We start from the raw sequence: 54751 nt of genomic DNA, 5'->3' as shown, positions 1-54751 counted from the left end.
CGAGCTTAGATCCATCGCCCGGCGCCCGCATCGGCCGCGGGCCCGTGGCCGTGTCAGGGCCAGTCGCTATAGTTTTGGTCAAACCCCACTGAACGAACCGGAGAAAGCGAATGTCCATCTGGAAGAAAGAGATCTCGATCGAGGAACTCACCCGCAGTCACGTGAACACGGCGGTGGCGACGCTGGGCGTGGAGTTCCTCGAGATCGGCCCCGACTTCATCCGCGGCCGCGTGCCGGTGGACGAGCGCACGCGCCAGCCCTACGGCATCCTGCACGGCGGCGTGTCGGTGGTGCTGGCCGAGACGCTGGGCTCCTGCGGCGCGCACTACTCGGCGCCCGAAGGCCACCGCGCGGTGGGGCTGGACATCAATGCCAACCACATCAGGGCCACGACCTCGGGCTGGGTCACGGGCATTGCGCGCCCGGTGCATCGCGGCCGCAGCACGCAGGTCTGGCAGATCGACCTCACCAACGATGCGGGCGAGCTGACCTGCGTCTCGCGGCTGACGATGGCGGTTCTGATCCCGCAAGGCTGAGAAGGCGCGAGCGCGCCCGCCGGCCGGGCCAACAACAACAACCGAGGAGAAAAGACATGAGCGATTCGTACCTTCCCCGCTGGCGCGAGGTGGCCGCCGGCGACACTGCCGTGGTGGCGCCCGACGAGCGACTGCCCTGGCCGCAGACGTTCGCCCTGGGGGTGCAGCACGTGATCGCGATGTTCGGCGCGACCGTGCTCGCGCCGATCCTCATGGGCTTCAACCCCAACATCGCGATCCTGATGAGCGGCTTCGGCACGCTGATCTTCTTCCTGGTGACCGGCGGCCGCGTGCCGAGCTACCTGGGTTCCAGCTTCGCCTTCATCGGCGTGGTGATCGCGGCCACCGGCTACGCGGGCCAGGGGCCGAACGGCAATCTCGGCGTGGCGTTGGGCGGGATCATCGTCTGCGGGGCGGTCTACGTGCTGATCGGCGTGCTGGTCGCGCTGACCAACGAGCGGCACCACAAGTCGGCGCCGCTCAGAGGGGTCGAGGTGGAGGAGATCGAGCAGGACGTCGCGGTGCACTGGATCGAGCGGCTGATGCCGCCGGTGGTGACCGGCGCGGTGGTGGCGGTCATCGGGCTCAATCTGGCGAGCGTGCCGATCAAGAACATGGCGCCGACCGGCTTCGACACCTGGATGCAGGCGCTGACCTTCCTGTGCGTGGGCCTGATCGCGGTCTACGCGCGCGGCATGGTGCAACGCTTGCTGATCCTCATGGGACTGGTCGCGGCGAGCCTCATCTACGCCGTGCTCACCAATGGGCTGGGGCTGGGCAAGCCGATCGACCTTGGCCCGCTGGCGGCGGCCCCCTGGTTCGGCCTGCCAAATTTCACGGCGCCGGTGTTCGAGGTGAACGCCATGCTGCTGATCGCGCCGGTGGCGGTGATCCTGGTGGCCGAAAACCTGGGCCACATCAAGGCGGTGAGCGCAATGACGGGTCGCGATCTCAATCCGTACCTGGGCCGCGCCTTCATTGGCGACGGCATCGCGACCATGGTGAGCGGCGCGGCCGGCGGGACCGGCGTCACGACCTATGCGGAGAACATCGGCGTGATGGCGGCGACCAAGATCTACTCCACGGCGATCTTCGTGGTGGCGGCGTTCATCGCACTGCTGCTGGGCTTCAGTCCCAAGTTCGGCGCACTGATCCAGGCCATCCCATTGCCTGTGATGGGCGGCGTGAGCATCGTGGTGTTCGGCCTGATCGCGGTCGCGGGGGCCAAGATCTGGGTCGACAACCGGGTGGACTTCTCGCAGAACCGCAACCTGATCGTGGCCGCGATCACGCTCATCCTGGGCACCGGCGACTTCACGCTCAAGTTCGGCCAGTTCGCACTGGGCGGCATCGGGACCGCCACCTTCGGCGCGATCCTGCTCTACGCCGTGCTCAACCGCTCGCGCGCCGCCTGAGCCGGAGCCCGGCGCGGGGCGGCGCTTGCCCGGTAGACGCGCAAGACGCACGCCACGAGCTCCTGGAACAAGCCCATCGGATCTTCCACCATGCGCGCGACCGGGTAGCTGCCGAGCGAGAAACCTGCAAAGCGAATCTGGACGCGATCGAAGTAGAGATACAGGCCCTGGCCCGCGTCGAGCAGGCAGCGTTCGGCCGTGTCGAAGAAATCACCGCACTGGAGCTCGGCCGCCGGTGCCGCGCCAAGGCTGTAGGTGTAGAGGTCCGGCCGCACCGACCGAATGTCGAGGATAGGTTGCATGAGGGGACAATGAGCAGCCCGGGAGAGGGCCGAAGCGCGTGAGTCTCTGAAAAGAACGCCTGCGTGCTTGTAGGAGTCGACCGCGCCTTGGTGCCGGTGTTGCGTGGGTGAATCAATCTTGAAACCCAGTGCAAGAAGTGTTGTGCCCGGTCATCTTTCCAGCAAGCATCGACAGGTTGCCCGCCACTCCCCGTTAGACTCCAACGCTTTTCGCACCCACGTTTTCCATGGCAGATGCATCCGCCGCGCGCACCCGAGCGGTTTTCGAATTCAAGAGCGCGACGCTTCCGCTGATCGCCGTGATCCTCAAGACCGCGGACCTGGGCGTACTGGCCGAGGCGCTCGACGCTCAACTCGCCGATTCCCCCGATTTCTTCGACCAGGAGCCGGTCGTCATCGATCTCTCGCAGCTGGAGCAGAGCGATGCCGCGGCGAGTCTCGACTTTCCTGCGCTGCGCGCGCTGCTGGCGCGCCACCAGACACAGCCGGTCGCGGTGCGCGGCGGCAGCGACGGGCAGAACGCCGCGGCGCGCGCGGCCGGCCTGTCCGTGACCGCGATGCCGGTGCCGCCTTCGCCGAGCCCGCGGCCAGCTCCGCCACCAGCCGAAGCCCCCCAGCCCCAGATCGTGCGCGAGGTGCCGGTGCCTGCGAACGGCACGCTGGTGATCGACAAACCGCTGCGTTCGGGCCAGCAGGTGTACGCGCGCGGTGGCGACGTGGTGGTGACCGCAGTGGTCAGCTTCGGCGCCGAGGTGATCGCAGATGGCAACGTGCACGTCTACGCGCCGCTGCGCGGCAAGGCGATCGCGGGCGCGCGCGGAAACACCGAGGCACGCATCTTCACCACTTGCATGGAAGCGCAGCTGGTTGCGATAGCGGGCATCTACCGCACCGCAGAAGTCGCGCTGCCCGCGGAGGTTGCGGGCAAGGCGACGCAGATCTCGCTGGACGGAAAGAAGATCGTGATGAGCGCCATCGAATGAGGCGGCCATCCGCGCGCACGCGCACACCTGAACAAACGAAACAGAAGAGAAGGATTCGAATGGCCAAGATTGTGGTGGTGACCTCGGGCAAGGGCGGCGTCGGCAAGACGACCACGAGCGCGAGCTTTGCATCGGGGCTCGCGCTGGCGGGCAAGAAGACGGCCGTGATCGACTTCGACGTCGGCCTGCGCAACCTGGACCTGATCATGGGCTGCGAGCGGCGGGTGGTCTACGACCTGATCAACGTGATCCAGGGCGAGGCCAACCTGAGCCAGGCGCTGATCAAGGACAAGCAGTGCGACAACCTGTTCGTGCTGGCCGCATCCCAGACGCGCGACAAGGACGCACTCAAGCAGGAGGGGGTCGAGAAGATCCTGAACGAGCTGAGCGAACAGGGCTTCGACTACATCGTGTGCGACTCGCCCGCCGGCATCGAGACCGGCGCGCTGATGGCGATGCACTTCGCGGACGAGGCGCTGATCGTGACCAACCCCGAGGTCTCCTCGGTGCGCGATTCCGACCGTATCCTCGGCATGCTCGGCTCCAAGACGAAGCGGGCCAAGGAAGGCGGCGAGCCGATCAAGGAGCATCTGCTGATCACGCGCTACAACCCCAACCGGGTGGCCGGCGGGCAGATGCTGTCGCTGGAGGACATCCAGGACATCCTGCGCATCAAGCTGATCGGCGTGATCCCGGAATCCGAGAGCGTGCTGCAGGCTTCGAACCAGGGCATCCCCGCGATCCACGACAAGGAGACCGAGGTGGCCCAGGCCTACAGCGACGTGGTGGCGCGCTTCCTCGGCGAGGACAGGCCGATGCGCTTCGTCGAGGCCGAGAAGCCCAGCTTCTTCAAGCGCTTCTTCGGAGGGAGGTAAGCATGTCCTTTTTCTCGTTCCTGCTGGGCGAAAAGAAGAAGACGGCGAGCGTCGCGAAGGAGCGGCTGCAGATCATCCTCGCGCACGAGCGCAGCAGCCTCAGCGGCAAGCGGCGGCCCGACTACCTGCCGGAACTGCAGCGCGAACTGATCGCGGTGATCTCGAAGTACGTGTCGATCAAGGCCGAGGACATCAAGGTCCACCTGGAGAAGCAGGACGACCTCGAGGTGCTCGAAGTCAAGATCGAGCTGCCGGACGGGACTGCGCTGGCGGCGCGCTGAGCGCGCGCCCGATCAAGCCCTCGAAACGAAGGCAGCCACCTCCTGCAGCACGGAGGGCTCCCGCAAGATGCGGCGGTGGCCCAGCGCCTGTGTTGCGATGAGCTGCGCCCCGGCAATCGCGTCGCGGTAGGCCACGCCGTCGGCAAAGCGGTTGACGCGGTCGTCGCGGTCATGCACCACCAGCGTGGGTTGTGCGATGCGCGGGCCCACGGCGTCAGGCTCGAACAGGGGCATGAGGATGCCCTCCCGTGCCTCGATCCGGTGCTGCATGGCGGCGCGCGTTCGCTCGTTGAGGCCGAACACATGCGCGAAATAGCGGGTGAAGGCGTGCGGTGACGCGGGCGGTGCCAGCAGGACCAGCCGTTCCGCGCGCAGGCCGCGGCTGGCCGCGTAGGCCAACGCGTTCGCGCCGAGCGAGTGCGCAGCGATGGCCTTGAGCGCCGTGCCCTCCAGCGCCAGCCGGGCCGCCACGTAGTCGATGGCCCGCGCGAACTGCGGCAGGTTGCTGACCGTTCCGGGGCTGCGGCCATGGGCCGGCATCTCGAGCAGCAGCGGCGTCAAGCCGGCGGCGGTCAGGGCCTGCGCCAGGGGAAGCATCTGGCCCGCGTGACCGCCCCAGCCGTGGACCAGCAGCACGCGCGGCGCCTCTCGCGATGCCGCATCGGGCGTGTAGAGGCCGAGGCTCGCCTTCTCGAAGGCCCAGGTCTCGCGTTGCCAGCCGGCATCGGGGGCGTGGCGGCGGTTCAGCCAATTGAGCGGCAGCGGGGTGCCGAAGAGACGGTAGGCGGCACGCACGCCAAGCGTGGGCCAGGTGCGTTGCAGCGCGGCCAGAGCCAGGCGCAGCGGGCGCATCCAGGGGCTGGCGCCGTAGTAGTTGGAGGCCGCGGCTGATGAGGCCGCAGCGTTGGAGGTGGCGGGCGTGACGGTGGGCATCTTGGATTCCGGGTTCTTCAATACCAGACCCAATCGTCGTTGCTCCGCGGCAGGCTGCGAACGGCGTCGAGCACCGTGCGCACGCCCAGGCCGAGCAGGCAGGCACCCAGGAACAATAGAGCGATCAACATGCTTTCCCCTTTTATCGCACGGCTGTGCGAAATGTGAATGAGCGAAGGTCGGAAATGGCGGCAGCCATGGAACTCACGCCCGGTAGCTGGCGATCAAGCGCTGCCAGGTGAGCTGGGCGCGGTCTGCTGCGCGCGTGTCTCGGAGGAAGCGCGCGTCGTGCAGCAGGGACATGATCAATCCATTGATCTCGCTGACGAGTTGCGCGGGGTCGGTGTCGGCCCGCAGCTCGCCGGTCTCGATCGCCTGCTGCACGGTCCGGCGCAGGGCAGCGCGCCAGCGCGTGACCTCTTCCACCAGTAAGTTGCGCAGCTCGCCCTCCCGGTCATCGAACTCGAAGGCACCGGCGGTGTAGATGCAACCGGTCTCGGTCTCGACCTCACGGGTGCGCACGATCCAGCGCGAGACGATCTCGTCCAGCCGCGCGAGTCCCTTGGGCTTCTGCATTGCGGGCACGAACACGTCGGCCAGGAAGCGGCGCCCGAATTCCTCGATGACCGCCTTCTGCAGCGCCTCGCGCGAGCCCACGCGCGAGAACACGCCGCTTTTGGACAGGCCCAGCCGCGTGGCCACGGCCTGGAGTGTGATGGCCTCGAGTCCCTCGGCCGAGGCGAGATCCATCGCCGTGCCGACGATGGCAGTGCGGGTCAGCTCGCTCTTCTGGGTCTTGGCATCCATTCAGCAAATTTAGCACAGACGTGCGAAATTGCAAGACGAGAAGAATCGGGGGTTTGCGACTTCCATCCAGCCGGGGTGTGGGCGTATCGTGGCGGCTCCAACCACAACCCGGAGACGAGCATGGCAACCAGCAGCAAGACGAGCAGCACGGCCGGCGCCAGGAAGGCACAGCCGACGGCCGCGGAAGACATCCAGGATGCGTTCATCAAGCCGCTCAAGGGCATGGCCGAGCGCCTGCAGAACCTTCCTTTGGCCGGGGCGGCCGGCACCATCGCCGAGAGCGGGCGCAAGGACCTGCAGGCGCTGATGGAGGCGAACCAGAAGTCCTATCAAGGTCTGCAGGCGGTGGTGGCGCGTCAGACCGAGATGCTGAAGACGTCGATCGTCGAATGGCAGGGGGCGGTGAAGGGCATGTCGCCTGCCGAGCCGCGCGAGAACCTCGCCAAGCTCGATGCCTTGGGCAAGGCGGCCTTCAAGCAGGCGCTCGACGATATCCGGGAGCTGTCGGAACTGGCAGCCAAGTCGCAGGCCGAGGCCTTCGACATCGTGAGCCAGCGCATCCGCGACAACGTGGACGAAGTCAGCAAGCTGCTGAAGACGCCACGCAAGTAGATTGCGTCGTCGCTGTCGGCAGGCGCACGCCCGTCGGATTCTGCGAAAAAGGTCCGTGACGGCGTTCGCAGGAAGCGTACATTGGACTCTTTCGTCTGCGATCGGAGCGATTTTGGCCAAGGCATCGACTTCTCTTCCCACGCGCAACCTTTCCCCCGCGGCGGCCGAACAGGCCACGGCGAGGGAAAGGCTGCGGCAGGCCCTGCCGGCCACGGTCAACCTGTTGAAGCAGCGACAGGCCGACCAGATCGCCGATGCGGACATCGAGGCCTACGTGGCCCTCAACTGGCTCGAATGGCATGGAGGCGGGTTGCGCCTCACCATCACCGGGCACAACGTGTGTGCCCAGACGGTCGCAGCCGCCGCCTGATCCGGCTTACTGCGACGCGATGATCTGGGCGATCAGCCCGGTTGCGATCGCCGCCAGCACCAGATCGCCGTTCGCGCTCACCCAGTGGTACCCGCTGGGCGGCGCCTCCAGCCGACGGGCGCGCCAGTCGCCGACCTCGTCGTAGTGGCCGCGGTAGGTCGGCGGCAGGTAGCCGCCGCGATGCCATTTGCCACGGCCGTCCCAGCGGCGAAGGTCGTCATCCCGAGCTTCCCGATGCTCGCGGCGATCGTGGTCGCGATCGAACCTTTGCGAATAGCGCGCGCCGTCGTCGTCACGCCGGTCGCGATGCCCGTAGCCGTCGTCGCGCGCCAGTGCGCTGCCGGCCATGCCGAGCGCCAGCACAGCTGCAACGATGGTCGTTCGGGTCTTGATGCGCTTGTTGTTCATTGCGACTCCTTCAGTGCGTTGGAACATGGGTGCAGTATGAAAAGCCCATGTATCGCCGCCACGCGCCACCGATGTGGCCGGCATGAAGGGTGTAAGCGCGGGTAAAGGGAGTCGGACCCGATTCAAGGCGCGGTGCCCTGGGGGCCCACGGACGGTTGCGCACCGCGGCCCTGCCCACCGGGCAGCTTGCGGCCCAGCGATTCACCCAAGTTGCGGATCGGCCGGCTGGCGCGCTCGGAGGCGTTCCCGATGCCCCGGCGCGTGGCCGAGTCGGCGTGGTCGATGCCACGGCCCGCAGCATCGGAACCGCGATGGATGCCGCCCAGGACCTTGCCGTTCTGCGGCGGCGGCTTGAGCGTATGCGCGCGCTGGGCGGCCGGCGGGTCGTTGCCGTTCTGCGCGGATGCTGTCGTCGGCAGCGCCAGCCAGGCCGCGAGCGCGGCGGCGCAGGCGTATGTGCAGTGCTTGATGGGCATGTGTCGGTCTCCTCGAGTCGGGTCTTCTATTCGTTGGCGTCGGCGTTGGCGTTGGCATCGGAGTCGGCGGCGCGCGCCAGCCGCTCGCTCTTCCAGTACACGTCGTCCCCTCCGTCCACGCGATTGAGCACGCGCGCCAGTACGAACAGCAGGTCGCTCAGGCGATTGAGGTACTGGCGTGGCGCCTCGTTGAGCTCCACCTCGGCACCGAGGGCGACGACCGCGCGCTCCGCACGCCGCGCGACGGTGCGGCAGACGTGCGCCTGCGCGGCGGCGCGGGTGCCCGCCGGCAGGATGAACTCGGCCAGCCGCGGGAGCGCCGCGTTGTGTTCGGCGAGCGCGTTGTCGAGTTGCACCAGCGCATCGGCCTTCAGCAACGTGAAACCGGGCATCGACAGCTCGCCGCCGAGATTGAAGAGCTGGTGCTGCACGTCGACCAGCAGGTCGCGCAGCGCCATCGGCATCGGCTCGCACAACAGCAGGCCGATGTGCGAGTTGAGTTCGTCCACGTCGCCCATTGCGTGCACGCGCCGGTGGTCCTTGGGGACGCGCGTGTTGTCGCCCAGGCCGGTGGTGCCGTCGTCGCCGGTGCGCGTGGCGATCTGCGTGAGTCGGTTGCCCATGTCGCTGTCTTCGTGGAAGCTGGTTCGTAGAATGGTAGCCCCCTCTGGAGACCCGCCGATGAACGCGCCCACCGCCCTCGCCCATCTCACCCCCGCCATTGCGCTGCGCGACGTACCGGACGCATTGCTCCAGGCGCTGAAGGCGCGCTTCGGCGAGCAGTGCTCCACGGCCCTGGCGGTACGCACGCAGCACGGCCGCGACGAGTCCTCCTTCGATGCGCCGCCGCCCGCGGCCGTGGTCTTCGCCGAGACCACGCAAGACGTGGCCGACGCGGTGAAGCTCGCCGGCGGGTACAGCGTGCCGGTGATCCCCTTCGGCGTCGGCTCCTCGCTCGAAGGCCACCTGCTCGCGGTGCAAGGCGGCATCAGCATCGACGTGAGCCGCATGAATCGCGTGCTCTCGGTCAATGCCGACGATCTCACAGTGACCGTGGCGCCCGGCGTCACGCGCAAGCAGCTCAACGATGAGATCAAGAGCACGGGCCTGTTCTTCCCCATCGACCCGGGCGCCGATGCATCGATCGGCGGCATGACCGCCACGCGCGCGAGCGGCACGAACGCGGTGCGCTACGGCACCATGCGCGAAAACGTGCTCGCGCTCGAAGTCGTCACCGCGAGCGGCGAGGTGATCCGCACCGGCACCCGCGCAAAAAAGTCATCGGCGGGCTATGACCTCACGCGCCTCTTCGTCGGCAGCGAAGGCACGTTGGGCGTGGTGACGGAAATCACCCTGCGCCTCTATCCCCTGCCCGAGGCCGTGTCCGCCGCGATCTGCTCCTTCCCGAGCATCGAGGCTGCGGTGCGCACCACCATCGAGATCATCCAGCTGGGCGTGCCGATCGCGCGCGTGGAACTGATCGACGTGAACACGGTGCGCATGGTGAATGCGTACGCCAAGCTGGCGCTCCGCGAGGAGCCGATGCTGCTGATGGAATTCCACGGGTCGCCGGCCGGCGTCAAGGAACAGGCCGAGACAGTGCAGGAGCTGGCCAGCGGCCATGGCGGCAAGGCCTTCGAGTGGGCCAGCACGCCGGAAGAGCGCACGCGGCTGTGGACCGCGCGGCACAACAGCTACTTCGCGGCAGTGCAGTCGCGCCCCGGCTGCCGCGTGATCTCCACCGATACCTGCGTGCCGATCTCGCGACTGGCGGACTGCCTGCTCGAATCGGTGGCTGAAGCCGATGCAAGCGGTATTCCCTACTTCCTGGTCGGCCACGTGGGCGACGGGAATTTCCACTTCGGCTATCTGCTCGACCCGAACGCGCCCGAGGAGCGCGTGACCGCCGAGAAGCTCAACCACGCGCTGGTCTCGCGTGCGCTGGCGCTCGAAGGCACCTGCACCGGCGAGCACGGCGTGGGGCTGCACAAGATGGAGTTCCTGGTGAACGAGGCCGGGGTGGGCGCCATCGACATGATGCGGACGATCAAGCGCGCACTCGATCCCAAGAACATCATGAACCCGGGGAAGATCTTCAGCCTCTGAGGCGCCAACCAAAAGCCCGGCGCTCGCAAGCGTGCCGGGCTTTCTTGTGCGCCGGCTCGGCGCTCGTTCGCGAATTACTTGCGTCGGGCGGGCGCGCGCTCGGCCGGTGCCGAGGTTTGCGATGGCGCCACGCCGCCGTCGACACCCAGCCGGCCACCGCCACCGAGGCCCTGCCCCTGCACCGTCTGCGCCTTGTAGTTGCGCAGCGAGACGACCATCTGGTTGAAGGCGTCCATGAAGGCGGCGCTGATCACCTTGCCCTGTGCCGTGTTGGTGTAGCCGCCGAGGCCACCCGCGCCGCCGCTGCCAAAGACCGAACCGAACGCGCCGAAGTCGGTCTTGGAGGCGCTGCCCTCGGAAGCAGCGACCTGCACGCCTGAGCGGTTGTCGATCAAGGTCAGCAGCGCGCTGGCTTCCTTGGTCTGGAGGTTGCCCCCCACCGCCGCCAGCACGCCGCTGTAGCGCCCGCCGACGAGGCCGCCGAGCGAGCCGCCCATGCCACCAGCATTGTTGTTGCTGAAGACGATCTCGGGCGACAGGCCGTAGTCCGAAGCCACCATCTGGCCGCGGCCGAAATTGCTGCCCTGGCGCATTTCGCCCGAAGTCATCAGGTCGCGCTCGCGCGACATCGCGTTCATGCCGGCCGCTCCGCGCTCCACCACCACGAAGCAGTTGGACTGCTGCACCAGCAGGCGCAGCAGGTTGGCGGTCGGCGGCAGCTTGTACTCGTTGCGCAGGATGGTGTACCAACCGGCTGACTGGTTCTCGATGAGCGAGACGGTGCCCAGCGGTGAGCCGCAGCGCTCGAGCGTACTGCTGGTGTTGGCCGAGGCGCTTCCGGCGGCGCTGCCGGTGGCGACCGTCTTCGCGCTCTGGCTACCCATCTGCATGTCGGTGGTCTCGCAGCCGGCCAGCAAAAGCGCGCCCATGGCGATGGGAACGAGCGACAGACGGGAAATGCTCATGATTGGACCCCTTGGAGTACTTTCGGGTTATAGGTTAGAAAAAGTAACCGGCAGAGCATAGGCGCAAAGAAGCCGCCGGACAACCGTCCGGAAGCTAGGACTTCCCAACCTTCCGGTTAGGCCGTTTGGCGGATGCGGTCGATCAGGCCGTTGAGGGCGTCCAGGGACCCGAAGTGAATGGCAAGCTCGCCGCTCTGCTCCACCCGCCCACCGCGCTTGCTGCGCTTCTTGATGCGCACCTCGACCTCGGCGGCCAGGAGGTCCGCGAGCTCCTCTTCGACGCGCTGCAGATCGCGCGACTTGTCCGCACTGCCGCGCCGCGTCGGCGGCCGCAGGCTGAACTCGGCGCTCAGCTTCTTGACGAGCGCCTCGGTCTCGCGCACCGAAAGCTTCTTGGCGGCAATCTGGTTGGCCGCGGTGATCTGGGTGCCCTTGTCGAGTGACAGGAGCGCGCGCGCATGGCCCATGTCGAGATCACCCGCCATGAGCATGGCCTGCGCAGGCTCGGCGAGGTTCAGCAGGCGCAGCAGGTTGCTGGCGGCGCTGCGCGAACGGCCTACGGCCTGCGCTGCCGATTCGTGAGTGAGCCCAAACTCGGCCACCAAGCGTTGCAGGCCCTGAGCCTCCTCCAGCGGGTTAAGGTCTTCCCGCTGGATGTTTTCGATCAGCGACATGGCCGCCGCGGCCTCGTTCGGCACGTCGCGCACGAGCACGGGCACGCTGTCGAGGCCTGCCAGCTTCGCCGCACGGTAGCGCCGCTCGCCCGCGATGATCTCGAACTCGGCGTTCTTTGCGCGCGAGGCATCGCTGTCCAGGCGTCGCACGAGGATCGGCTGCATGATGCCCTGCGCCTTGATGCTCTCCGCCAGCTCGTAGAGCGCGCCCTCGTCCATCCGCGTGCGAGGCTGATAGACGCCGGGAACCATCTGGTCCAGGTTCAAGGTGGTCGGATTGGGCGGCACAGCCTCGTCATTGGCCGAGTTGTCCGGGCCGGTAAAAGTGGGCCCGAGCAGGGCTTCGAGTCCGCGGCCGAGGCCCTTGGGTTTCTTGGTGGCCATCGAGGTCATTCTTCTTTCAGGAGTTCGTTCAGCAGTTGGCGGCCCCTCGGCCAGTCGCCGAGGCCGGACTCGCCGTTGAGGTGGCCGCCAGGACCGGCGTCGAGGTAGCGGGCGCCCCAGTCGCGCGCCATTTCGCGGGATCGTTCGGCGCTGCAATAGGGATCGTCGTTGGCGGCGATCATCAGCGCCCGAAAAGGCAGGGGCTCGCGCACGATCGGCGCCCAGCCGGGGATCATCTGGCGCACATCGTCGCGCTCCAGATCGCCCGGCGCGACCAGGAATGCCGCCTGCACCTTGTGGGTGTTGCGCGAATGGGCCGACCATGCGGCCACGAGGATGCAGCCGAGGCTATGGGCGACCAAGGCCACGGGACTGGGCGCGGCCAGCACCTCTTCCTCAAGGCGGGCCGACCAGTCGCCACGCAGCGGCCGCATCCATTCATGCTGCTCGACACGACGGTCGCCGTGGATGGCCTCCCAGCGGCTTTGCCAGTGCGGTGGGTCGCTGTTCTGCCACCCGGGCAGCAACAGGATGGTGGGCGTGGGCATCTGCAAAAAAAAGGAAAGCGGCTGCACTCAGGCGCCGTTCGGGTCTTGCACGGCGACAGGCGGGGCCTCCATTGGCACGGGCGCCGGCGCGGCGCCGGCCAGCGCGCTGGCTGGCGGCATCTTGCGCACCAGTTCCTCGGCGAAAGCTACAAACGCTTGGCTGCCGCGTGCCGCCGGGTCGAAGATCACCCCGGGCAAGCCATAACTGGGCGCCTCCGCCAGTCGCACATTGCGGGGAATCACGGTGTCGAACACCTTCTCGCCGAAATGCGCCTTGAGCTGCTCGCTGACCTGCTGCTGGAGCGTGATGCGCGGATCGAACATCACACGCAGCAGGCCGATGATCTGCAGGTTCTTGTTGAGATTGGCATGCACCTGCTTGATGGTATTGACCAGATCGGTCAGCCCTTCGAGCGCGAAGTACTCGCACTGCATGGGCACGATCACGCCGTGCGCGGAGCACAGGCCGTTGAGCGTCAGCAGGCTCAGGCTGGGGGGGCAGTCGATCAGGATGAAGTCATACTCGGCGCCGACAGCGGCCAGCGCGGTTCGCAGCCGCTTCTCGCGCCGGTCGAGCGTCACCATCTCGACCTCCGCCCCTGCCAGTTCGCGGTTGGCGCCAAGTACGTCGTAGCCGCACTTTTCGGATTTGACACGCGTCTCGGCTACCGAGGCCGATTCGAGCAGCACGTCATAGACCGTGGTCTCCAACTGGCGCTTGTCGATGCCCGAACCCATGGTGGCATTGCCCTGCGGGTCCAGGTCGATCATCAGGACGCGCTGCCCTACCTTCGCCAAACCAGCCGCGAGATTGACGGCGGTCGTGGTCTTGCCCACGCCCCCCTTCTGGTTTGCGATGCAGAAAATCTTCGCCATGCTACTGAGAGGCTGCCAGCTTCACGCCGAAGCCAATCAGGAAGATCCCGGCGAGCTTTTCGAACAGGGACTTGATGCGGGGATTGGCACGCAGGCGCTCCGCCAGGAAGTGTGTGAGCAGCGTAGCGACGAGGCAGTACGTGAAGGTCAGCACCGCGATCGTCAGTGCCATCACGCCGAAGGTCAGCAGGCCCTGGTGGCGAGCCGGGTCTACAAAGAGCGGGAAGAAGGCCATGTAGAAAACGATTGCCTTCGGATTCAGCAACGTGATCATCATCGCCTGACGGAAGTAATGCCGCGGACGGATGTTGAGGATCGGTGCAGCGCCCGACTTGGCAGTCAGCATCCGGAATCCCAACCAGGCCAGGTAGGCGGCACCCAGCCACTGCACCGCCTTGAACGCGGGCGGATAGGCGCTCAGCAGCGCGGCAACCCCAGCCACAGCAGCCCACATGAGCACCTGGTCGCCTGCGATCAAGCCCAAGGCCGCCGCCAGCCCGCCGCGGATGCCGCCCTTGCTGGTCGAGGTGATGATCGCCAGGTTGCCTGGCCCGGGGATCGCCAGAAAGATGATGATGGCGACGACGAATGCGCCGTAGTCAGCGATGCCGAACATGGATTTGCCTCGGAAAGGGAGGCTTCGAGTCTAAGCGAGGTCGATGTACCAGAAGCGGGTCAAGCGGCCTGTTTCCGTGCCCAAACGATGCAGCGGTCCGCGTGCAAGCCTGGGACTTGCAGTTGTTCCACGTGAAACACCTCGATCTCTGCTGGCAACCGGGCCAGCTCTTCGACTGGCGTCTTTCCCTTCATAGCCAGCCAGAGGCCGCCGGGCGCAAGCAGGCCCTTCGTTCCGTCGAAGAAGTCAGGCAAGGAGGCAAAGGCGCGCGAGCTGATCAACTCGAAGCTGCCCATCAATGATTCCACTCTCGCGTGCAAGCCACGCAGGTTTGGCAGGCCGAGTTCCACCGCCACTTGTTGGACAAACGCCGCCTTCTTGGCCACTGCGTCCAGGCATGTGACCGTGATGTCCTCGCGCATGATCGCGATCACTGCGCCAGGCAAGCCCGCTCCAGCCCCGACATCGAGCAGCGCCGCACTCCCCGGCCACTCACGCCCAAGTGGCCCGATGACCGAAAGGCTATCGAGGAGGTGATGGGTCAGGACGGTCGCTGGGTCCCGCAACGCGGTCAGGTTGTAGACCCTGTTCCATTTCATGATCAATGCGCCATACGCCGAGAGCAGTTCGCATTGCTGGTCACTCAGCCGCAGGCCAAGCGCTGCCGCGCCGTCCCGCAACTCACGATCGGAGCTCATTCGCCGACGATCTGCGACTCGGTCTCGGCACCCTGCCGGAAGGCACGGTGCCCACCTTTGCGCAGGTGGACCATCAGCAACGAGATCGCAGCTGGCGTCACTCCCGAGATACGGGAAGCGAGTCCCAGGGTTTCTGGCCGATGCTTGGCCAGCTTTTGCCGTACTTCAAAGCTTAGCGCCTTGACCTCACCGTAGTCCAGGTCTGCCGGAAGCTTGAGGTTCTCGAAATGCGCGGCCCGTTCGACCTCGCCGTGTTGCCGGTCGATGTAACCAGCGTACTTCGCCGCGATCTCGATCTGTTCGATCTCAAGTTCGCCCAGTGGCTCCGCAGAAGCGTATTTGCCGGCCTCGAGCGACATCAGCGAGGCGTAGTCAACATTGGGCCGACGCAGGAGGTCTCCAAGGTTGTACTCCCGCTCAATGGCCTTGCCAAGAACCCGCTCCGACTCGCTAGCGGGCAGATTCCGTGGATTCACCCAGATCGAGCGCAGCCGCTCTGTTTCACGTGAAACAAGATCTCGCTTTCGCGAGAAGGCGTCCCAGCGGGCATCGTCCACCAGCCCCAACTTGCGACCGGCTTCCGTCATGCGCATATCCGCGTTGTCCTCCCGCAGTTGCAGCCGGAACTCGGCGCGGCTGGTGAACATGCGGTAAGGCTCGGTCACGCCCTTGGTAATCAGGTCATCGACCAACACACCCAGATAGGCTTCGTCGCGGCGCGGCAGCCATGCCGCTTCGCCCCGGCACAAAAGAGCGGCGTTCACGCCGGCGAAGAGCCCCTGGGCCGCTGCCTCCTCATAGCCGGTCGTGCCGTTGATCTGTCCAGCGAAAAAAAGACCCTGAATGGCCCGCGTCTCGAAGCTGCTCTTGAGCTCGCGCGGATCGAAGTAGTCGTACTCGATTGCGTAGCCGGGGCGCAGGATATGCGCGTTCTCGAGCCCGGCGATGGATCGGACCAACTGATACTGGATGTCGAATGGCAGGCTGGTCGAAATCCCGTTCGGGTAGTACTCGTTGGTCGTCAGCCCCTCGGGCTCGAGGAAGATCTGGTGGCTTTCCTTGTCGGCAAAGCGATTGATCTTGTCCTCCACGCTCGGGCAGTAGCGCGGGCCCACGCCATCGATCTTGCCGGTGAACATTGGGCTGCGGTCAAAGCCTGAGCGGATGATCTCGTGCGTCCTTGCATTCGTGTTGGTGATCCAGCAAGCCATCTGCCGCGGATGCATGTCCGTCCGGCCCATGAAGCTGAAGACTGGCATGGGCCCTGCGCCGCCGGGCATGCCGTCTCCCGGCTGCTCGACGCACCTGGAAAAATCGATGCTGCGGCCGTCCAGTCGCGGCGGGGTGCCGGTCTTGAGCCGACCTTGCGGCAGCTTCAGCTCCTTGAGCCGCCCCGACAGGCTGACTGCAGGCGGATCGCCCGCCCGGCCTGCCTGGTAGTTGTCGAGGCCCACATGGATCCGACCATCGAGAAAAGTGCCGGCGGTCAGCACCACGGCACGCGCTCGAAAGGCGATGCCCACTTGCGTCACTGCGCCGACAACCCGGTCACCTTCGATCATCAGGTCATCGACGGCCTGCTGGAAGAGTGAGAGGTTCGGCTGGTTCTCCAGCCGTCGCCGGATTGCCGCCTTGTACAACACTCGGTCGGCCTGCGCGCGCGTCGCCCGCACCGCCGGCCCCTTGCTCGAGTTGAGGATGCGGAACTGAATGCCGGCTTCATCGGTCGCGATAGCCATTGCGCCTCCCAGCGCATCGACTTCCTTGACCAGGTGCCCCTTGCCGATGCCACCGATCGACGGGTTGCAGCTCATCTGCCCGAGCGTCTCGATGTTGTGGGTGAGCAGCAGGGTGCGGGCGCCCATGCGGGCCGACGCCAGCGCAGCCTCGGTGCCGGCATGGCCACCGCCGACGACGATCACGTCGAATTCTTCGGGATAGAGCATTGGAAGCGGCGCACTTGCGCGTGCGCTAGCGGAAAGGGGGCGTCGATTTTACTCGCGCGGGCCACCGCCATCGACCAGCAGGGGCAAGATGGCAGTCCGCCGCTCTCCCTGCGAAAGCCCGTAATACCTAGCCAGTTTGCTATCTTTTTTATAGCAATTGCACACGCGCCGGCGTTTGCAACAGTGACATCGAAGCCGCTGGGACAGGCACCGGCTTCTCGATACCGACCAACTGCCCACTCGCCCTCGGGGCGGCAGAGGCGACGAGCCGCTCGTCCTGTACCTCGTGCACACTCAGCGCCTTGCCCGTCATGCGAACGGGCCCGAAGAAGGTGCAGAAGGCCACGTCCTTCGCATCGCGTCCGGTGCCCACCCGCACCAAGCGGTCCGGCGGTGCCATGCGCGTGGCATCGAACAGCACCCACTGCCCGCCCAGCCAAGCCTCGAACACCGCGTGGAAGTCCTGCGGCGGCTCGTCGAACCAGACATAGCCCACCACCAGCCGCGCCGGGATGTTGAGCGCGCGGCAGAAAGTGATGCCGAGGTGTGCGAAATCGCGGCACACGCCAGCGCGCTCCACGAACACCTCGCGCGCAGTTGTCGTCGAGTTGCTGCTGCCCGGCTCGTAGGTGATGCTGTCGTGAATCCAGTCGGTGATCGCCTGCACCCGCCCGATGCCCGGCGGGAGTTCGCCGAAGAGCTGCTGCGCGCAGCGAGACATCAGGTCCGACTCGCAATAGCGGCTGGGCATCAGGTAGTGGAGGAGCTCGTGCGGCACCTGATTCACCGGCAGCTCCGCGAGGTCGGTCGGCACCAGCACATGAGCGCGGCGGACCTGGGCCCGATAGCGGATCTTCAGCGGCCCGGGCGGCGCATCGAAGCGCACGAACCGGTTGCCGCTCGCCTCGTCGCAGAAGGCCTCACGCTGCACCGCAGGCTCGATCACCAGCTCCTCGCTGGTCACCGCCTGTGCGCCGCAGCGCGCCGCCTCGATATTGAACACAAGGTGCGAAGGCGCCTCTACCTCATAGTCGAGCACGGCTTCCAGGTTCGACGCATGCATGTTCCTCCTCAGGCCCCGGCCGTCAGTCCAGGGCTTTTTTCGCGGCGCCGATGCCCAGCGCCGCCAGCACCAGGAAGACCACGGCCACGATCAGGAACAGGCCGAAGAGCAGCTTGGCAATGCCAGCCGCACCGGCGGCGATCCCGCCGAAGCCGAGTGCGCCCGCAATCAGCGCAACGATGGCAAAGATGATGGCGTACTTCAACATGGAGGTGCTCCTTTTCCAAAGATCGCGGCCCCAGCCGCGGCGCATCGCAGGATAGGAAAAGCCCCTCTCGCCGCTGATAGTCGGCCCACCCGACGCACCGTAGGACAAAAACGCGGCGCGAAACCGCTAGCATGCTGTGCTTACTCGAGGTCGTTCCTCAACTATCCACCGGAGTCTTTTGCATGAAGCTGTATTACTCGCCGGGCGCCTGCTCGCTCTCGCCCCACATTGCGCTGCGCGAAGCCGGCATTGCCTTCGAACCCGTGCTCGCCAGCACCAAGAGCCACAAGCTGAAGGACGGCACGGACTACTACGGCATCAACCCGCTCGGCTATGTGCCGATGCTCGAGCTCGACGACGGCACGCGCCTGCGAGAAGGCCCGGCGATCGTGCAGTACATCGCCGATCTCGCCCCCACCAAGAATCTCGCCCCGGCGGCGGGCACGCTGTCGCGCTATCGGCTCCAGGAGTGGCTGACCTTCATCGGCACCGAGATCCACAAGACCTACTCGCCCTTCTTCAACCCGGCCATGCCCGACGAAGCGAAAGCTGTCTTCAAGAGCAAGCTGGAGTCACGTTATGAGTGGCTCAATCGCGAGCTCGAAGGCAAGGAATACCTGATGGGCGAACACTTCACCGTGGCGGATGGCTACCTGTTCACCGTCACCAACTGGGCCAAGCCCGTCGGCATCGACCTGTCGCCCTACCCCAACGTGCAGGCCTGGCATGCGCGCGTCGGCGCTCGGCCGAACGTGCAGGAGGCGCTCAAGGCCGAGGGCCTCGCCAAGTAGGACGCCTGGCGTCCTCGGTGGCGAGCGGCCGCTGTTGCCAGGCCAGCGCAGCGCCAAGCCATAGCGCCGCGGCCGAGGCCACCAGGCCGCGCGCCAAGCCGCCCGTCCCGTCGGAGATCCACCCCGTCACGGTCGGCCCCACGATCTGTCCCAGTGCAAAGACAATCGTGAAGGCGCTGATACCGCTTCCCCATTGCGCGTCCGGCAGGTTGTGACGCACCAGCGCGGTGGTCGACGCCACGACCGACAGGAACACCGCCCCGAACAGGAGTCCCGACAGCAAGGCCACCGGCCACGCTGCACTGAGCACCGGCAGCAGCGTTGCCAGCCCCAGCAATGCGTTGAGGGAAGCCTGCGGCCCGCCGCCGCGGAAGCGATCCAGCAACCCGGCCCAGAGCCTTGCGGATGCCACGCAGGCAACGCCGAGCAGCGCGTAGAAGGCCGTGATGCCCTCCGGGCTCGCCCCTTGCTCGCGCAGCAGCGCGATCACGAAGGTCATGTAGCCGATATAGCCCACGCCGAACATGAGGTAGCCCGCCAGCGCCCAGACAAGTCGATGCACGGCCGCGCGGGGCACCACGGCAGCCGCCCGCGATGCCGGGGCGCCCTGGAGCACATCGGCCGGCATGGCGCGCGCCGCGAGGCCGAGCACCGCCGTCGCCGCCATGCACGCCAGCGCAAGCGCCCACCAGGCCCAGGCCCAGCCATGCGCCTGTCCGTCCGCGGCCCGCAGAACCGGCGGCACCAGAAGCGCCGAGAGGGTGATGCCGAAGCCCGTGCCTCCGTAGTAAAGGCCCAGCAGCAGGCCCGCGCGTTCGGGCTGCAGCGCACCAAGGCGCGCGGCCAGCAACCCACCGGCGACGAAGACCCAGGCGCTCGCAACACCGGCCAGCAGCCGCTGCGCCAGCAGCGCCGGCGCGGAGGTGAAAAAGCCGCTGGCCCCCATGAAGAGGCTGGCCCACACCGCGCCGCCGACCAGCAACCGCAGCGCCCCGTAGCGTCTTATCAAGGCCGGCGTCATCAGTGCGCCTACCAGGTAGCCTGCGGCGTTGGCGGTGTTCATGCCGCCCGCCAGCGCGTAGCTCCAGCCCAGGTCGGCGCGCATCGGTGGCAACAGCAGGCCATAGGAAAAGCGCGCGATGCCCAGCGACACCGCCGCGCCCAGGGAAAGCGCGAGCGCAAGGCGCAGGGCTCGGGCGGGTGTGAGCGTGGCAGCCAGCGTCGTCATCGGGACAGCCATTCTGCGGCATGCACTAGCAGCAAAACGACAACCCCGCGGCAGCACGGCCGCCCACAACGCATTACCGTCGGGTGGACTCCCCTTCACGACAAAAGGAAAAAGATGCCCTCCCTGTTCGATCCGATCCAGGCCGGCGATCTGAAGCTCGCCAACCGCATCGTCATGGCGCCGCTCACGCGCAACCGTTCGCCCAATGCGGTGCCGCCCCCGATCACCGCCACCTACTATGCGCAGCGCGCCGGCGCAGGCCTGCTGATCACCGAAGCCACCGCCATCAGCCACCAGGGCCAGGGCTATGCCGACGTGCCGGGCCTCTATAGCGAGGAGCAGCTACAGGCCTGGAAGCGCGTCACTGATGCCGTCCATGACGAAGGCGGCAAGATCGTCGTTCAGTTGTGGCACGTCGGCCGCGTCTCGCACAGCGAACTGCAGCCCGGCGGCGGCAAGCCGGTCGCTCCGTCGGCCATCGCAGCCAGGACCAAGACGGTGCTGATCAAGAACGGCGTGCCCACCTTCGTCGAAACCTCCGAGCCGCGCGCGCTCGAGGCAAGCGAGTTGCCCGGCATCGTCCACGCCTATGCGGCAGCCGCCCGCAACGCCGTGAAGACCGCCGGCTTCGATGGCGTCGAGATCCACGCGGCCAACGGCTACCTGCTCGACCAGTTCCTCAAGACCGGCAGCAACCATCGCGGCGACGACTACGGCGGCAGCATCGAGAACCGCGCGCGCCTGCTGCTCGAGGTGACAAGGGCGGTGGTCGACGCGGCCGGCGGCGGCATCACCGGCATCCGGCTGTCGCCGGTCACGCCGGCCAACGACGTGAACGACGCGGACCCGCAGCCGCTGTTCGAATACGTCGTGAAACAGCTCGCGCCGCTGGGCCTTGCCTACATCCACGTCATCGAAGGCGCCACCGGCGGGCCTCGCGAACTGGAGGACCGGCCTTTCGACTACGAGTCCCTCAAGGCCGCCTACCGCAACGCCGGCGGCCGGGCGGCCTGGATGGTGAACAACGGTTACGACAAGCCGCTGGCGGAAAACGCCGTGAAGGAAGGCGACGACCTCGTGGCCTTCGGCAAGCCCTTCATCTCCAACCCCGACCTGGTGCGCAGGCTGCGCGAAAACGCGCCTCTCAATCCCTGGGACAAGAACACCTTCTACGGCGGCGGCGAGGAGGGTTACATCGACTACCCGGCGCTCGCCTGAGCGAGTGGTGCGCCGAACGCCACGCTGACCCGCAGACCGCCGGCGTCGCTGGCTTTTTCGAATCGCAGTTCCGCGTCGAGCAACGCGGCATAGCGCGCCACGATCGCCAGCCCCAGCCCGGCGCCCTGGCCGAGCTTCATGCCTTCGGCCCCCTGCGACCACCGCTGCATCAGCGCGCGCTGCAGCTCGGGCGCTATGCCGGGCCCGTCATCGATCACCGCCAGCGTGTGGCCGGCCAGCGCGATGGTGATGGTGCGTCCGCCATAACGCAGTGCGTTGTCGATCAGGTTGTCGAGGATGCCCTCGACCAGCGCGGCGTTCGCCTGCACCGCTACCGGCGCCTCCAGGCCCAGTGCGCCCAGGTCCACGCCCTGTGCGTCGGCGCGCGCCAGGTGGCGCAGCACCGCCTGCTCCACCAGTACATCGAGCCGCAGCGGCTCGCGCTGCAGGCCGGTGCGTCCTTCGTCGGCCAGCGCCAGGCCGAGCAGCTGGTCGACCAGGCGGCTGGCGCGCGCCTGGCTGGCGGCGATCTGCCGCAGCTGCTCGCGCCAGATCGCGGGCGCCTGCTGCGCCAGCCCGTACTCGGCCAATGCGCGGATACCCGCCAGCGGCGTGCGCAACTCGTGCGCCACGTTGCCCGCGAACTCCCGCTGCGCGCGCACGCTGTGCCCGAGGCGCTCGAACAGCGCGTTGAGCGTGTCGCCCAGGCGCTCCAGCTCGCCCGAGCTGCGCGCCACGGGCACCGGCGCCAGGTCGCGGGCATCGCGCTGGTCCAGCGTCTGGCGCAGCTCGCCCAGCGGCCTCAGCTCGCCCTCGATGCCGCGCCACAGCCAGATCGCCAGCAGCACCAGCAAGAGCAGCTGTGGCGCCAGTGCGTAGGCCAGGAGGCGCTTCACCAGCGCGCTGCGCGCCAGCGTCGTCTGCGCGATCACCACGCGGAAAGCGTTGGGCGGCTCGTGGTCCAGCACGACCGCGCGCAGCGGCTGGCCCTGGTGAACGATGTCGGAGAACCGGTAGCGCGCTCCTTCCGCGGGTAGCGGCGCCTGCAGGCCTTGGTGACCCGCCAGAACCGAGCCATCCTGCCGCAGCACCGCGAAGTAGATGGTTTCAGACTGATCGAAGAGCACGCTCGACACCTCGCGCGGCGTGAGCCGCAACTGGATGTCGCGCTCGCCTGCTTCGACATTGGCCGAAACCGCATAGGCATCGTCGAGCAGCGAGCGGTCGAAAGCCTGCTCGGTGAAATGGCTGGCCACCGCGACGGCGAGCGCCGTGCCCGCGAGCCAGGTCATCGCCAGCGGCAGCAGCACCCGCCGCAGCACGCGTGCGGTGAGCGAAGGCGCGCTCGCCGCCGCCCGGCGCGCCGTTTCGTTCACGTCGCCGTTTCCAGCAGATAGCCGATGCCGCGCAGCGTGCGGATGGCCGCGCCGCTGCCCGTCAGCTTCTTGCGCAGACGCGAGATGAAGGCCTCGAGCGCGTTGTCGCCCAGCGCTTCGTCGAAGGTCGAGAGCTTGTCGGACAGCGCCCGCTTGCTCACGGTGCGGCCCGGTGGGCTCATCAGCTCCCAGAGCACCTCGAATTCGCGCGCCGGCAGGTCCAGCGGCGCGCCGGCCACGGCGAAGCGGCGCGCCTTGCGGTCGAGCTTCAGCTGCCCCAGCGTCGCAATGTCCTCGGTGCCCTGCGCACGCCGCACCAGCGCGCGCAGCCGCGCCTCGACTTCCGCGAGGTCGAAGGGCTTGCCGAGGTAGTCGTCGGCACCGGCATCCAGGCCGGCGATGCGCTCCTCGGTCCGGCCGCGTGCCGTCAGCACCAGCACCGGCGTGCGGTCACCGCGCGCACGCGCATGGCGCAGCACGGTCAACCCGCTCACGAGGCCGCTGGTCGCGCTTGCGGTGGCGGGCAGGCTGAGGTCGAGCAGCACGGCATCGAAGAGCTGCACCCGCCACAGGTGGTCGGCGTCCTCGGCATTGGCCGCCACGTCGACGCGGTGACCGGCGTCTCCGAAGCTGCGCAGCATCACGCCGCGCAGCACGGCATCGTCTTCGACCAGGAGGATTCGCATGGGTAAATCAGAAAAAGGCGAAAGCCGGCAGGCCGGTCCGTTGCAGGCCGGCGGCGCGGCGAGCGCGCACGAGGATACGACAGCCCGGCGTGCGCCGCGGTTCCCCGCGCATGGGCATTACCCTTCAGCAAACATGCGTTGCCAGCGACCTTGACATTGACACCGTGGCAAAGTCGACACTCTCGCTTCAACCCCCAATGAAGGAGCAACGATGAGCCAGAAATTCCAGGTGTCCGGCATGAGCTGCAGCCACTGTGTCACCGCGGTCCAGAATGCAGTGCAGGCGATCGATCCGAAGGCGCAGGTCACAGTTGATCTCGAGACCGGCCATGTCGACGTGCTGAGCACGCAGCAGCGCCAGGACATCGTGCTGGCGATCGAGAACGCGGGCTACAGGGTCCAATAGCAGGCTCGCGCCCCGGCCGGCGGCGGGCGCAAGGCGGCCTCCCTGCATGTTTACTGTTGAATACTTTTGTTTCAAAGTGCAAAATGCGCGCTGCAATTGCATTCAACAACAAGGCAAAAGGCACCCATGCTTACGAGTCTCCTTCCCCCGTCGGTCCGCGAAGCTGCCTACCGCCGCAAGTTCCTGGAGAACCGTGAAGAAAACCTCTTCATGGGTTCCTTCGAAAGCTTCGCCGCGGCCGAGGCCGGAGCTCCGCCCACCAAGGCCGTCGGCTATGACAACGCGCCCGCCGACGCCTTCTACAGCCACCAGGTCGCGCCCTACGACTATCCGGGCTTGTTCTGGATCGGCCGCGCGCTGGACGACGGCATGCGCAGCATCTTCGACCTGGGCGGTCACGTCGGTATCAAGTACTACGCCTTTCGCCGCATGCTGAACTATCCGGCCGATCTGCGCTGGACAGTCTGCGACGTGCCCACCGTGGTCCAGACCGGCCGCGAGCTCGCGGTGCAGCGCGAGGCCACCGCGCAGCTGAGCTTCAGCACCGATTTCAGGGACGCGAGCGGCTGCGACGTGCTCTACGCGTCCGGCAGCCTGCAGTACCTGCCGCAGCGCATCTCCGAGATCATTGCCGCGCTGCCCGTCAAGCCGCGGCGCATCGTGCTGAACACCACCGCCGTGCACCCGGAGCGCACGCTCTACACGCTCAACAGCATCGGCTTTGCCGTCTGCCCCTACCGCATCCAGCACCATGACGAGCTGCTGGCCGAGCTGGCAGCATCCGGCTACAGGCGGCGCGACGCCTGGCGCAACGAGGGCAAGGCGATCGAGGTGCCCTTCGTCCAAGGCGGCGACAAGCCCTTCTACGCGGGCTGCTGCTTCGACCTGCAGCACGCCTGAAGCCGCGGCCGGGCGGGTTCCGGGCCGCTACCATCCGCCCCATGCTCTCCCACCCGCGGATCCTGATCGCCGAAGACGAATCCGGCATCGCCGACACCCTGCAGTACGTGCTGCGGACCGATGGCTTCGTGCCCGTCTGGTGCGCCACGGCCGAGGAGGCGATCGCGCAGTTTGCGGCCCAGCCGCCCGCGCTGGCCATCCTGGATGTGGGCCTGCCCGACATGAACGGCTTCGAGCTCTTCAAGCGGCTGCAGGCGCTCAACCGCGAGCAGGGCGGCGCCGAGGTGCCGATGCTCTTCCTCACGGCGCGCAGCGACGAGATCGACCGCGTCGTGGGGCTCGAGCTGGGCGCCGATGACTACGTGGCCAAGCCCTTCTCGCCGCGCGAGCTGGTGGCGCGCGTGCGTACCATCCTCCGGCGCAGCGGGCGAGGCAACGGCCTTCCGACGGCGAGCCCGGCGCCTGTCACGCCTGTCGCGCCAGTCACGCCAACCGCGCCTGCGGGCGGCCTGTCGCCCTCGCCCTTCGCGCTCGACGTCGAACGCATGCAGATCCGCTACTACGGCCGCCTGCTCGAGCTCTCGCGCTACGAGTACGGACTGCTCAGGCTGCTGGTGCAGCGCCCGGGCCGCGTGTTCACGCGCGACGAGCTGCTCGAGCTCGTGTGGGACGACGCCAGCGAGAGCTTCGACCGCACCGTCGATGCCCACGTCAAGACCCTGCGCGCCAAGCTGCGCGCCATCGCGCCCGAGGTCGAGGCGATCCGCACGCTGCGCGGCACCGGCTACGCGCTCAACGAAGAGCTGCCTTCCCGCTTGTGAGCAGACGAACCCGCATCTTCATCGGCATCCTGCTGATCTACGCCGCGGGCATCGCCTTCCTGCTCTATCGCGTCGTCGCCGACATCGACCCGCGCTACCGCGAGTCGGCCGAGGAGTCGCTGGTCGAGGCCTCGCAGTTCATGGCCAGCCTGGTCGAGCAGGACGTGATCGCCGGCGCGATCAACACCGCGCGGCTGGAGCCGCTGTTCCGCTCGGTCTACGCGCGCCAGTTCTCGGCGCAGATCTACAACCTGCACAAGAGCCGCGTGGAGCTGCGCGTCTACGTCACCGATCGCAGCGGACGCGTGCTCTTCGACTCGCTGGGCCGCAGCACCGGCGCCGACTTCTCGCGCTGGAGCGATGTCAGCCGCACCCTGGCCGGCCTGTACGGCGCGCGCACTTCGCGCGACATCGAGAGCGACCCGCTGACCTCCGTGATGTACGCCGCCGCCCCGGTGCGCTGGAACAACGAGATCGTCGGCGTGGTCAGCGTCGGCAAACCGGTGCAGAGCTTCGGCCAGTTCGTCGAAGACGCGCGTGCCCGCACGCTATGGGTGGGCGTCGGCTCGGCCTTTGCGCTGCTGGTGGGGGCGCTGATCGTCTCCATCTGGCTGGTGCGGCCCTTCGGCCTGATTTCGGACTACTGGCGCTGGCTGCGCAATCAGCGCAGCTGGAGCGTCTCCCGCATGCTGCGCCGCGCGGTCGACACGCTGCGCAGCGGCTTCGGCGAAATGCGCGATGCATTCACCGGCCGCAGCTACGTCGCCGATTACGTACAGACCTTCACGCACGAGATCAAGAGCCCGCTGTCGGCGATCCGCGGCGCCGCCGAGCTGGTGCAGGAGCCCTCGATGCCGCAGGCCGAGCGCGAGCGCTTCCTCGCCAACATCACGCAAGAGGCCCAGCGCATCCAGGAGATCGTGGACCGGATGATGGAGCTGACGGCGCTCGAGACCCAGCGCGCGCTGGACCGCAGCGAGACCCTCGCGCTCGCGCCGCTGCTGCAGGAGGTGGCGGCCAGCGCGCAGGGTGCGGCGGCAGCGCGCGAGATCCGGCTGCACGTGGCCATCGACACCGAGGCCCACGTCGAAGGCGACCCATTCCTGCTGCGGCGCGCAGTGAGCAACCTGCTCGACAACGCGATCGACTTCTCTCCCGCCGGTGCCGAGATCGCACTGGCGCTGCATGCGGACTCGCGCGAAGCCCGCATCACCGTGCGCGACCATGGCCGCGGCATTCCCGACTACGCCAAGGACAAGGTCTTCGAGAAGTTCTATTCGCTGGCGCGCCCGCACAGCCAGAAGAAGAGCACCGGCCTCGGGCTCGCCTTCGTGAAGGAAATCGCGGCGCTGCACCGCGGGCGCATCGAGCTCGCGAACGCGCCGCGCGGCGGCGCGCTGGCCACGCTCACGCTGCCGCTGGCTTCGCCGGGGTGAGGCCACGAGTCCGCCGCAGCACTGAAATCGCATGCCGGGGATGCACGACACGAGGTGTGATGCGACGCGTGGTCGAGGGCCTGCCCGACAAGCTGATCGCCAACCAGCTCTCGATCAGCGTGCGGACGGCGGAGGTGCACCGGGCGCAAGTGTTCGAGAAGACGGAGGTGAAGTCGGCGATGGGAGCTTGGCGAATTTGTTGATAGACATTTAAAGCTCTCTGAAGTCCCTCGAAGAGAGGATAAGTGTTACTGCCGAGTGCCCAGCCTGCGCAATGCAACCAGTAAAGGAGAAAAATGGTATCCACTGTCGTATTGATCATGAGCATGGACAGCGTCCTGCTATTCGAAAGCCTGGCACGTTGTACCGCCGTCTGGGTTGCTGACACGCTAGCCAATGCTGCGCTTAAACCCCCGTTCGCCACCGAGAGAGACGGTTTGTCGATTACGTGGTTTCCGGTGCACCCCGGCGAACAGCTGGAGGCGGCGAAGTAGCCCTCATATGCGGTATCCGGGCCGGTAAACGATGCTGAATCGGGGCTTCACTGCAAGTGGTCTTCAACGGGCAGATCTACGCAGTCCACAGCGACCACCTCAACACGCCCAGGCGGTTGTGCCAGCAGACGGACCGTCCTCGCAGTGGCCTCGGCCGGAGGCAGATGGTGGTAGTTGAAAGGGTACGCTATGAATTTTATTGAAAGCCGTTTGCTGGGAGTCCGGGTTGATGAGATGGGCCGTGAGGCTTCTCTGTCGATCAATGAGAAGAGTGGCGCAAGGTTCGACTTGGAACTGCATGGCGTCGAAAGATTGTGGGTCAATGAACTGCGTCAACAGAACATTATCGAAGACATGGTTCATTGGACCGCTGGAGAGGCTACAGCCGATCTTCGAGAAGCGGCATTCTTCTTGATGACTGGCGTTGCTGAGCGAGATTGCGGTGTGCAACTCGCTCAGGTGGCATCCACTGTCGTGGATCGGGTCGTTCGTAGCGAACTCGAAATGCTGGAAATCACTGCTGTCTTTGGCGCTCAAGTCATTGCCTCGTTTGCGTCCATGACTGTGCGGCTCAAGCCATCAACCTGACCGAAAAGATGGAAGCCAATTCGAAGCCGATCCCCGACCTGCATGACGCTGAGCTCTATGCGGTTCGTCATGACACATCGTCTGGTACTGTCGAATGCGTCGTTCGCAAAGTGGATGGGCACGATCCGACGTTGACGCTTACCGGCATAGAGAGGTTTCGCTGCAGCGACTTCGGACTACAGAACGTCGTGCTCGAATTGATCGTCATCGATACGACTCGTCGACCAACGCAACACGAACTTCGCGGGCATCTGCAATGGATCTCAGCCACTTTCGACGGGGAGAGTCTGTTGAGTGCGCAGGAGACCGAAGCTGCCGTTCAGAACATGCTCGACGGTAGGTACGTTCTCGTGTCGCTGATTCCATCCTGGGGGGCGCAAATTCGCGCACTCGCACAGAGTATTGATTGGGAATGAAGCCTACACTGCGCTGCGATCGATAACACTGGGATCGGCATCAGTGTTTCAGCGGGCCCGGAACAGATCGAGGATGCTGCTGCGTTCTTCCGGCGTCGGCACGTCGCTGACGGGCACGCCGGCCAGCGTCTCGGCCGGCGCCACCGCGCCCGCACCCGCACCCGCACCCGCACCCGCGTCCGCATCCCCGCCCAGGCTCGCGATGCCGCGGCCCGGCGCATAGTCGTCGTAGTACCACTCGCCCTCCACCTGCACCACGCCCGCCGGCACCTGCACCGGCGCAACCGGCACGCCCTGCAGGGCCGACTGCATGTAGCCGGTCCAGATCGGCAGGCTCAGGCTCCCGCCGGTCTCGCCGCGCACGCCGAGCTGGCGCGGCGTGTCGTAGCCGATCCACGCCACGCCCACGCGCGTCGAGGCAAAGCCCGCGAACCAGGTGTCGATCGAATCATTGGTGGTGCCCGTCTTGCCATGCAGGTCCTCGCGCTGCAGCGCCTGCCAGGCCTTGAAGCCCGTGCCGTGCCGCACCACGCTCTGCAGCAGCGAGCTCACCACGAAGGCGTTGCGCTCCGGGATCGCGCGTGTCGTCTCGTCGCGAACCGGAGGCGGCGTCTCGAACAGCACCTGGCCCTTGTGGTCGGTGATGCGCGTCACGAGCGCGGGGCTCATGCGATAGCCGCCGTTGGCGAAGACCGCATACGCCGACGCCATCTGCATCGGCGTGACCGAGCCGGCCCCCAGTGCCATCGGCAGGTACGCCGGGTGCTTCGCGCGCTCGAAGCCGAAGCGGCCGACCCAGTCCTGCGCATAGCGAGGCCCGATCGACTGCAGCACGCGAATGGTGACCATGTTCTTCGACTGCTCGAGCGCGCGGCGCAAGGTCATCGGGCCTTCGAAGCGGCCGTCGTAGTTGCGGGGCTCCCAGGGCGAGCCGCCCGTGGCCGCGGCATCGAGGAACAGCGGTGCGTCGTCAACCAGGGTGCTGGGCGTGAAGCCCTTCTCGAGCGCCGCCGAATAGATGAAGGGCTTGAAGCTCGAGCCCGGTTGTCGCCACGCCTGAGTCACATGGTTGAACTTGTTCCTGCTGAAGTCGAAGCCGCCCACCAGCGCGCGGATCGCACCATCGCGGGGGTCGAGCGACACGAAGGCGCCCTCGACCTCGGGCAGCTGCGTGATCTCCCATCCGCCCTTGGGCGTCTTCGCGACGCGGATGACTGCACCTCGACGCACGCGCAGGTTCGGCGCCGCACGCGGCGACAGCCCGGCCTGGGCCGCACGCAAGCCCTCGCCCGCGATCCGCACGCTCTCGCCATTGCCGCGCACCGCCAGCACCTCCTTCGCGTCGGCCTGCAGCACCACGGCGGCCAGCATGTCGCCGCTGTCCGGGTGCTCGGCGAGGGCCTCGTCGACCGCGTCGTCGAGCCGGGCCTGATCGGCAGCCAGCTCGACGAAGCGCTCCGGTCCGCGCCAGGGTTGCCGCCGCTCGTAGTCGAGGATGCCCTTGCGCAGCGACTGGTAAGCCGCCGCCTGCTCGCTCGCCACCAATGAGGTGAATACCTTGTAGCCGCGCGTGTAGGTACTCGCGCCGTACTGCGCGACCATCAGCTGGCGAACCGTCTCTGCCGCGTGCTCGGCATGGAGGCGCTTCGGCTCGGACGGGTCGCGCAGGCGCAGCGGCTCCAGCTTCGCCTCGGCCGCCTGCACCGCGTTGATGGCGCCGGTCGCGACCATGCGATCCAGCACGTAGAGCTGCCGGGCGCGCGCGCGGCGCGGGTTGCTCACCGGGTCGTTGGTGCCCGGCGCCTTCGGCAGGCCGGCCAGCATGGCCGCCTCTGCCAGCGTGATGTCCTTCAAGGGCTTGCCGAAGTAGCGCTCCGATGCCGAGGCGAAACCATAGGCGCGATGGCCGAGGAATATCTGGTTCAGGTAGATCTCGAGGATCTGGTCCTTGCTCAGGTGCTGCTCGAGCCGAAACGCCAGCAGCGCCTCCAGCATCTTGCGCGACAGCGTCCGCTCGGCGCTGAGGTAGACGTTGCGCGCCACCTGCTGCGTGATGGTGGAGGCGCCCTGGTGCACGCCATGCCGCAGGTTGGCCAGCACCGCGCGCAGCAGTCCCTTCGGGTCGATGCCCGGGTGCTCGTAGAAGCGGGCATCCTCCACCGCCACCACCGCATCCTTGAGCTGCTTCGGCATCTCGGCGATGGGCACGAGTTCGCGCCGCTCTTCGCCGAATTCGCCGATCAGCGCGCCATCGGCCGTGTAGACGCGCAGCGGCAGCTTGGGCCGGTAGTCGGAAAGCTCGGAGACATCGGGCAGTTGCGGAGCCAGCACGGCGATCGCGACGCCAGCCGCGCACAGCGCCGCAGTGCCGCCGATGGCCATCGAGGCAACGCCCCACAGCAGTACGCGCTTCAACCCGGGCTTCATCGCCGGGCCTGCGCAAAGGGCGCACTGCCCAACGGTGGCGCATGGGCGTGTCCGAGATCCAGAAGGCGTGCAGGCATGAATTTCTCCTCATCGATGACGATGGGTCGATGCTCGGCGCGCTACCCGAAGCGGATGTGAAGTGCGAACGACCGGGACTTCACACGGACTTCACAGAACACCGAGCGCTTCAAGAAGGCTTCCAACTCCCTTCGCTCGTGCCCTCGACAGTGGCTGCCGTGCACCGTTGCACGACACATCGAGGGAAAAGGACCATCGCCATGGAAGCCACCACCATCCGTTCCGGCCATTGGCTCTGGCTCGCGACCATCGGCCTCGCGAGCGCAGGCTTCGCGCTGCTCGTCGCGCGGCCCCTGCACGCACAGGAAGCACCGGGTCCGCGCCTGAAGACCGAGAGCCCGTACTTCTTCGTCAAGAGCGACGACCCGGCCATCGACGCGCTGCCGCTCAAGGCGACCGAGGTCGACGTCAAGGTCTCGGGCGTCATCGCCGATGTCACCGTCACGCAGACCTACCGCAACGAGGGCACGCGCGCCATCGAGGCCCGGTACGTGTTCCCGGGCTCCACGCGCGCCGCCGTGAGCGGCCTCCACGTGCGGCTGGGCGATCGCCTGATCGCCGCGCAAATCCGCGAGAAGCAGCAGGCGCGCATCGACTACGACGCTGCGAAGAAGGAAGGCAAGACCGCCGCGCTGCTGGAGCAGCACCTGCCCAACGTGTTCCAGATGAACGTGGCCAACATCCTGCCCGGCGACGACGTCAAGGTGGAGCTGCGCTACACCGAACTCCTGGTGCCGCAGGCCGGCAACTACCAGTTCGTGTTTCCGATGGTGGTGGGGCCGCGCTACAACAGCCCGCAGTCTTCACAGCGCACTGCGAAGTGGGTGGCGCAACCGACGCTGCGCGCAGGCGTGGCGCCGAACACGAGCTTCAGGATGAAGGTCGCGCTCGACACACCGCTCGGCATCCAGGAAGTGCGCTGCGCCACCCACGCCATCGATGTCGGCAAGCGTGACAACGACCGGCATGCGGACATCACGCTGGCGCGCACCGGCGAGCCGGCCAACGACCGCGACTTCGTGCTCGACTGGCGCCTGGCCGGCGAGAAGATCGAATCGGGCCTGATGCTCTACAAGGGCCATGGCGACAACGCCGAGAACTTCTTCCTCGCCATGGTCGAGCCGCCCAAGTCGGTGGCCGCCAACGCCATCTTGCCGCGCGACTACATCTTCGTGGTCGACATCTCCGGTTCGATGCACGGCTTTCCGCTGGACACCGCCAAGGTGCTGCTGGAGCGGCTGATCGGCGGTCTGCGGCCCAGCGACACCTTCAACGTGCTGCTGTTCTCGGGCAGCAGCAAGATGCTGTCTCCGCAGTCGGTGCCCGCCTCCCGCGCCAACATCGAGCAGGCGCTGTCCACCATCAAGAACTACAGCGGCGGCGGCAGCACCGAGCTCATACCCGCGCTCAAGCGCGTGTATGCCGAGCCCAAGGCTGACGAGGTGTCCCGCACCGTGGTGGTCGTGACCGACGGCTACGTCACGGTGGAGCGCGAGGCGTTCGACCTGGTGCGCCGGAACCTGTCGAAGGCCAACGTCTTCGCCTTCGGCATCGGCAGCTCGGTCAACCGGCACCTGATGGAAGGCCTCGCGCGCGCCGGCATGGGCGAACCCTTCATCATCACCGACCCGGTCCAGGCGCCCGAGCAGGCGGCACGCTTCAAGCGCATGGTCGAGTCGCCGGTGCTCACCCAGGTGAAGGCCGTCTTCGGCGGTCTCGATGTGTACGACGTGGAACCGCAGGCGCTGCCCGACGTGCTCGGCGAGCGCCCGGTGATCGTGTTCGGCAAGTGGCGCGGCGAGCCCAAGGGCCGTGTCGTCATCCAGGGTCTGGCCGCGGACGGTCCGTACCGCCAGGCGCTGGCGATCGATGACAAGACACGGCAGGACGCCGCTGCCCTGCGCAGCCTGTGGGCGCGGCACCGCATCGCGAGCCTGAGCGACCAGGAGGCGCTGGAGGGCGGCGATGCCTTCAGGCAGCGCATCACCGAGCTGGGCCTGCGCTACGGCCTGCTCACGCAGTACACCAGCTTCATCGCGGTCGACAAGGTGGTGCGCAATCCGGCGCCGCAGGCCGGCACCTCGGTCGACCCACCGCAGCCGCTGCCCAGGGGTGTGAGCGAACAGGCCGTGGGCGAGGGACAGACGCTGGGCGCCGAAGTGCCGAGCACGCCCGAGCCCGAGACCCTGGGCGCGATCGCCGTGCTGCTGTCGATGCTGGCCATGCTGCGCCGCCGCGCGCGCCGCCACGATCCGCGCCGCTTCACCGCATAACGAGGGCGCACGCATGACTCTCGACCAGTTCGCCCGCACATGGCCCCGCTTGTTCGACTGGGGCATTCGCCTCGACCGCGCCCCTGCTGCCGCCTGGCTCGCGCTGCAGGCCGCGGCGCTGGTACCGACCTGGCTGTGGATGGCCCGCCGCCTGCTGGACCGGGCCGACGATCCGCTCGGCCTGCTGGCGCTCGGTGCGCTGGCCCTCTTCGCGTGGTCGATGCGCAGGTCGCTGTGCGCCGCGCCGCGCCTCGGGTGGCTCGCCGTGGCCGCCACCGGCACGCTGGCGGCCACGCTGCTGCGCACCGGCATTGGCCCCCTGCCGGCATTCCCGCCGCTTGCGGCAGGCCTGCTCGCCGTGCTGGCGCTGGCCGCCGGTCTCCTGGCATTCCTGCCGCGCGAGGTCGCGAAGCTGCCTGTGCTGGGACTGGCCGTATTGGCATTGCCGCTCTTGTCCTCGCTGCAGTTCTACGCCGGCTATCCGCTGCGCGTGATCACGGCCGAGGCCAGCCGCTGGCTGCTGGCACCCGGCTTCTCGGTGCTGCGCGAGGGCAGCAGCTTGCTGGTCGATGGCCGGCTGGTCGTCGTCGATGCGCCCTGTTCGGGCGTGCAGATGGCCTGGCTCGGCTATTTCACGGCCTGCGCGGCAGCACTGTGGGCGCGGCAGGGAGACCACCGCTTTCTCGCCCGGCTGCCGGCCGTGGGCTTGCTGGTGCTGGCCGGCAACATCCTGCGCAACAGCGTGCTCGTGGGCTTCGAAGGGGCAGGCCATGCACTCGCGCCCTGGCAGCACGAGGCGGCGGGCCTGGCCGTGCTGGCGCTGGTCTGCGGCGCCATCGCGCAGCTGATGGCGCCGGCGCGCCGCGCGTCTTCCTTCACCTCGACGGCCATTCCCGGCCTGATCACCGCCCCCGGAGCCCGCCGTGTCGATACCGCTTTGTCTTGAACGCTGCTTCGGCAACCGCTTCCTCAACCGCGTCGCGCACAAGTCCGTCTTCGCCCTCGTGATGGCACTGTGCCTGCTGTGGTCCGCCGCCTCGGCCTTGCGCTCGCCGGCGCCATCGGTGCCGGTCGCCAGCTTCCAGGAATGGCCCAGCCACTGGGACGGCACCCCGCTGCGGCCGATGGCGCTGGGCGAGGTCGAGCAGCGATTTGCCGAGCGTTTCCCCGGCGCCATTGCCCGCCTGACCGATGGCGCGCAGACCGTCGTATTGCGCCAGGTGAACGCGCCCACGCGCATGCTGCATCCGGCTGTGGACTGCTACCGGGCGCTGGGTTTTCGCATCGGCGAGACCCGGCTGGAACGCGATCCGCAGGACCGACTGTGGCGTTGTTTCGTCACCCAGGGCCCAGACGGACGAAAGTTGCGGGTCTGCGAGCGCATCGTCGATGCCGAGGGCGCGGCTTTCACCGACACTTCAGCCTGGTACTGGGCGGCCGCCGGTGGCCGGTCCAAGGGGCCGTGGCAGGCCGTCACCCTGGCCAGGCCGATCGCGTTCGAGTGATTGAGAGACATTTTTGAAGAAAGCGCTGCTCTTCCTGCTCTTCGGGTTGCTGGCCCTGGTGCTGACCGCCGCGGTCGCCATCTATCTGGTCGTGAAGCTGGCACTGGCGCCCGGTCCCGGCGAGTGGCCGGCGCGCGTCAAGGCGGGGCCTTTCGTGCTCGACGTCGGCGTCCCCACCGCGATCCGGCTCGCCACGTCCTCCTGGTTCGCGCCCTGGGTGGCCGGCCGCAGCTTCGAGACCGAACACGGTCCGGTGCGCGTCGGCTGGAACGAGGCCAACACCAGCCTCGAGCTGGACTGTGCACCCTGCAGCGCCTCGGTACCGGCGCTTGGCAACGCGCCGATCCGGCTCGACAACCTGCGCTTCACCGCCCGCCGCGATGCCGGCTCCCTCAACGGGGTGCTCGAAGCCACGCCGGCCGCGACCACGGTGTCCAGCGTGGCGGGCGACAACGTGCTGCGCGCGCGCTGGGACGGCAAGCTCACGCAGAAGTCCCTGCAGATCCACATCGATGCGCCCGAGGCGCCCATCGCCCGCTGGTACAGCGTGCTGGCGCCCGGCATTCCCGAGCTGCAGCGGGCCCGCATCGGCGGCACGCTGGCGCTGCGTGCCCAGCTCGATCTGCCAGCGAACCAACTCGCGCTGCATCCACGCATCGAGCAGTTCAGCGTCGAGGGCCTGGGCACCGAGGCCCTGCTCGACGCGCGCACCAGCTGCGGCCCGCCGAGCCGGCTGGCCCCCGAGAGCTGGCTCGCGCGCGCGGTGATCGCGGCCGAGGACCAGCGCTTCTTCAGCCACCCCGGCTACGACCTCGCCGAACTCACGGCCGCCCTCGACGCCAACCAGAAAGCCGGCCAGGTCGAGCGCGGCGGCAGCACCCTCAGCCAGCAGCTGGCCCGGCTGGTCGTGACCGGCAGCGAGCGCACGGCCGAGCGCAAGCTGCGCGAGCTGCTCTATGCGGTGGAGATGGAGCAGATGCTGGGCAAGCCCCGCATCCTGCAGCTCTACCTCGACAACGCGCCCTGGGGCCCGGGCGGCCTGTGCGGTGCCGAGGCCGCGGCGCGGCGCTACTTCAAGCGCAGCGCCCGCAACCTGGAGCCGGCGCAGGCGGTCTGGCTGGCCGCCATGCTGAACAACCCGGGTGCCGCGCTCGAGAAATGGCAGCGCGACGGACGCATCGACGGCGAGCGCGCCAAATGGGTGGCCGAAGGCCTGCGCGGGATCACCCGCACCCAGCGCGAGTCGCTGCAGAGGAACATCGCCGCCGCGCGCTTCACACCGCCGCCCTGAAGGGGGCACCCTGCGCCGCGCGTGCATGGGGGGCGGCATCCACACCCCTGACGCGGTCGTCGGCTCCGTGCCACCATGCCGCGGATGAGCACTACCCACACGGCCCACCACCCTGCGCACCATGTCGAACCCGCTTCCTTGACCCGCCCGCGCGGCATCGACCAGATCGTCGCCGGCGTCTCCACCAGCGATGGCGACGGCGTCAAGCTCACGCGCGTGCTGCACCAGTCGTTGCAGCAGCGGCTCGACCCCTACCTGATGCTCGACGCCTTCGGCAGTGACAACCCCGGCGACTACATCGGCGGCTTTCCCAGCCATCCGCACCGCGGCTTCGAGACCGTCACCTACATGATCGCGGGCCGCATGCGTCATCGCGACAGCGCCGGCCATGAAGGCCTGCTGGCCAACGGCGGCGTGCAGTGGATGACCGCCGGGCGCGGCCTGGTGCACAGCGAGTTGCCCGAGCAGGAGGAAGGGCTCATGGAAGGCTTCCAGCTCTGGCTCAACCTGCCGGCCAAGGACAAGATGCGCGAGCCCTGGTATCGCGACATCCAGAGCGAGGAAATTCCCGAGCTCGCGACGCCGGCCGGCGTGCGCGTGCGCGTGATCGCGGGCGAGAGCCACGGCATCGCCGGCGCCGTACAGCGCGCACACACCGAGCCGCTCTACCTCGACCTCACGCTGCCGCCGGGCGCCGAGTTCGCCCAGCCGCTGGCTGCGGATCGCAATGCGCTGCTCTATGTGTTTCGCGAGTCCCTCTACATCGGGAACAGCGAGATCCCGACCAAGCGCATGGCGATCCTCGCCAACGATGCGCACAGCGACGGCGTTCTGGTTCGCGCGCCGGCGTCCAACCACAGCCTCGCGCGAGCGCTGCTGATCGCGGGCAAGCCGCTGCACGAGCCCATCGCGCAGTACGGTCCCTTCGTCATGAACACGCGCGAGCAGTTGACGCAGGCAATGCACGACTTCCAGAGCGGGAAGCTCGGCTGAGGCGCACAACGCACGAAATGTAGTCGTGCACCTACGCCAGCTCGCGTGCGCCGCAGAGCAGTGCGGGCGACGGGCCCTGCGTAGAGTGGGACGATGACCGAAGTCCGCAAAGGCCAGGCGCCACCGCCCATCGAGCGCACCGAGTTCCACCATCGCTTCATGCATGCCTACCGCGACCCGGCCTTCCAGGCCGAGTCGGAGGCTCTGGCGCGCATCGAGGTCATCGCGTGGGAGGCCTACCAGCAAGGCCGCAAGGCCCCGGTGACGCGCAAGGCCGGTCCTGGCTACGCCGACCCCGAGTACGAGCTCTCCGTCGAGTGGCTCGAAGCGAAGGAGCGCATCGAGCGCGCTCAGGCCGCCTGGTCCAGGCCCGAGACGAAGTCCCGCGTGCTGCTTGTCAACAGCTCACCGCGCAACGACGGCACCTGCCCCGGCGAGATGTCGAAGACCTTTCGCCTGCTGAAGCTGGCCCGCGAGGTGCTGGACGCGCAGCAGTTCGATTGCGATGTGCTGGATCTCAGTCGGCTCACGTCCGACTACGGCCGCCACATCCATCCCTGCAAGAGCTGCGTCTCCACCGCGATGCCGCTGTGCCACTGGCCCTGCAGCTGCTACCCGAACCATTCGCTGCGGCAGACCGGCGACTGGATGAACGAGATCTACGAACGCTGGACTGCGGCCCATGGCGTCATCCTCTTCACGCCGACGCACTGGTACCAGGCCGCCAGCCCACTCAAGCTGATGGCCGACCGGCTGGTCTGCGCGGACGGCGGCAATCCCGACCCCACCGCCACCCATGGCAAGAAGGCAGAAGAGGCCAAGGCCATCGAACTCAAGGGATGGGGCTATCCCAAGCACCTGGCGGGCCGTGCCTATGGACTGGTGGTGCACGGCGACGTGGCCGGCGTCGAAAGCCTGCGGCGCAATCTCAGCGACTGGCTGGACTGGATGGGCCTGATCGACGCCGGCACACAGGCGCGGCTGGACCGCTACGTGGGCTACTACGAACCCTACGCCACGAGTCACGACGCACTCGACCGCGATACCGGCCTGCAGGAAGAGGTGCGCAACGTCGCCCGCGCGGTCGCCCGCGCGGTGGCTGCGCTGCGCGCCGGGCAGCTCCAGCCGCCGGATGCCGGGCTGGAGCCCCCGCGGCCCAAGTAGGCGCCGGGACGAAACGGACCGATATCTTTCTTTACATCGCCCTCACCCCGGCGTGACGGGTGCGACACAGTGCGCTTCCACACTTGCCTCACCTGCCGCCGTGTCGGCAGGCTTCTTCGAAAGGAAGCACTCTCATGATCTCGTCTCGTCAGAAAAAGCTCATGGCCGGCCTGATTGCCTCGGCCGCCTTCGCGTGCAGCACCGGCTTCGCGCAGGGGTCTTCGCCCGCGACCGCGGCTCCTGTTGCAACCACGCAGGCCGCCCCAACCGACGCCAGGCCATCCCGCCCGCACCTGGACCGCGCCCAGCGCTTCGAGCGCATGCAGGCCAAGCGCGCGCAACGGCTGGCCGAGCTCAAGCAGAAGCTGCGGCTGGACGCCAGCCAGGAAGGCGCATGGAGCAACTTCACGGCCACGCAGCAGCGGCCGCGTCCGGCAGGCACGGCCCGCATGGAGCGCGCCGAGTTCGCGAAGCTGACAACGCCGCAGCGGCTGGAACGCATGCAGGCGCGCCAGGCTGAGCGCAGCGCGCGCCTGGCACAGCGCATCGAGGCCACCCGCAGCTTCTACGCGACGCTCTCGCCGGAGCAGCAGAAGACCTTCGACGCGGAAACCGTTCACGCCGGACATCGAGGTGGCCAGGGCCACCGCGGGCCGAACGAAGGCGCCAAGAGCTGAGCCCGGTACGGGCTCCCACGAAAAAAGCCCGCATCACTGCGGGCTTTTTTTGATCGCGTCCCGCTTACTGCGGCGTACCCGTCTTGTTGGTCGGGTTGGTCGGCACTTCCGGCCGCTCGCCCGGTTGACCGAAGCGCGGCTTCACCTTGCGGGCATCCGCACTCACCTCGCCGCGAGACATCTCGCCCGTGGGCCTCGGCATGGCGTTGGGCTGGCTGTTCACCATGGTGGTCGCCTCGCCCTTGGGCACGGGGTTGTTGGTGTTGTTGCGGTTGTGCGCGCGGGCCTCGGCCCTCACTGCTTGGCGCGAGGCAGGGTCGGTGCCATCGGGGCGCTGGGTGGCATTGGCCACGCCGCCCGGCACGCTCTTCGTGCTGGCCTGGCCGCCCTTGGCCGGGTCGGGCTGGGCCGGGACCGTGGTGGTCTGCGCGAAACCGGCGCCCGCCAGGCCCATCAGGCCGGTAAGTACGGTGCTGGCAATCAAGGCTCTCTTCATGATGATGTCCCCTTTCAAAGGTCAAACAAGCTGAACGTGAGCCCATTGCGCGAGCTCTGAGTTCAAACTAGGTGGGGCTGGGCATGCCCATTGTGGGGATCGGGCAGCCCCGGCTGTAGGAACCCACCGCCGCCTGGCGCAGGCCGGTGAAGGAGGTGGCAAGCTCCTACAGCAAGGCCACTCGCCTCGGCTTACAACTGCGCACGTGAAACCCTCCACTCCCGCCGCTGGCACGGCGACCACGCCCACCTCGCTCAAGGTCATGACGGTGAACACCCACAAGGGTTTCACTGCGCTGAATCGCAGGTTCATCCTGCCCGAGCTGCGCGAAGCGGTGCGCACCGTCGGCGCTGACGTGGTGTTCCTGCAGGAGGTGCTCGGCACCCATTCGCGCCACTCGCGCAAGATCGACAACTGGCCGGAGGCGCCGCACTACGAGTTCCTGGCCGACACGATCTGGCCGCAGTTCGCGTATGGCCGCAACGCCGTCTATCCGCGCGGCCATCACGGCAACGCGGTGCTGTCGAAGTTCCCGATCGTCCACTTCAAGAACCACGACGTGTCGATCGTCGGGCCCGAGAAGCGCGGGCTGCTGCACTGCGTGCTGCGGCTTCCCGGGCGCCCGGTCGACGTGCACGCGATCTGTGCGCACCTGGGCCTGGCCGAGAACCACCGCATTCAACAGCTCGAACTGCTCTGCCATATCGTGCGCGACGAGGTACCGCCCGACGCGCCCCTGATCGTGGCCGGCGACTTCAACGACTGGCGCGGCCGCGCGCATGACATCCTCGAACAGGGCGCCTCGCTGCGCGAGGTCTTCGTTCATGCCCACGGCAGCGCCGCAAGGACCTTTCCCTCGCGCTTCCCGCTGCTGCCGCTGGACCGCATCTACGTTCGCAACGCGGGCGTGCATGCGCCGGTGGTACTGCCGCGCAAGCCGTGGTCGCACCTGTCCGATCACGCGCCGCTGGTGGCGGAGATCGAGCTCTGAAGGCCCGGGGGAATCCTTCCATGGCCCAGCGTTGGACATTCGGCAACAGCGTGGAGCTGCTCGAGAACGGCGAGCAGTTCTTTCCCCGCGTCTTCGAGGCCATCCGGACCGCCGAGCGCGAGGTGATCATCGAGACCTTCATCCTGTTCGAGGACAAGGTCGGCCTCGCGCTGCACGAGGCCATGCGCGCGGCCGCGCAGCGCGGCGTGAAGGTGGACCTGATGATCGACGGCTTCGGTTCGCCGGACCTGTCCAACGAGTTCGTCCAGGGGCTGACCGACGCCGGGGTGCGCGTGCGCGTGTTCGACCCGGGCCGCCGCTTCCTCGGCCAGCGGCTCAACCTCTTTCGCCGCATGCACCGCAAGATCACGGTGGTCGACGGCCGGCTGGCCTTCGTGGGCGGGATCAACTTTTCGGCCGACCACCTGATGGATTTCGGAGCCAAGGCCAAGCAGGACTATGCGGTGCAGCTCGAGGGACCGATCGTCTCGGAGATCCACCGCTTCGTGCTCCACGCGATCGCCGTCGGCAACAAGGGCGCCGGCTGGTTCCGGCGCCGGCTCAGGGCCGTGCCGCCGTCGACAAACGCACCGGCCGGTGACGCCGAGATGCAATTCGTCAGTCGTGACAACCGCCGGCACACCAACGACATCGAGCGCCACTACCTGGCCGCGATCCGTGCTGCACGGCAGCGCATCGTGATCGCCAACGCCTACTTCTTCCCGGGCTATCGGCTCATCAAGGCATTGCGCCGCGCGGCGCGCCGTGGCGTCGATGTGAATCTGATCCTGCAGGGCGAGCCCGACATGCCGATCGTCAAGGTAGGTGCCAGCATGCTCTACCACCACCTGCTGCACGCCGGCGTGAAAATCCACGAGTATTGCCAACGACCGCTGCACGGCAAGGTCGCGCGGGTGGATGAACACTGGAGCACCATCGGCTCCAGCAACCTCGACCCGCTGAGCCTGTCGCTCAACCTGGAAGCCAATGTGATCGTGCGCGACGCCTCCTTCGCCCGGCAACTGGACGAACGCTTGGACCACCTCATGCGTCACCATTGCAAGAAGATCGAGGTGACGCAACTCAGCGAGTGGAGCGCCTGGCGGCTGGTGCGCAGCTTCTTCGTCTTTCACCTGCTGCGCTGGTACCCGTCCTGGGTGGGCTGGCTGCCGCGCCATGCGCCGCGCCTCCAGCCGTTGGCTGGACAAGGCCCGCACGGGAGCGCGGCGCGTACGGACAACGCATGAGCGGCAGCGCGCGCCCTACCTTGCCCGGCGCTGCGGCCGGGCAAGCGGCGAAGCGCACGTGGTGGCTCTGGGTCAGGCGCATCGCCACCTGGATCTTCTTCGCCCTCGTGGCCTGGCTGCTGGTGCATCAGGCGCGCACGATCGACTGGACGAAAGTGCTCCAGGCCGTGCTCGACATCCCGCTGCCGGCGTTGCTGGCTGCACTGATGCTGGCCGCGTGCAGCTTTGCGATCTACAGCACCTACGACCTGCTCGGCCGGCACATGACGCGCCATCGGCTCGGCACACGCACGGTCATGGGCATCACCTTCATCAGCTATGCCTTCAACCTCAATCTCGGATCGCTGATCGGCGGCATTGCGTTCCGCTACAGGCTGTACTCGCGCCACGGCCTGGGCAACCTCACGATCACGCGGGTGCTCGGCTTCAGCATGCTGACCAACTGGCTCGGCTACCTGGTGGTCGCGGGCATCGCTTTCTACTTCTGGCCCATGGCGCTGCCGCCAGAGTGGAAGATCGAGGCGGACGGGCTACGCATCGTCGGCGCGACCCTGTTGGTGCTGGCGCTGGGGTACCTCGTCCTGTGCGCGGTGGCGCGGGAGCACATCTGGGACATCCGCGGGCACGAACTGCAGACGCCGGCGCTCGGCATGGCGCTGTTGCAGCTGGCCCTGTCCTGCACCAACTGGGCGCTGATCGGTGGCGTCATCTGGTTCCTGCTCCAGCAGCAACTGCCTTATCCGCATGTGCTCGCGGTGCTGCTCGTGGCTGCAGTGGCGGGCGTCATCACGCATGTGCCAGCGGGCCTCGGCGTGCTGGAGGCTGTGTTCGTCGCGCTGCTGTACCAGGTGCCCACGGACCGCCTGCTCGCTGCGCTGCTGGCGTACCGCGCGATCTACTACCTGCTCCCCTTGTGCATCGCGTCTGGCGCGTATTTCTTGACCGAGGTGCGGGCTCGGCAGCGTCGGCGCGCAGCGAGCAAGCGCAGACCCTGATGTCTGTGGGGAACCGCTTCAGCTGTATATTCATACAGTGGACACCCAGCAGAAGCTCGCCATCCTCGCCGACGCCGCCAAGTACGACGCCTCGTGCGCCTCCAGCGGTGGCGTGCGCCGCGACTCAACCAATGGCAAAGGCATCGGCTCCACCGACGGGCAGGGCATCTGCCACAGCTTCACGCCGGACGGCCGCTGCGTATCGCTCCTCAAGGTACTGCTCACCAACTATTGCGGCTACGACTGCCTCTACTGCGTCAACCGTGTGAGCAGCAACGTGCCTCGCGCGCGCTTCACCGTTGACGAGGTCGTGGCGCTGACGCTCGACTTCTATCGCCGCAACTGCATCGAAGGGCTGTTCCTGAGCTCGGGGATCATCCGCAGTCCCGACTACACCATGGAGCAGGTGGTGGAGGTCGCGCGCGTGCTGCGCGAGACGCACGACTTTCGCGGCTACATCCACCTCAAGACCATTCCCGACGCAGCGCCGGAGCTGCTGCAGCGCGCAGGGCGCTACGCCGACCGGCTGAGCATCAACATCGAGCTGCCCACCGCGCAAGGGCTCGCCTCGCTCGCGCCCGAAAAGAACATCCACGCCATCCGCCGCTCGATGGCCCGGCTGCGCACGCAGATCGATGAGGCTCGCGGGGAATCGCTCGAGGCGGCCTCCGCCAAGACGGCTTCGGTGCCGGGCGCGCCACCCCGGCGCAGCGCGCCCACCCCGTTTGCGCCGGCCGGGCAGAGCACACAGATGATCGTGGGGGCGGACGGCGCCGACGATCGCGCCATCCTCGAGTCGAGCGCCAGGCTGTATGGCGCCTACGGGCTGCGCCGCGTGTACTACTCGGCCTTCAGCCCCATCCCCGATGCGTCGCCTTCGCTGCCGCTGCAGGCACCGCCGCTGGCGCGCGAGCACCGCCTCTACCAGGCCGACTGGCTGATGCGCTACTACGGCTTCTCGCACGAGGAGATCGTCCCTGCCTCGCAAGGCATGCTTCGGCTCGACCTCGATCCCAAGCTCGCCTGGGCGCTCGCGCACCGCGAGCGCTTCCCTGTGGACCTGAACTGCGCACCACGCGAGATGCTGCTGCGTGTACCCGGGCTTGGCGTGAAGACCGTCGAGCGGCTGCTGGCCACACGCCGCGTGCGACGGCTGCGCAGCGAGGACCTGCGCCGGCTGCGCGTGCAGCTATCGACCGTGATGCTGTTCGTCATCACCGAGGATCATCGGCCTGGCCGCGGCCTCGAAGCGGCAGACATCGCCAGGCGCTTCAGGCCTGCGCCGGTTCAGGCCTCGCTGTTTTCCGGCTGAAGGCCTACAACCGCACTGCGCGCTCCTTCCCTAACCTGCAGCATGGCGCATCACCTCGTCACGCTGGCCAGCGAGACCGACTGGCACGGCTTCCGGCGCGAGGCCCGCACCCTGCTGGCCCGCCTCGTGCCTCCGGAAGAGGTGAGCTGGTGCACGGCTGGCGCAAGCACCAGCGAGCTGTTTGGCGAGATCGTGCCCCAGGCGCGGGGCGAGCACACCGGCGGCGGCGCCTTCGCTGTACCGGCATCCTTTCTTTCGCTGTGCGAATCGGTGATCCTGCATGCCGATCCGACGCGCTTCGCCCTGCTCTACCGGCTGCTCTGGCGGCTGGTGCACGAGCCCGGGCTGCGCCACGACGCTCTGGATCCCGACCGTTTGCGCGCGCGTCGCATGGCACAGGCGGTGCGAAGAGACATGCACCGCATGAAGGCCTTCGTCCGGTTCCGCCGGGTCGAGGAGCCGGGCGGCGACGCGCCACTGCACGTGGCCTGGTTCGAGCCCGACCATCACATCGTCGAAGCGGTGGCGCCCTTTTTCCTGCAGCGTTTCACCGGGATGCACTGGGCGATCCTCACGCCCGAGTGCAGTGTGCGATGGAACGGCGAGGTGCTTGAATGCGGTCCCGGCGCTTCGCGGGACCAGGCGCCGCCGGCCGACGCCGGCGAGCACCTGTGGCTCACCTACTACCGCCACGTCTTCAATCCGGCGCGCCTGAAGCTTGCCACCATGCAGCGGCAGATGCCGCGCGGCTATTGGCACAACCTGCCTGAAGCCCCCTTGATCGGTACGCTCGCGCGCGACGCGGCCGCACGCAGCGAGCGCATGATCGAAGCCGAGCCAACCGCACCCCTGCGCCGCATTCCCGCCGCCGCACACGGCCTCAGATCGACGGAGCTTGCCATGTCCGATCACCCGGAACACCCCAGCTATCCCGACCCACCCGATCTGCCAAAGGAGCCCGCGCAGGCATTGGAACTGCTGAGGCAGGCGACGGACCGCTGCCGGGCATGCCCGATCGGTGAACACGCCACGCAGTCGGTATTCGGCGAGGGCCCCGCCGCTGCCGCGGTCATGGTGGTCGGCGAGCAACCCGGCGATCAGGAGGACCTGCAAGGCAGACCTTTCGTGGGGCCGGCGGGCCGGTTGTTCGACAAGGCCGTGGCGGACCTGGGTTGGTCGCGCGACCGGCTGTATGTGACCAACGCGGTCAAGCACTTCAAGTTCGAGTTGCGCGGCAAACGCCGCATGCACAAGACGCCCGCCCAGCGCGAAGTGGCTATCTGCCTGCACTGGCTCGAAAGCGAGATCGCCCAGGTGCGCCCGCATGCCCTCATAGCGCTCGGTGCCACGGCCGCGCGAGCCCTGCTCGGGCGACCGGTGCCGGTGACGCGCGAGCGCGGCCAATGGCACACCGATGCGCGCGGCCTGCCGGTGCTGGTCACGCTGCATCCGTCGGCGCTGCTCAGGGGCGATCCGGAACAGCGCGAATCCGCCTATGCCCAGTGGCTGCACGACTTGGCGGTCGCCAACGACTACCTCGCACCAGGCAAGCGCCTGGCTCAGAAGCGGTAGAGGTAGCGCACCTTGTAGAAATTCTCGCCCGGGTTGGGCTTGCGAAGGCCGGCGTTCGAGAAGTGCTGGATCCGCAGCGAAAGCTCGTGCTCCCCGCGCGAGCCGAAGTTGCGGCCGATGGCCAGTTGCTCGGTGAACTGGAAGCGTGTGCTGAAGCGGCGGTCGGGCGACTGGTAGCGGTCGTTCATCGTGCTACCGCCGAGGCCCGCTTCGAAGAACCAGGGCGAAGCGCCCTCCTCGAAGCGAAAACGCCAGCCCGCAATGGCACCCAGCTGCGAGTAGTTGTGGTGGCCGTTCCGATCGACGTTCGGCGTGCGCCATTGGCTGAAAAACAGGTCGGCATACGAGGTGACCTGGGTACCCCAGACCAGCTGCTGCTGCCCCCAGGGCAGGACTGCGCCAATCGTCAGAGATCGGGTACTGGTGTCGTTGTGCGGGGCGCGGCCGGCCTCGAAATAGAAGGCGGGGGAGCCATCCTCGAAGGCGGATGCGCTGACTGAAAGCGACAAGAGACCGGCACACAGCAGAACCTTGGCGCAGGGCGATTTCTTTTTGGGCATTCGAACAGGTCCGGGGAGAAACGGAGACGACGCCTGCCACCGCCAGCTTGGAGGTGGCCGACGTGGCCGGGTCGCCGCGACAAGCGAGATGAAATCTTCGCTGAAAACTCGCCACGATGCCACTGGCCCGTCCGATGAGCCTATAGTGGGTTTCAGCTTATCGTATGACCTTCATGTCCACAGCCTTCTCCTCCTCCCCTCGGTTTTTCAACCCCTTCATGCTCTGGACGGATGTCGCCTTCAAGACGCAGGAAATGCTGCTGTACTCCAGCGCCGTGATCCGGCTGCGCACCGAGGGCATGGCCAGGGCCGGCCTCGTGCCCAGCGATGCAGACCTGGCCGAAATGCAGCTCATGGGCCATGAGAAGCTGGCGGCGGCCACCGAGTCGGGTGCCGCGATCGCCAACCAACTGCACAGCACGCAGTTTGCGCTCGTCCACCGTGCCGTGCGGCACTGGCTGGCCGGCGGCGTCGCCATGGCTTCGCTGGTCACCAGCACCACGCCAACGCAGATCTCGAGGCACGGCCAGGCACTCGTCGGCGCCGCCACGCGCTCGGCCGCGACGCTGAGCCAGCTGTCGAGCGCCGGCGCGCGCATCGCGCAACGCGGCCTCAAGCCAATCCACGCCAAGGCGAGCGCCAACGCGCGGCGGCTCACCGGCCTGCAGGCCTGAACCCATTCACAGCCGTTCCGGCACCAGCCTCAGCAGCGTGATTTCGGACGGCGCACCGAAGCGCTTGGGTGGACCCCAGTAGCCGGTGCCACGGCTGGTATAGACCCACATCTCGCGCAGCCGGTGCAACCCGGCGGTGAAGGGCTGCTGCAGCGGCACGAACAGGTTCCAGGGGAAGAACTGCCCCCCGTGCGTGTGACCCGAGAGCTGCAACTGGTAGCCCGCGTCGGCCGCAGCCGGCGCGCTGCGAGGCTGGTGCGCGAGCAGCAGGCGGGTGCGCACCAATGGCGGTGCACCGTGCAGGGCACGCACGGGATCGCTGGCATGCGCGGCGTCGAAATGAACGGCGGTGTAGTCGGTCACGCCAGCCACCAACACGGCACTGTCGAACGCCTCCTCGTCGGTCTGCGCACCCTTCACGTTGCGCGTCTGCAGCACCACATGCTCGTTGAGCAGCACCCGCAAGCCCAGGCGTCGCAGCTCATCGATCCAGGCATGAGCGCCGGCGTAGTACTCGTGGTTGCCGGTTACCACGAAGGTGCCGTGGCGCGCGCGCAGGCCAGCCAGCGGCGCCACATGCTCGCGCAACTCGGTCACCGTCCCGTCAACGAGGTCGCCGGTGATCGCGACCATGTCGGCACCCAGCAGGTTGACCGCATCGACGATGCGCTGGATGTAGCCGCGCCGGATGGTCGTCCCGACGTGGATGTCGCTGAGCTGGGCGATGGTGAAGCCCTCGAGGCCCGCCGGCAGGTTGCGGATCGGCACGTCCACGCGCACCACGCTGGCGGTGCGCCGGGCGTTGAAGAAGCCGATGAGCGAGACGAGGGTTGCCATGAAGGGCACCGCCGCTGCGCTCCAGGCCTGCGCGCGCGAGGCGTCGAACGTCCACCCGCCCGCGGTGAAAACGATCCAGCTCAGCAACAGCCCGAGATCGCGCACCAGGGTCAGGACGAACATAGAGGAAAACCAGCCCATGCTCAGCAGGCCCAGCCATTTCCAGCCGTTGGACAAGGTCGCACGTCCGTGGGCGCTGCGCGCGCGGACAAACGGCAGCGGCATGGTGACTGCTGACAGCACCAGCGCTGCCAGCAAGACCGGCCAAGCGCCGGTGAGCACGGCGAGGGCAGGCAGCAGCCGCAGGCCGATGTAGACATGCAGCAGTGTGAAGAGGAGGGTGATGGGGCGAAGTGGCATCGAAGCCTTGCACGGTACCAGCAGGACGCAAGGAGCGCATGTGGGCGCTGCCTGTTCCCCATTCAAGGCGCATGCCAGCAATCACACGCGTGCCGGTGAAAAAACCGGCAAGCCACGCCACCTCACTTCAGGCGAAGGCTCCGTTCACGAGTGTGCGCTGACATCCGTGCCGGGGGGCCAGAGGAACAGCGTCCGGGTCGGGCTGCCGGGGTGGATCTCGACCGTCTGCTTCAGCGTGCGGCCCCCGAGCGTTGCCTCCACCTCGTAGCGGCCGGGCTCGAGGCGCGCCACCATGAAGGGGCCCTGCGCCGTGACCTGCGACAGCACCGTGCGCCCGCCGGCATCGCGCACCGTCACGGCGACGTCGGCTGCGAAGTCCGAACGGCTGCCATCCTTGACCGCGAACTCGAAGGTGGCCGGCCAACGAGGCGCCACGGTCTCCATCAGCGCGGCCTCGTCGCTGCTGACGCCGCCGCTCATGTACTCGATACCGTTGGCCATATGGATCGGCGGGTTGTAGGCCGCATGTGCCGACAGCGCACCAAGAAGCGACGCACCACCAAGCATCAGGGCAGCCGCCGGCCACCATAAACGGGTTGTGTTCATAGCCATGTCCTCAAGATGAAGCAGAGGCGAAACGATCCGACACGCCCCAACTATGGAAAGGCTGGCTTAAATGAAACTGAACCTCAGGAGCGCCGCCTGCGGCCGCTGCATCAGTCTCTGCTGCTGCGCACGGCGGCCTGCTGCTCTGCCATGCGCGGACCGCCGGCATTCGCGAAATCGACGTTGGAAGGCCAGACGAACACGGCCCGCGACGGGGCCCCGTTGAACACCGTCAGGGGTTGCCGCAGCGTGACGCCGCCCAGCGTGGCTTCGACCTCGTAGGCGCCGGGATCGAGCCGCGCCACCATGAACGGCGCCCCCGCAACGGTTTCCATGATCGGGCGACCGGTATAGCGTTCACGCACCACCACTGTCACGTCGTCCGGCACGTCGCCGGGTTTCGCGCGGTTGACCGAGAACTCCAGCGTGGCCGCCCAGCGCGGCGACACCATCCGCATGAACGCCGCCTCCGCGCTGTTCTTCCCGCCGCACATGTACTCGATGCCTTGGGTCACCAGGATCGGCGGGTTCGAAGGGAGCGCCTGCGCCGAAGTCCATGCACCCAGAAAGACCAGTGCCGCCAGGGGCCACCCGAAACGGTTCGGTTTCATTGCTTCTGTCCTCGCTCCAAAAAACGGCATCCAATCGGCCGAAATTCTTGCTTAGCAAAAGTCAGGCTAGGTATAGCGTTTACGCGAAGTGCGGCGCCGGCTGAGCCCGAATGGACATTTTTCTTCGGGTCTCATGGATTCTGGTCGCCGTCGCTCTCTCTCCTACACGTCGATGTTCGCCGCCCGCAGCGCGTTCTGCTCGATGAACTCCCGCCTCGGCTCGACCTCGTCGCCCATCAGCATGGTGAACACGCGGTCGGCCTCGATGGCATCGTCGATTTGCACTCGGAGCAGGCGACGCACGCTGGGGTCCATCGTGGTCTCCCACAGCTGCGCAGGGTTCATCTCGCCCAGGCCCTTGTAGCGCTGGCGAGAGGTGGCGTTCTCGGCCTGTCCGATCAGCCAGCGCATGGCTTCGCGGAAATCGCCGACCTTCTCTTCCTTGGCCTTCTCGCCCTCGCCGCGGCGAACGACCGCGCCATCGCCCAGCAAATCGCGGAAGGTCTTGGCGGCCTCGGCAAGCGCTGCGTAGTCGGCGCCGTGCACGAAATCCTGCGTGATGACGCTGCTTTTGATGTTGCCGTGGTGGCGGCGGCTGATGCGCAGGAGCGGCTTGTCGGTGCGCGCGTCGAACTCGCTGGCAACTTCGGCCGGCACGCCGGTGGCGCTGAGTTCGCGAAGCTTCGCCTGCAGCGCCACGGCGGAGGCCTCTGCCGCGGGCGTGGTGTCCAGATCGAGCGAGACACCGTCGGCAATGGCACGCAGCGCCTCGGCATCGAGGAAGTTGCCGAGGCGCGCAATGACCGCCTCGGCCAGCTGGTGCTTGCGGGCCAGCTCGGCCAGCGTCTCGCCGCTGAGCGTCGCCGGCTTTTCCCCGCCCGTCTGGATGCTCGCATCCTTCAGCGCGATCTTCAGCAGGAAGGCGTCGAGCGCCGGCCCGTCCTTGAGGTACTGCTCCTCCTTGCCGACCTTCACCTTGTAAAGCGGCGGCTGCGCAATGTAGATGTGGCCGCGCTCGACCAGCTCGGGCATCTGGCGATAGAAGAAGGTGAGCAGCAACGTACGGATGTGGGCACCGTCGACGTCGGCGTCAGTCATGATGATGATGCGGTGATAGCGCAGCTTGGCGACGTTGAAGTCATCGGCGCCGCCGCCTGCAGTGGTCGCGCCGGCACGGCCGATGCCGGTTCCCAGCGCCGTGATCATGGTCAGGATCTCGTTGCTCGTGAGCAGCTTCTCGTAGCGCGCCTTCTCGACATTGAGGATCTTGCCGCGCAGCGGAAGGATGGCCTGGAACTTCCGGTCTCGCCCCTGCTTGGCGGAGCCTCCTGCGGAGTCGCCCTCGACGAGGTAGACCTCGCACAGCGCCGGGTCCTTCTCCTGGCAGTCCGCCAGCTTGCCGGGCAAGCCCATGCCGTCGAGCACGCCCTTGCGGCGCGTCATCTCGCGTGCCTTGCGGGCTGCCTCGCGCGCACGCGCGGCCTCGACGATCTTGCCGCAGATGATCTTGGCGTCGTTGGGCCGCTCCTGCAGGTAGTCGCCGAGCAGCCGCCCGACAATGTCCTCGACCGGGGCGCGGACCTCGCTGGAGACCAGCTTGTCCTTGGTCTGGCTGGAGAACTTCGGCTCGGGCACCTTCACGCTGAGCACGCAGCACAGACCCTCGCGCATGTCGTCGCCGGTGACCTCGACCTTGGCCTTCTTGGCGAGCTCGTTTTCCTCGATGTACTTGTTGATCACCCGCGTCATCGCGGCGCGCAGGCCGGTGAGGTGGGTGCCGCCGTCACGTTGCGGGATGTTGTTGGTGAAGCACAGCACCTGCTCGTTGTAGCCGCTGTTCCACTGCATCGCGACCTCGACGCCGATGTGCGTCCCGGGGATGCCGCCGTAGGTTTCGGCGGGCCGCTCTCCGGCGGCGTAGAACACGTTCGGGTGCAGGATGGTCTTGCCCTTGTTGATGAACTCGACGAAACCCTTGACCCCGCCGGCCCCGGAGAAGTCGTCCTCCTTGCCGCTGCGCTCATCCAGCAGCCGGATACGTACGCCGTTGTTCAGAAAGCTCAGCTCGCGCAGCCGCTTGCTGAGGATCTCGTAGTGGAAGTCGGCGTTTTCCTTGAAGATCTCGGTGTCGGGAAGAAAGTGCACCTCGGTGCCACGCTTCTCCGTTTCGCCGGTGATCTTCATCGGAGACACCTCGACGCCGTTCACCGCCTCGACGATGCGGTTCTGTACGAAGCCCCTGCTGAACTCGAGCACGTGCACCTTGCCCTCGCGCCGCACCGTGAGGCGCAGCATCTTGCTCAGCGCATTCACGCAGCTCACGCCCACGCCATGCAGGCCGCCCGAGACCTTGTAGCTGTTCTGGTTGAACTTGCCGCCGGCATGCAGCTCGGTCAGCGCAATTTCGGCGGCCGAGCGCTTTGGCTCGTGCTTGTCGTCCAGCTTCACCCCGGTCGGAATGCCGCGGCCGTTGTCGACCACCGAAATCGAGTTGTCCGTGTGGATGGTGACGATGATGTCGTCGCAATAGCCCGCAAGCGCTTCGTCGATGGAGTTGTCGACCACCTCGAAGACAAGGTGATGCAGTCCGGTGCCATCCGAGGTGTCGCCGATGTACATGCCGGGGCGCTTGCGCACGGCCTCCAGCCCCTCGAGGATCGTGATGGAGCCCTCGCCGTAGGTGTCCACGGCGGCAGGCGTCACTTCGACCGGAATGGCGCTGTCGATCTCGGGGGTGTAGACGGGCTCGGTGTGCGGCACGTCCGGCTTGTTGTCTTCGCTCATCAGGATCTTTCTCTCTCTCGGAACCGGGTTCTATTCGTCTCTTCAAAGACCAAGCCCGCGGGATGCCGCGGGCGGTCTCGTCACTCCCTGCAAATACGCCGTCAAATGCGCATCGGCATGACGACGTACTTGAAGGAAGCGTTCTCGGGAATCGTCATCAGCACCGAACTGTTGGAATCGGCGAGGTCGAGCTTCACCATGTCCTGGCCCATGTTGGCCAGCGCGTCGATCAGGTAGCTCACGTTGAAGCCGATCTCGATGGCGTCGCCGCCGTAGTCGATGTCGAGCTCGTCCTGGGCTTCTTCCTGCTCGGCGTTGTTGGATGCAATGCGCAGCGTCCCGGGCTCGATGTTGAGGCGCACGCCCTTGAACTTCTCGCTGGTCAGGATCGCTGTGCGCTGCAGGCTGGCCAGCAGGGTCGCGCGGCCGACCGTTACCGAGTTCTTGTGGTTCTTGGGGATCACCCGGTTGTAGTCGGGGAACTTGCCCTCCACGAGCTTGGTGACGAACTCCATGCCCTCGAAGGCGAACTTGGCCTGGTTGTTGGCGAACTGCATCTCGATCGCGCCCTCGGCGTCCGACAGGAGGCGCTGCATCTCCAGCACCGTCTTGCGCGGCAGGATCACTTCCTGGCGCGGGACCTCCACGTCGAGCATGGCGGAAGCGTAGGCCAGGCGATGGCCATCGGTGGCCACCAGGCTCAGTTGCTTGCCTTCGGCCACGAAAAGGATGCCGTTCAGGTAATAGCGGATGTCATGCACCGCCATCGCGAAGGAGACCTGGCTGAGCAGGTCCTTCAGGGTCTTCTGCGGCACGCTGAAGACGGGCCCGAAGTTGGCCGACTCCTGCACCAGCGGGAAGTCCTCGGCCGGCAGCGATTGCAGCGTGAAGCGGCTCTTGCCGCCCTTGAGCACCAGCTTGCTGGCGCTCGACTCCAGGCTCACGGTCTGGTCGGCAGGCATGGTGCGCAGGATGTCGATCAGCTTGCGCGCGCCTACGGTGGTCGTGAAGTTGCCGTCGTCACCGCCTAGCTCGGCATGGGTGCGGATCTGGATTTCCAGGTCGCTGGTGGTCAGCTGCAGGCGCGGGCCAGTCTTGCGAATCAGCACGTTCGCCAGGATCGGGAGCGTGTGCCGCCGCTCCACGATACCCGCCACCGACTGCAGGGCAGCGAGGACTTTGTCTTGTGTGGCCTTCAAAACGATCATGACTTACCTCTTCCTTTATTTCTTTAATTCAAATTAGTAGTAGTAGATAAGGGACGGCCCCCGCTGTGGACAGGGCGATTTTCCGCTTTGCTGACAGCCACTTGCTGATGCCGGTAGCCTGTGCGCAGGCGTGCTTCCGTGGTGTCGCGCCGAGGCGCACAACTTTCGGGAACGCGACACGCCTGTGGACAACAGCCCGCTTGTGCCGGATCTTTCCCCAGAGTTGTCCTTTGACAGGTCCCGATGAATCTGCGATGGCCAGCATGCATCAGCCCTTGAGGGTTTGTTCCAGCACATGGAGCTGCTGGTTGAGCTCCGTGAGCTGCTGGCGCTCGCCGGAGATCTTGCGCACCGCGTGCAGCACCGTCGTGTGGTCGCGGCCGCCGAAGAGTTCGCCGATCTCGGGCAGGCTCTTCTGGGTCAGTTCCTTGGCCAGGTACATCGCGATCTGGCGAGGCCGTGCGATCGAGGCCGGCCGTTTTTTCGAGTACATGTCGGCGACCTTGATCTTGTAGTAGTCGGCGACCGTCTTCTGGATGTTCTCGACCGAGATCTGCCGGTTCTGGATCGACAGCAGGTCGCGCAGCGCCTCGCGCGCCAGGGCGATCGAGATCTCCTTCTGGTTGAAGCGCGAGTAGGCGAGGATCTTGCGCAGCGCGCCTTCGAGCTCGCGCACGTTGGAACGCACGTTCTTGGCCACGAAGAAGGCCACTTCTTCCGGCATCTCCGCGTTCTCGGCGCGCGCCTTGTTGATCAGGATCGCCACGCGCATCTCGAGCTCGGGCGGCTCGATCGCCACCGTCAGTCCGGAATCGAAGCGCGAGACCAGTCGTTCGTGGATGTCCGACAGCCCCTTCGGGTAGGTGTCGCTGGTCATGACGATGTGCGACTTCTTGGCCAGCAGGGCCTCGAAGGCGTTGAAGAATTCTTCTTGTGTCCGATCCTTGTTGGCGAAGAACTGGACGTCGTCGATCAGCAGCAGGTCGAGCGAGTGATAGCGCTCCTTGAACTCATCGAAGGTCTTGCGCTGATAGGCCTTGACCACATCCGACACGAACTGCTCGGCATGGATGTAGAGAACTTTGGCGTCGGGACGGTCGGAGAGCAGGCGGTTGCCCACTGCATGCATCAGGTGGGTCTTGCCCAGCCCGACGCCGCCATAGATGAACAGCGGGTTGTAGAGATGCCCGGGCATGCCTGCCACGTGCATGGCCGCGGCTCGCGCCATCCGGTTGGCCGTGCCTTCGACCAGCGTCTCGAAGGTCAGGCCGGAGTTGAGCCTGTTCTTGAAGGCGCCGCCGGATGGATCCTCGCCGGGACCAGTCACATCGCGAGGCACATCCGTCTCGACAGTCACTGCCATCGACACAGGCCTGGCAACGATTTCTCGCGGAGCAAGCGCTAACTCGATGATGACTGGCTGGCCGTAGAGCTTCTCGGCCATCGCTGCAATCTTGCCCGCGTACTGGGCCCGGATCCAGTCCAGCTTGAAGCGGTTGGCCACGAAGACGGTCACGCGCGAAAGATCGTCCGCGACCCTGGCGGTCAGCGGCTTGATCCAGGTGTTGAACTGTTGTTCCGACAGTTCCTGCGCGAGCTGGTCGACGCAGGCTTGCCAAAGGCTGTCGCCAATGCCTTCACTCGGCAT

At 67.0% G+C, this 54751-nt stretch carries 56 protein-coding genes and 1 pseudogene; 30 read left to right on the top strand and 27 right to left on the bottom strand.

Annotated elements, in window-relative coordinates; translation table 11 throughout:
- The first annotated feature begins 110 nt into the window (after positions 1-110).
- Together G3W89_RS00285 and G3W89_RS00280 are read left to right on the top strand one after the other, a co-directional pair.
- Entirely contained in the window at positions 111-536 is a 426-nt protein-coding gene (locus tag G3W89_RS00285) for a hotdog fold thioesterase (protein ID WP_162572242.1), read from the top strand.
- A 56-nt stretch (positions 537-592) separates the two neighbouring features.
- On the top strand, positions 593-1951 hold the full coding sequence (locus tag G3W89_RS00280; protein WP_162572241.1) for a solute carrier family 23 protein: 1359 nt from the start codon (positions 593-595) through the stop codon (positions 1949-1951).
- Here G3W89_RS00280 and G3W89_RS00275 read toward each other — a convergent pair.
- Positions 1918-2253, bottom strand: a complete 336-nt coding sequence (locus G3W89_RS00275) for a hypothetical protein (protein WP_162572240.1) — start codon at positions 2251-2253, stop codon at positions 1918-1920. The genes G3W89_RS00280 and G3W89_RS00275 overlap by 34 nt on opposite strands.
- A 227-nt stretch (positions 2254-2480) precedes the next feature.
- Here G3W89_RS00275 and minC point away from each other — a divergent pair, with 227 nt between their 5' ends.
- The 3 genes from minC to minE are packed head-to-tail and all read left to right on the top strand — an operon-like array spanning position 2481 to position 4392.
- Positions 2481-3236, top strand: a complete 756-nt coding sequence (minC, locus tag G3W89_RS00270) for a septum site-determining protein MinC (RefSeq protein WP_162572239.1) — start codon at positions 2481-2483, stop codon at positions 3234-3236.
- A gap of 59 nt (positions 3237-3295) precedes the next feature.
- Positions 3296-4111 (top strand): septum site-determining protein MinD, encoded by an 816-nt coding sequence (gene minD, locus G3W89_RS00265; protein WP_162572238.1) that lies wholly within the window; start codon positions 3296-3298, stop codon positions 4109-4111.
- Positions 4112-4113: 2 nt separating this feature from the next.
- A complete protein-coding gene (gene minE, locus G3W89_RS00260; protein ID WP_162572237.1) occupies positions 4114-4392 on the top strand; it encodes a cell division topological specificity factor MinE in 279 nt (92 codons plus the stop codon).
- 12 nt (positions 4393-4404) lie between these two features.
- On the opposite strand, the gene G3W89_RS00255 is transcribed toward minE, so the two are convergent.
- Positions 4405-5325, bottom strand: a complete 921-nt coding sequence (locus G3W89_RS00255; RefSeq protein ID WP_162572236.1) for an alpha/beta fold hydrolase — start codon at positions 5323-5325, stop codon at positions 4405-4407.
- Between the two features lie 204 nt (positions 5326-5529).
- A complete protein-coding gene (locus G3W89_RS00250) occupies positions 5530-6132 on the bottom strand; it encodes a TetR/AcrR family transcriptional regulator (RefSeq protein WP_162572235.1) in 603 nt (200 codons plus the stop codon).
- Positions 6133-6252: 120 nt separating this feature from the next.
- Between G3W89_RS00250 and phaP the strand changes: the two genes are divergently transcribed.
- Together phaP and G3W89_RS00240 are read left to right on the top strand one after the other, a co-directional pair.
- Positions 6253-6744, top strand: coding sequence for a TIGR01841 family phasin (phaP, locus tag G3W89_RS00245; protein WP_162572234.1), 492 nt, complete (start codon positions 6253-6255; stop codon positions 6742-6744).
- A 112-nt stretch (positions 6745-6856) separates the two neighbouring features.
- Positions 6857-7114, top strand: a complete 258-nt coding sequence (locus G3W89_RS00240; RefSeq protein ID WP_162572233.1) for a hypothetical protein — start codon at positions 6857-6859, stop codon at positions 7112-7114.
- 6 nt (positions 7115-7120) lie between these two features.
- Here the strand turns inward: G3W89_RS00240 and G3W89_RS00235 are convergent, their stop codons facing one another.
- From G3W89_RS00235 to G3W89_RS00225, 3 genes are all read right to left on the bottom strand, one after another.
- Positions 7121-7522 carry an RcnB family protein gene (locus G3W89_RS00235; protein WP_162572232.1) on the bottom strand — a complete coding sequence of 134 codons (402 nt, stop codon included), beginning with the start codon at positions 7520-7522 and terminating at the stop codon, positions 7121-7123.
- Between the two features lie 122 nt (positions 7523-7644).
- A complete protein-coding gene (locus tag G3W89_RS00230) occupies positions 7645-7998 on the bottom strand; it encodes a hypothetical protein (RefSeq protein ID WP_162572231.1) in 354 nt (117 codons plus the stop codon).
- A gap of 26 nt (positions 7999-8024) precedes the next feature.
- On the bottom strand, positions 8025-8621 hold the full coding sequence (locus tag G3W89_RS00225) for a cob(I)yrinic acid a,c-diamide adenosyltransferase (protein ID WP_162572230.1): 597 nt from the start codon (positions 8619-8621) through the stop codon (positions 8025-8027).
- A 58-nt stretch (positions 8622-8679) separates the two neighbouring features.
- Here G3W89_RS00225 and G3W89_RS00220 point away from each other — a divergent pair, with 58 nt between their 5' ends.
- Positions 8680-10104, top strand: coding sequence for an FAD-binding oxidoreductase (locus tag G3W89_RS00220; RefSeq protein ID WP_162572229.1), 1425 nt, complete (start codon positions 8680-8682; stop codon positions 10102-10104).
- Positions 10105-10178: 74 nt separating this feature from the next.
- Here the strand turns inward: G3W89_RS00220 and G3W89_RS00215 are convergent, their stop codons facing one another.
- The 9 genes from G3W89_RS00215 to G3W89_RS00175 all read right to left on the bottom strand — a co-directional run bounded on the left by G3W89_RS00215 (position 10179) and on the right by G3W89_RS00175 (position 18082).
- On the bottom strand, positions 10179-11069 hold the full coding sequence (locus G3W89_RS00215; RefSeq protein ID WP_162572228.1) for a CsgG/HfaB family protein: 891 nt from the start codon (positions 11067-11069) through the stop codon (positions 10179-10181).
- Positions 11070-11185: 116 nt separating this feature from the next.
- On the bottom strand, positions 11186-12127 hold the full coding sequence (locus G3W89_RS00210; protein ID WP_162572227.1) for a ParB/RepB/Spo0J family partition protein: 942 nt from the start codon (positions 12125-12127) through the stop codon (positions 11186-11188).
- 5 nt (positions 12128-12132) lie between these two features.
- The gene (locus G3W89_RS00205; RefSeq protein ID WP_162577245.1) at positions 12133-12675 is read right to left on the bottom strand and encodes an RBBP9/YdeN family alpha/beta hydrolase; all 543 of its coding nucleotides are present in this window, start codon (positions 12673-12675) and stop codon (positions 12133-12135) included.
- Between the two features lie 27 nt (positions 12676-12702).
- A complete protein-coding gene (locus G3W89_RS00200; protein WP_162572226.1) occupies positions 12703-13551 on the bottom strand; it encodes a ParA family protein in 849 nt (282 codons plus the stop codon).
- A gap of 1 nt (position 13552) precedes the next feature.
- Positions 13553-14167 (bottom strand): LysE family transporter, encoded by a 615-nt coding sequence (locus G3W89_RS00195; RefSeq protein WP_162572225.1) that lies wholly within the window; start codon positions 14165-14167, stop codon positions 13553-13555.
- Positions 14168-14226: 59 nt separating this feature from the next.
- Positions 14227-14865 (bottom strand): 16S rRNA (guanine(527)-N(7))-methyltransferase RsmG, encoded by a 639-nt coding sequence (gene rsmG / locus G3W89_RS00190; RefSeq protein ID WP_162572224.1) that lies wholly within the window; start codon positions 14863-14865, stop codon positions 14227-14229.
- Positions 14862-16811, bottom strand: coding sequence for a tRNA uridine-5-carboxymethylaminomethyl(34) synthesis enzyme MnmG (mnmG, locus tag G3W89_RS00185; protein ID WP_162572223.1), 1950 nt, complete (start codon positions 16809-16811; stop codon positions 14862-14864). Before mnmG ends, rsmG begins: the two co-directional genes overlap by 4 nt.
- A 148-nt stretch (positions 16812-16959) precedes the next feature.
- Positions 16960-17874 (bottom strand): transglutaminase-like domain-containing protein, encoded by a 915-nt coding sequence (locus G3W89_RS00180; protein WP_162572222.1) that lies wholly within the window; start codon positions 17872-17874, stop codon positions 16960-16962.
- A 22-nt stretch (positions 17875-17896) separates the two neighbouring features.
- Positions 17897-18082 (bottom strand): DUF1328 family protein, encoded by a 186-nt coding sequence (locus tag G3W89_RS00175; RefSeq protein WP_162572221.1) that lies wholly within the window; start codon positions 18080-18082, stop codon positions 17897-17899.
- A 182-nt stretch (positions 18083-18264) separates the two neighbouring features.
- Between G3W89_RS00175 and gstA the strand changes: the two genes are divergently transcribed.
- Positions 18265-18873, top strand: coding sequence for a glutathione transferase GstA (gene gstA, locus G3W89_RS00170; RefSeq protein ID WP_162572220.1), 609 nt, complete (start codon positions 18265-18267; stop codon positions 18871-18873).
- On the opposite strand, the gene G3W89_RS00165 is transcribed toward gstA, so the two are convergent.
- Positions 18848-20101, bottom strand: coding sequence for a YbfB/YjiJ family MFS transporter (locus tag G3W89_RS00165; protein ID WP_232076229.1), 1254 nt, complete (start codon positions 20099-20101; stop codon positions 18848-18850). The genes gstA and G3W89_RS00165 overlap by 26 nt on opposite strands.
- 114 nt (positions 20102-20215) lie before the next feature.
- Here G3W89_RS00165 and G3W89_RS00160 point away from each other — a divergent pair, with 114 nt between their 5' ends.
- A complete protein-coding gene (locus tag G3W89_RS00160) occupies positions 20216-21319 on the top strand; it encodes an alkene reductase (protein WP_162572218.1) in 1104 nt (367 codons plus the stop codon).
- On the opposite strand, the gene G3W89_RS00155 is transcribed toward G3W89_RS00160, so the two are convergent.
- Positions 21301-22695 carry a sensor histidine kinase gene (locus G3W89_RS00155; protein ID WP_232076227.1) on the bottom strand — a complete coding sequence of 465 codons (1395 nt, stop codon included), beginning with the start codon at positions 22693-22695 and terminating at the stop codon, positions 21301-21303. The genes G3W89_RS00160 and G3W89_RS00155 overlap by 19 nt on opposite strands.
- The gene (locus G3W89_RS00150; protein WP_162572217.1) at positions 22692-23381 is read right to left on the bottom strand and encodes a response regulator transcription factor; all 690 of its coding nucleotides are present in this window, start codon (positions 23379-23381) and stop codon (positions 22692-22694) included. Before G3W89_RS00150 ends, G3W89_RS00155 begins: the two co-directional genes overlap by 4 nt.
- 211 nt (positions 23382-23592) lie before the next feature.
- On the opposite strand from G3W89_RS00150, the gene G3W89_RS00145 reads away from it, so the two are divergent.
- The 7 genes and pseudogenes from G3W89_RS00145 to G3W89_RS00115 all read left to right on the top strand — a co-directional run bounded on the left by G3W89_RS00145 (position 23593) and on the right by G3W89_RS00115 (position 28442).
- Positions 23593-23787: a heavy-metal-associated domain-containing protein gene (locus tag G3W89_RS00145; protein ID WP_162572216.1), complete on the top strand. Its 195-nt coding sequence runs from the start codon at positions 23593-23595 to the stop codon at positions 23785-23787.
- 126 nt (positions 23788-23913) lie between these two features.
- Positions 23914-24687 carry a TIGR04325 family methyltransferase gene (locus G3W89_RS00140; protein WP_162572215.1) on the top strand — a complete coding sequence of 258 codons (774 nt, stop codon included), beginning with the start codon at positions 23914-23916 and terminating at the stop codon, positions 24685-24687.
- A gap of 41 nt (positions 24688-24728) precedes the next feature.
- Positions 24729-25508 (top strand): two-component system response regulator CreB, encoded by a 780-nt coding sequence (creB, locus tag G3W89_RS00135; protein WP_162572214.1) that lies wholly within the window; start codon positions 24729-24731, stop codon positions 25506-25508.
- The gene (creC, locus tag G3W89_RS00130) at positions 25505-26944 is read left to right on the top strand and encodes a two-component system sensor histidine kinase CreC (protein WP_162572213.1); all 1440 of its coding nucleotides are present in this window, start codon (positions 25505-25507) and stop codon (positions 26942-26944) included. Before creB ends, creC begins: the two co-directional genes overlap by 4 nt.
- Before the next feature lie 50 nt (positions 26945-26994).
- A pseudogene (locus G3W89_RS00125) lies at positions 26995-27158 on the top strand (LuxR C-terminal-related transcriptional regulator); the annotation flags it as partial.
- A gap of 469 nt (positions 27159-27627) precedes the next feature.
- Positions 27628-28026 carry a hypothetical protein gene (locus tag G3W89_RS00120; protein WP_162572211.1) on the top strand — a complete coding sequence of 133 codons (399 nt, stop codon included), beginning with the start codon at positions 27628-27630 and terminating at the stop codon, positions 28024-28026.
- 8 nt (positions 28027-28034) lie between these two features.
- The gene (locus G3W89_RS00115; protein WP_162572210.1) at positions 28035-28442 is read left to right on the top strand and encodes a hypothetical protein; all 408 of its coding nucleotides are present in this window, start codon (positions 28035-28037) and stop codon (positions 28440-28442) included.
- Between the two features lie 48 nt (positions 28443-28490).
- Here the strand turns inward: G3W89_RS00115 and G3W89_RS00110 are convergent, their stop codons facing one another.
- Positions 28491-30869 (bottom strand): penicillin-binding protein 1A, encoded by a 2379-nt coding sequence (locus G3W89_RS00110; RefSeq protein ID WP_174258218.1) that lies wholly within the window; start codon positions 30867-30869, stop codon positions 28491-28493.
- Positions 30870-31147: 278 nt separating this feature from the next.
- On the opposite strand from G3W89_RS00110, the gene G3W89_RS00105 reads away from it, so the two are divergent.
- The 7 genes from G3W89_RS00105 to G3W89_RS00075 all read left to right on the top strand — a co-directional run bounded on the left by G3W89_RS00105 (position 31148) and on the right by G3W89_RS00075 (position 38850).
- Positions 31148-33220, top strand: coding sequence for a VIT and vWA domain-containing protein (locus G3W89_RS00105; protein ID WP_162572209.1), 2073 nt, complete (start codon positions 31148-31150; stop codon positions 33218-33220).
- 13 nt (positions 33221-33233) lie between these two features.
- Entirely contained in the window at positions 33234-34166 is a 933-nt protein-coding gene (gene xrtQ, locus G3W89_RS00100) for an exosortase Q (RefSeq protein WP_162572208.1), read from the top strand.
- The gene (locus G3W89_RS00095) at positions 34144-34725 is read left to right on the top strand and encodes a hypothetical protein (RefSeq protein WP_232076225.1); all 582 of its coding nucleotides are present in this window, start codon (positions 34144-34146) and stop codon (positions 34723-34725) included. The genes xrtQ and G3W89_RS00095 overlap by 23 nt, the downstream gene beginning before the upstream one ends.
- 13 nt (positions 34726-34738) lie before the next feature.
- Positions 34739-36016 (top strand): biosynthetic peptidoglycan transglycosylase, encoded by a 1278-nt coding sequence (locus G3W89_RS00090; protein WP_162572207.1) that lies wholly within the window; start codon positions 34739-34741, stop codon positions 36014-36016.
- An 84-nt stretch (positions 36017-36100) separates the two neighbouring features.
- Complete coding sequence (locus G3W89_RS00085) at positions 36101-37009, top strand: pirin family protein (RefSeq protein WP_162572206.1); 909 nt, start codon at positions 36101-36103, stop codon at positions 37007-37009.
- 93 nt (positions 37010-37102) lie between these two features.
- Positions 37103-38173 carry a flavodoxin family protein gene (locus G3W89_RS00080; RefSeq protein ID WP_162572205.1) on the top strand — a complete coding sequence of 357 codons (1071 nt, stop codon included), beginning with the start codon at positions 37103-37105 and terminating at the stop codon, positions 38171-38173.
- A gap of 134 nt (positions 38174-38307) precedes the next feature.
- Positions 38308-38850 carry a Spy/CpxP family protein refolding chaperone gene (locus G3W89_RS00075; protein ID WP_162572204.1) on the top strand — a complete coding sequence of 181 codons (543 nt, stop codon included), beginning with the start codon at positions 38308-38310 and terminating at the stop codon, positions 38848-38850.
- 64 nt (positions 38851-38914) lie between these two features.
- On the opposite strand, the gene G3W89_RS00070 is transcribed toward G3W89_RS00075, so the two are convergent.
- Positions 38915-39346: a serine/threonine protein kinase gene (locus tag G3W89_RS00070; protein WP_162572203.1), complete on the bottom strand. Its 432-nt coding sequence runs from the start codon at positions 39344-39346 to the stop codon at positions 38915-38917.
- Between the two features lie 262 nt (positions 39347-39608).
- Here G3W89_RS00070 and G3W89_RS00065 point away from each other — a divergent pair, with 262 nt between their 5' ends.
- Genes G3W89_RS00065 through G3W89_RS00045 form a run of 5 tightly spaced genes read left to right on the top strand, consistent with a single transcriptional unit; the run spans position 39609 to position 45463 of the window.
- Complete coding sequence (locus tag G3W89_RS00065; RefSeq protein WP_162577241.1) at positions 39609-40337, top strand: endonuclease/exonuclease/phosphatase family protein; 729 nt, start codon at positions 39609-39611, stop codon at positions 40335-40337.
- A gap of 20 nt (positions 40338-40357) precedes the next feature.
- Complete coding sequence (gene clsB / locus G3W89_RS00060; protein ID WP_162572202.1) at positions 40358-41584, top strand: cardiolipin synthase ClsB; 1227 nt, start codon at positions 40358-40360, stop codon at positions 41582-41584.
- Positions 41581-42579, top strand: coding sequence for a lysylphosphatidylglycerol synthase domain-containing protein (locus tag G3W89_RS00055; RefSeq protein WP_162572201.1), 999 nt, complete (start codon positions 41581-41583; stop codon positions 42577-42579). The genes clsB and G3W89_RS00055 overlap by 4 nt, the downstream gene beginning before the upstream one ends.
- Before the next feature lie 37 nt (positions 42580-42616).
- Entirely contained in the window at positions 42617-43891 is a 1275-nt protein-coding gene (locus tag G3W89_RS00050; protein ID WP_162572200.1) for a putative DNA modification/repair radical SAM protein, read from the top strand.
- Between the two features lie 42 nt (positions 43892-43933).
- Positions 43934-45463 carry a UdgX family uracil-DNA binding protein gene (locus G3W89_RS00045; RefSeq protein WP_162572199.1) on the top strand — a complete coding sequence of 510 codons (1530 nt, stop codon included), beginning with the start codon at positions 43934-43936 and terminating at the stop codon, positions 45461-45463.
- Here G3W89_RS00045 and G3W89_RS00040 read toward each other — a convergent pair.
- Positions 45451-46023: an acyloxyacyl hydrolase gene (locus tag G3W89_RS00040; protein ID WP_162572198.1), complete on the bottom strand. Its 573-nt coding sequence runs from the start codon at positions 46021-46023 to the stop codon at positions 45451-45453. The genes G3W89_RS00045 and G3W89_RS00040 overlap by 13 nt on opposite strands.
- 173 nt (positions 46024-46196) lie before the next feature.
- On the opposite strand from G3W89_RS00040, the gene G3W89_RS00035 reads away from it, so the two are divergent.
- Positions 46197-46697 (top strand): polyhydroxyalkanoate granule-associated phasin, encoded by a 501-nt coding sequence (locus tag G3W89_RS00035; RefSeq protein ID WP_162572197.1) that lies wholly within the window; start codon positions 46197-46199, stop codon positions 46695-46697.
- A gap of 6 nt (positions 46698-46703) precedes the next feature.
- On the opposite strand, the gene G3W89_RS00030 is transcribed toward G3W89_RS00035, so the two are convergent.
- From G3W89_RS00030 to dnaA, 6 genes are all read right to left on the bottom strand, one after another.
- On the bottom strand, positions 46704-47894 hold the full coding sequence (locus tag G3W89_RS00030; protein WP_162572196.1) for a metallophosphoesterase: 1191 nt from the start codon (positions 47892-47894) through the stop codon (positions 46704-46706).
- Between the two features lie 144 nt (positions 47895-48038).
- On the bottom strand, positions 48039-48500 hold the full coding sequence (locus G3W89_RS00025; protein ID WP_162572195.1) for a carboxypeptidase-like regulatory domain-containing protein: 462 nt from the start codon (positions 48498-48500) through the stop codon (positions 48039-48041).
- A 110-nt stretch (positions 48501-48610) separates the two neighbouring features.
- Entirely contained in the window at positions 48611-49111 is a 501-nt protein-coding gene (locus tag G3W89_RS00020; protein ID WP_162572194.1) for a hypothetical protein, read from the bottom strand.
- 162 nt (positions 49112-49273) lie between these two features.
- Positions 49274-51895 carry a DNA topoisomerase (ATP-hydrolyzing) subunit B gene (gene gyrB / locus G3W89_RS00015; protein WP_162572193.1) on the bottom strand — a complete coding sequence of 874 codons (2622 nt, stop codon included), beginning with the start codon at positions 51893-51895 and terminating at the stop codon, positions 49274-49276.
- A 101-nt stretch (positions 51896-51996) separates the two neighbouring features.
- Complete coding sequence (dnaN, locus tag G3W89_RS00010; RefSeq protein ID WP_162572192.1) at positions 51997-53103, bottom strand: DNA polymerase III subunit beta; 1107 nt, start codon at positions 53101-53103, stop codon at positions 51997-51999.
- A gap of 268 nt (positions 53104-53371) precedes the next feature.
- A partial coding sequence (gene dnaA, locus G3W89_RS00005) for a chromosomal replication initiator protein DnaA (RefSeq protein WP_162572191.1) occupies positions 53372-54751 on the bottom strand: 1380 nt, incomplete at its 5' end.

Origin of the sequence: Variovorax sp. PBL-H6 (assembly GCF_901827155.1) — a bacterium.
GTDB lineage: Bacteria > Pseudomonadota > Gammaproteobacteria > Burkholderiales > Burkholderiaceae_C > Variovorax.
The sequence above is the reverse complement of the archived record's forward strand: the minus strand, read 5'-3'. Positions and strand labels throughout refer to the sequence as shown.

Bases quoted from the DNA above. Each gene is read 5' to 3' on its own strand.
- G3W89_RS00285 (WP_162572242.1), top strand. From the start codon at position 111: ATGTCCATCTGGAAGAAAGAGATCTCGATCGAGGAACTCACCCGCAGT.
- G3W89_RS00280 (WP_162572241.1), top strand. From the start codon at position 593: ATGAGCGATTCGTACCTTCCCCGCTGGCGCGAGGTGGCCGCCGGCGAC.
- G3W89_RS00275 (WP_162572240.1), bottom strand. From the start codon at position 2,253: ATGCAACCTATCCTCGACATTCGGTCGGTGCGGCCGGACCTCTACACC.
- minC (WP_162572239.1), top strand. From the start codon at position 2,481: ATGGCAGATGCATCCGCCGCGCGCACCCGAGCGGTTTTCGAATTCAAG.
- minD (WP_162572238.1), top strand. From the start codon at position 3,296: ATGGCCAAGATTGTGGTGGTGACCTCGGGCAAGGGCGGCGTCGGCAAG.
- minE (WP_162572237.1), top strand. From the start codon at position 4,114: ATGTCCTTTTTCTCGTTCCTGCTGGGCGAAAAGAAGAAGACGGCGAGC.
- G3W89_RS00255 (WP_162572236.1), bottom strand. From the start codon at position 5,325: ATGCCCACCGTCACGCCCGCCACCTCCAACGCTGCGGCCTCATCAGCC.
- G3W89_RS00250 (WP_162572235.1), bottom strand. From the start codon at position 6,132: ATGGATGCCAAGACCCAGAAGAGCGAGCTGACCCGCACTGCCATCGTC.
- phaP (WP_162572234.1), top strand. From the start codon at position 6,253: ATGGCAACCAGCAGCAAGACGAGCAGCACGGCCGGCGCCAGGAAGGCA.
- G3W89_RS00235 (WP_162572232.1), bottom strand. From the start codon at position 7,522: ATGAACAACAAGCGCATCAAGACCCGAACGACCATCGTTGCAGCTGTG.
- G3W89_RS00230 (WP_162572231.1), bottom strand. From the start codon at position 7,998: ATGCCCATCAAGCACTGCACATACGCCTGCGCCGCCGCGCTCGCGGCC.
- G3W89_RS00225 (WP_162572230.1), bottom strand. From the start codon at position 8,621: ATGGGCAACCGACTCACGCAGATCGCCACGCGCACCGGCGACGACGGC.
- G3W89_RS00220 (WP_162572229.1), top strand. From the start codon at position 8,680: ATGAACGCGCCCACCGCCCTCGCCCATCTCACCCCCGCCATTGCGCTG.
- G3W89_RS00215 (WP_162572228.1), bottom strand. From the start codon at position 11,069: ATGAGCATTTCCCGTCTGTCGCTCGTTCCCATCGCCATGGGCGCGCTT.
- G3W89_RS00210 (WP_162572227.1), bottom strand. From the start codon at position 12,127: ATGGCCACCAAGAAACCCAAGGGCCTCGGCCGCGGACTCGAAGCCCTG.
- G3W89_RS00205 (WP_162577245.1), bottom strand. From the start codon at position 12,675: ATGCCCACGCCCACCATCCTGTTGCTGCCCGGGTGGCAGAACAGCGAC.
- G3W89_RS00200 (WP_162572226.1), bottom strand. From the start codon at position 13,551: ATGGCGAAGATTTTCTGCATCGCAAACCAGAAGGGGGGCGTGGGCAAG.
- G3W89_RS00195 (WP_162572225.1), bottom strand. From the start codon at position 14,167: ATGTTCGGCATCGCTGACTACGGCGCATTCGTCGTCGCCATCATCATC.
- rsmG (WP_162572224.1), bottom strand. From the start codon at position 14,865: ATGAGCTCCGATCGTGAGTTGCGGGACGGCGCGGCAGCGCTTGGCCTG.
- mnmG (WP_162572223.1), bottom strand. From the start codon at position 16,811: ATGCTCTATCCCGAAGAATTCGACGTGATCGTCGTCGGCGGTGGCCAT.
- G3W89_RS00180 (WP_162572222.1), bottom strand. From the start codon at position 17,874: ATGCATGCGTCGAACCTGGAAGCCGTGCTCGACTATGAGGTAGAGGCG.
- G3W89_RS00175 (WP_162572221.1), bottom strand. From the start codon at position 18,082: ATGTTGAAGTACGCCATCATCTTTGCCATCGTTGCGCTGATTGCGGGC.
- gstA (WP_162572220.1), top strand. From the start codon at position 18,265: ATGAAGCTGTATTACTCGCCGGGCGCCTGCTCGCTCTCGCCCCACATT.
- G3W89_RS00165 (WP_232076229.1), bottom strand. From the start codon at position 20,101: ATGACGACGCTGGCTGCCACGCTCACACCCGCCCGAGCCCTGCGCCTT.
- G3W89_RS00160 (WP_162572218.1), top strand. From the start codon at position 20,216: ATGCCCTCCCTGTTCGATCCGATCCAGGCCGGCGATCTGAAGCTCGCC.
- G3W89_RS00150 (WP_162572217.1), bottom strand. From the start codon at position 23,381: ATGCGAATCCTCCTGGTCGAAGACGATGCCGTGCTGCGCGGCGTGATG.
- G3W89_RS00145 (WP_162572216.1), top strand. From the start codon at position 23,593: ATGAGCCAGAAATTCCAGGTGTCCGGCATGAGCTGCAGCCACTGTGTC.
- G3W89_RS00140 (WP_162572215.1), top strand. From the start codon at position 23,914: ATGCTTACGAGTCTCCTTCCCCCGTCGGTCCGCGAAGCTGCCTACCGC.
- creB (WP_162572214.1), top strand. From the start codon at position 24,729: ATGCTCTCCCACCCGCGGATCCTGATCGCCGAAGACGAATCCGGCATC.
- G3W89_RS00120 (WP_162572211.1), top strand. From the start codon at position 27,628: ATGAATTTTATTGAAAGCCGTTTGCTGGGAGTCCGGGTTGATGAGATG.
- G3W89_RS00115 (WP_162572210.1), top strand. From the start codon at position 28,035: ATGGAAGCCAATTCGAAGCCGATCCCCGACCTGCATGACGCTGAGCTC.
- G3W89_RS00110 (WP_174258218.1), bottom strand. From the start codon at position 30,869: ATGAAGCCCGGGTTGAAGCGCGTACTGCTGTGGGGCGTTGCCTCGATG.
- G3W89_RS00105 (WP_162572209.1), top strand. From the start codon at position 31,148: ATGGAAGCCACCACCATCCGTTCCGGCCATTGGCTCTGGCTCGCGACC.
- xrtQ (WP_162572208.1), top strand. From the start codon at position 33,234: ATGACTCTCGACCAGTTCGCCCGCACATGGCCCCGCTTGTTCGACTGG.
- G3W89_RS00085 (WP_162572206.1), top strand. From the start codon at position 36,101: ATGAGCACTACCCACACGGCCCACCACCCTGCGCACCATGTCGAACCC.
- G3W89_RS00080 (WP_162572205.1), top strand. From the start codon at position 37,103: ATGACCGAAGTCCGCAAAGGCCAGGCGCCACCGCCCATCGAGCGCACC.
- G3W89_RS00075 (WP_162572204.1), top strand. From the start codon at position 38,308: ATGATCTCGTCTCGTCAGAAAAAGCTCATGGCCGGCCTGATTGCCTCG.
- G3W89_RS00070 (WP_162572203.1), bottom strand. From the start codon at position 39,346: ATGAAGAGAGCCTTGATTGCCAGCACCGTACTTACCGGCCTGATGGGC.
- G3W89_RS00065 (WP_162577241.1), top strand. From the start codon at position 39,609: ATGACGGTGAACACCCACAAGGGTTTCACTGCGCTGAATCGCAGGTTC.
- clsB (WP_162572202.1), top strand. From the start codon at position 40,358: ATGGCCCAGCGTTGGACATTCGGCAACAGCGTGGAGCTGCTCGAGAAC.
- G3W89_RS00055 (WP_162572201.1), top strand. From the start codon at position 41,581: ATGAGCGGCAGCGCGCGCCCTACCTTGCCCGGCGCTGCGGCCGGGCAA.
- G3W89_RS00045 (WP_162572199.1), top strand. From the start codon at position 43,934: ATGGCGCATCACCTCGTCACGCTGGCCAGCGAGACCGACTGGCACGGC.
- G3W89_RS00040 (WP_162572198.1), bottom strand. From the start codon at position 46,023: ATGCCCAAAAAGAAATCGCCCTGCGCCAAGGTTCTGCTGTGTGCCGGT.
- G3W89_RS00035 (WP_162572197.1), top strand. From the start codon at position 46,197: ATGTCCACAGCCTTCTCCTCCTCCCCTCGGTTTTTCAACCCCTTCATG.
- G3W89_RS00030 (WP_162572196.1), bottom strand. From the start codon at position 47,894: ATGCCACTTCGCCCCATCACCCTCCTCTTCACACTGCTGCATGTCTAC.
- G3W89_RS00025 (WP_162572195.1), bottom strand. From the start codon at position 48,500: ATGAACACAACCCGTTTATGGTGGCCGGCGGCTGCCCTGATGCTTGGT.
- G3W89_RS00020 (WP_162572194.1), bottom strand. From the start codon at position 49,111: ATGAAACCGAACCGTTTCGGGTGGCCCCTGGCGGCACTGGTCTTTCTG.
- gyrB (WP_162572193.1), bottom strand. From the start codon at position 51,895: ATGAGCGAAGACAACAAGCCGGACGTGCCGCACACCGAGCCCGTCTAC.
- dnaN (WP_162572192.1), bottom strand. From the start codon at position 53,103: ATGATCGTTTTGAAGGCCACACAAGACAAAGTCCTCGCTGCCCTGCAG.